This window comes from Shewanella algidipiscicola, from assembly GCF_003605125.1.
In the GTDB taxonomy this organism is placed as follows: domain Bacteria; phylum Pseudomonadota; class Gammaproteobacteria; order Enterobacterales; family Shewanellaceae; genus Shewanella; species Shewanella algidipiscicola.
Map to the genome: position 1 here is coordinate 1 of NZ_QPQT01000013.1, position 57,671 is coordinate 57,671.

A 57,671-nucleotide genomic window follows, 5' to 3' on the forward strand; every position below is an offset into this window, starting at 1 on the left:
GGAGGGATACTTTTGGTATTTGTGTCTGGAGCATTGATGCCAAAAGCCAAGGAGGGATACTTTTGGTAATTGTGTCTGGAGCATTGATGCCAATGGTCAAATGGTATTAACAGACGGCTCTAAATTGCGGGCTGATATTGATGGCCTCATGTGCAGATACCACTTCGGGCCGCCACGAGGGCATCCTCACCTGCTTAACGAACACGTCCATATTTTCGATACCCTAGGTTATATCAGCACCTAAGGCGTAGTCTCTTAACTGTATATAAACGGGGGACAATCTAATTACTGACTCAATCTAATGGGGATTACGCCAAACTCCCCCAACGTCACTGGGTGGCGAGTTGATCTTGCATCGTCTGATAGTCCATCAAATCTTCGTGGGCGGTCACCCTATGATTGGTTACATCCAGCTTTACTGTGGTCACTCCGGGGATGGCCAGCTCAATCACTTTCCCCGGTTTACCAAATAAACTGCCCGGGCCGCGGTAATGGTAGTTGCCAATCATCACCACCAAGGAGCCTGCGTTATACATGTGCTCAATATTAAAGTCATACTCTAATACACCACGGTGAGCGCGTTCGAAAAACTCTAAGATATCGCGTCTGCCTTGGTATTTTTTACTGGCAGTGCGATCGAAAAATACGCTGTCACGATTATAAAAGGTGCTCAGCGTACGGTAATCATGGTCAGTCAGCGCTTGAATATATTTAACCGCCATCTGTTGCTCAACCGGCATATCGCCAGGCTTGGCCTGAGTGATGAGTGGCATTAACACCAAGATGCTAGTTAAAAAATATTTGATCATTGTTTGGTATTCTTTAAATCAAAAGCGGGAAGTTTTAAGTGCCATTTAATCGCGGCTAAGCGAATCAATAGCGCGCTTATCATGGCAAAACCAAAGGCGGCTTTATTGGCTGCCCCTAACTGCAGTGCTACCGTGTAGCCAATTCCACCACATATGGAGGCGGTGGCATAAATTTCGGTGCGTAAAATCATCGGCACTTGGCGGCAGAGCACGTCTCGAATAATGCCGCCTCCCACGCCAGTTATCAAGCCCATGACGACGGCAATCATGCCGCTTAAGCCCAAATTAAGGGCTTTCTCGGCGCCAATCACGGTAAATCGCGCTAAGCCAAAGGCATCGGCGACGGGTAAGGTGTATTGAGGGACTTTTTTCGGTTTACGGATAAAAACTAAGGTTAACAATATGGTGGCGAGGATCACTATGATGTAATTAGGGTCGCGTATCCTAAATACCGGGGTGGTGCCTAGCAAAGCATCGCGGATACTGCCTCCGCCAATGGCGGTCACCGATGCCAGTACAATCACCCCAAAGGGATCCATGCGATGGCAGCCAGCGGCTAGCGCGCCAGAGAGGGCCAATACCGCCGTGTCGCAAAGGTCAAAAAAGTAGACCCACTCTTTCATCGAGCTGACTCTTTCATTGATCTAACTCTTTAAGGTGGAAATTGAGTGCGTCGACGGAAATACGGATCTCAATAACCGACAATACCAGCGAATACAACAGCAATAACAAGCTAGTGCCAAAGATAATCGAGCCGGTTTTATTGAATCCAATATAGATAAAAATCATACACAATACGCACAGGGCAAAGCTCAATACCCCCGCCTCTTGCATGCGACGAATGATCACTATGCGCTGGCGTAAGTTTTTTAGTTGGCCACTGTGCACAGGTTTACCTTGGCTGCTGAGATTACGGATCAGAGCTGCCAGTGAAAAAAAGCGATTAGTGTAGGCCAGCAACAACAAGGAGATGGCCGGAAACAGTAATGCAGGCGTAGTCAAAGAAACGTGTAGATGATTAAACAAGGTGATGATGCCCAACGATTAATAAGCGTGCCACAATGGCGTGATTCTAATCTATTGGCGTGTGCTGAGTCCAACATTAGTGACAACTTAAACTAATGGTTTATAACGATAGTTCGGCTTGTTTAGCCTCCAATGAGTGGCCATTTAAGTGCTGCACTCAAGCCTGTTACAGATAGCGTAGCGCGGTCCAAATAAGCGGAACTAACATTAATGACACTATCCACAGAGTATTGGTGCTACTTACTAAGCGCAGCGCGCGTGGCAACACGCTAGCATCGGGTTTGTGGGGGGGGCCGACTTTGTCGAGCGGCACTTTGACGCCGCCAAATTTAACCGGCCCACCAAGCTCTACATCGAGTACCTGAGCGGCGATATTATATGTTGACAGGTGATGATTAATCGCATAAAGGCTTCTGCGCGGAGTGAGCATCGCTTTGAGAGCTTTGGGGCCACCTTGGATTGCCAAGGTAAAGTTCCATAGCATACTGGGCACGTAATAGAGCATATAACAGAGGTAATAGGCGGGCTTACCAAAGTGGCGATAATGCGGATTGATGGCGGGCCAGCACAGTTGCAACTGTTTTAGCATGCGCGCGCCCAGCACCAAGGGAGCGCCGCCAACAATAAAAAATACCATAGTGGCGACAGTGCCATATATCGGTGTGGTCAGCAGTTTTTCGGTAATGGCTTTGCTTAAGCCCACCTCAGATAAGCCCTGGGTGTCGCGACTGAGCCAACCTTTAATTAAGGCGCGAGTTCTTGGTTTATCGGCGTGTTGTAAGGTTTGCGACGCTTCTTCTGCTACCTTATAAAACTGCTCATCAGATAAACATAAGTACAAGACTAGAAACTCAAAAAACCAAGGATAAGCAGCCAGTTGCAGTAAGAAACTGATAATAAGCCAAAAGGGAACTAACAATAACACTATCGACAGTAAGCCTGCCGTCACTTGCTGGGAAGAGGAACGCTCGGGATGATTTACCTTATCAGACAGCCGCAGCGCCAGTTGGCTATAGAGATAAAATGGCTGCATGGCTCTGGGCAAGGGGGCTAGCTTTGCCAGTAATATCGACACCAATAAAATAGCCGCCCCTAGGTAGAAGGGACTGTCTTGCATAAACTGTTGTGAATAGTGTGGCAGCATGGCGAAATCCAGTTGGATGCTAAGCGCTACATTATCTCGGCTACAGCGCCCGTCAATATAAACCCTGCGCCCTCATTAAGTCAGGCGCAGGCGTTCATGCTTACAGCTGTTGCAGCAAGGCTATGACCATTAATGCTGAGTGGTGGCCTGCTTTGACGATGTAGCTGTCAAAATCCACTGGCGAGTCATTATTGGCATTATCTGACAATGAGCGGATCACCACAAACGGCACGCCAAATTGATGACATACCTGAGCAATTGCCGCCCCTTCCATTTCACAGGCCGCCATCGTTGGGAAGTTGGCTAGCATCGTTTTGGTGCGAACCGGATCGCAGATAAAGCTATCGCCCGTACAAATTAACCCCTCAATCGCTTTCACTTCGCCTAAGCTAGCAACGGCTTTTTTAGCGGCGTTGACCAAGGTCGCATCGGGAATAAAGGCGGCTGGTTGCTGCGCCATTTGACCAATCTCATACCCAAATGCGGTGACATCCACGTCATGGTGGCGCACCTCTGATGAGATAACGATATCGCCAATGGCGAGGCTATCGACAAAGCCGCCAGCCGAACCTGTGTTAATCACATAATCGGGCGCATACTTTTCAATCAGCAAGGTGGTCGCCACGCTGGCGGTCACTTTACCTATGCCAGAGCGAGTCACCACCACCTCTTTGCCTGCCAGCTGCCCGGCAACAAATTCGATACCTGCGATGGTGTGTGACTCAGGGTTCGTCATAGAGGAAATAAGGTGAGCAACTTCTGGCTCCATGGCGCCGATAATACCAATTTTCATTGAATGACCTTTAGTGATGTATTGATGTTCATGAGGCGCTGTCATGTTTTATCTGCGCCGCGCTTAATGGGCGCTAATATAGCAAACAAGTGGTTCTGTGGCGAGATCGCTTGCCGCATGCCTTTCGTGCAGGTACTTCCTCGGCACCGCTGTAAACCCATCCTTGGGCGCTCTGCGATTTCATCCTTGAAATCGAAGGCCTCAGCCGCACCTACACCGATTTCTTAATCTCTTCGATTTAGCCGTCATTGTGTAACCACATAGCCGTCAAAAGCTAACTCGGTTTTGGACAAAAGTGTGCTTGCCTTCGAATGAAGGTGTTGGCATTTTTGGTTGGTAGCATTTAGTCGAGTTAGGTTTTATTGATTGATGGTAGCGTTAACATTCATGGCAACCAATTGCCTGCAGCATGCCTTTTGTGCAGGTACTTCCTCGGCACCGCTGTAAACCCATCCTTGGGCGCTCTGCGATTTCATCCCTGAAATCGAAGGCCTCAGCCGCACCTACACCCGAGTTCTTAATCTCTTCGATTTGACCTTACTAGTGTCACTCGGACAATCAAAAGCTAACTCTGTTTTGGACAAAAGTATCTTGGCCTTCGAATGAAGGTGTTGGCATTGTTTGGCTTGTAGCATTTAGTCGAGTTAGTTTTTATTTATTGATGGTCGCGTTAACTTACATTGTTTTGAATTGCTTGCCGCAGGCCTTTCGTGCAGGTGCTTCTGTGACACGCCGCAAGTACAATCCCTGTAGGCTCTGCCGTGACATCCATGTCACGGAAGGTCACAGCCGCACCTACACCCGAGTTCTTAATCTCTTCGATTTGACCTTACTAGCGTCACTCGGACAATCAAAAGCTAACTCGGTTTTGGACAGAAGTGAGTCGGTGATCTTGCTAAATTAGCATTTCACGGATTACCTGAGGTACAGCAAAACCTCGATCTTAGTTGTATTAGGGGCTTACCAGAAAGCCTATACTTTCAAAATCTTTGTAAGCAAAATCCCCATTATACCCGACGTCAGAAACTCTTCTCTCACCCTTAATCCGAGTTATTATTCTTAAGCCACTAGATTTCAGAACAGCAGTTAAGAATTCTTTTTCCAAGTAGAATCTTTTCCGAGAGTTAGAGTATTCGTCTAGATCTTCAACTATATACTTTGAGATTTGTTGTCCGTCTTTGAAGTAACAAAGCCGCTCACAATCAAACTTAAGTGCATGCTCTTTAACAAAACTAGAAGCTAGCATCGGCATAGAAAAACTACCACTTGAATGTTCCGAACTATATTCGATGATAAAATCTTTAAGCGAATGCTCCTTATATTTAGGAACAGTCATTGTATGTGTTCCGGATGTTCTTACAAAAGCACTTCCATCAAAGAACACGTTTGATTCAACTTCTATTTCTTCTTCACCATATTTTTCCTTGATAACTTGGGGTTCAAGGCTTTTACTCCACAAACTATAAAGCTCTCCCAAATAAACGTCAGATAATTTGGCAATTTCGGGGAACTCCAATTTGCTAGATTCTTCGCTATCAAAATCAAAGTCTTTCAACGACTCATCGAAAACTAAAAAGGAGTTTACAGAAGCATAGAAATGACGATTTAATTCCTTAGATTCCTCGACTATAAATGCATCAACCAAAATCCAATTTTCAGTTTCAAAACTTGCACAATCGCTGAGATGAACCAGATTCGGATCTTCCGAATAGTTAATCCATTCTTCTTCAGTCAATCCTTCATCACCCAAGTACATTTTTTCACTAAGAGGGAAGGTTTTTAACCTTTTACTAGGAAAGAAAGGGTCAATTCCTTCTATAAACCTTCCCCCCCAGAACTCCAACTGTCCCGAATCGAGTAGTTTTCCTGCCATTTGGTAGTACGCTATCCAAGAGTACTTTTTCCCATAGCGCTCTACTTTTGTAGCTTCGTGTCTACGGTGATAACCGCTCGAAGAAATTTGATTGTCTAAGTTGCCAAATTTGTCCTCGCTCCACCCCAAATCATATACTTTCCATAGTATCTGATTACGAATTTTCGCATAAGCCTCATGTTCATAGTCGTAATTGCTACGATTTTTAACCAAACGACCAATAGTATAGTTCTCAAAATCCATTTTAAGAGGAGATAAATGCCCGCTCATACCATCAGTTGTTTCTTCTTTCCATTCACTTCTGTGCATTTGTTCAAAAGGTTCAGTAGCTGCTTTAACTTCTGATTCACCAATATTAATTTGAGATTCCAAACTCGCACGCTTCACTAGACATGAGGCATATTCTCTAACCAATATGTTGGTTGTAGCGTACTTCGAATCATGACTGAAAAAAGCAGCTACTATGTGTTTGCTGAACGCCTCTATCTCACCTAAGTTTTCAGATTTATCCAAAGAAATACTCACTATTGAGTAACATGCTGCGATAATCCGCTCTAATATATATTCATCGTCAACCGCTAGAATAGGTTTGACTATTTCTAGGAAACTTTTAGTGTTATGCACTCCATAGTAGACTAAAGCCTCAGTTGAAACATCTCTTAGCTCAGCTACAACTGAGTTAAGGAACCAAATTGTTGTAATTAGCCTTAGTTTTTCTATTTCTGGATCTGAAAACTCTCTATTTTTCCAACACTCAGCCCTAAATCGAATGCCTTTTATCAATTCATCATGGTTTCTTCGAAAATACTCTCCCCATGAAAGATCTCTGTCCACCATAGGCGTGTCTAACAATATATCACTTAGAAACTTTGCGTTTAAAGGGTGAGATATTGCGAATCGTACGTCTCCTAAAGATTCAATGTATTTTTGTTTCAACCCTTGACTAAGTATTAAGCTTTTCAATTCGCATACTGTGTCATCACAAATGAATTTCGGTTCAATCAAATGCGACAAACTTAAAACTTCATTTTTGTAAGTTGAAGGAACTAATTGCCAAATGTGTGGCAGATTATACTGCGGTGCAATAGCGACAAGTGCATGTAGGATGTCCTCTGACAGCTCATGCTGCAAAGTCACATCTTCGAAAATTTTCTCTATAAAACCTTGTGAACTAAATATCGATACGTCTCGATTTAGACAATAGTGCTCCATTAAATAGAAAGCTATAATGTATCCACCTAGGCGATCATACGCTGGGCTTAAGCGATATTCTCCACGACGAACCAGATCTCTAAATATCAAACCTTCTTGAGATAGCAAGTTGACAATATTACTGTCCCAATCTGTCGACTGTGGATTATGCTTTCGCAAAAAGTCTCTTTCTAAAACACCTCTACCGTTTGCCTCCCACAGAGCTTCACCTAAGTAGTAGACTGCATTTTCTACCTCAGTAATTGTGTATCTGATAGACAGATTAGTCATTTCAGAGATAGTTTGTCCGATATGTGTGACTTGCTCTTTAAACAATGAGTATATGGATGATGGAAAACTTTGAACCACCACACAAGCCTTCCTTGGGCGATTCATAACTTCACAAAAGATTTTCAAGTTTAAAGGATGACTGAAGAAACTTTGCGGAGCCGCTATTGGATTAGCACTAATCTTATAATATCTAAAGTATGCACCTATAGCTTGGACAGTTACTTCGTCACTAAACCCTTTTAATAGTAACTCAAAGCAATCATTGGGGAGCGCTTGCTGCGCAAAACCTTCTCTTGATGAACTATTAGATCTGACAGCACCGACATGTTTCCGAGACTGATAACCATCTCGCAAAGTACAGACGAGAACTACATTTGGATATCGAGGTAATACAGTCTCGATGCTTGCCAATAAGTTCTTCCATTCTCTTGGGTCTTCAGCCTCATTTAATCCATCAACAACTATTGGAACTCGGCAACGATTTCTTTCTCCCGCCGAGTCTATAGCTGAAAGCAACGATTCAAACGATCTAACTCCGTTAGAGGCAAAGGACATATTTTGAACCAGAGAATCAAGCGTTCCCCCCTTACGAAGTTTTTTTCCATGAAGAAGTATTCCTGCCAGCCTGTCATCATTTTGGCTTGTAACTTCAGCAGCTAATTGTGTTTTACCTCTGCCAGCTTTACCAATAACAGCTACTAGTTGATGAGAAAACAGTTCTACAGCTTCTGACAACAGCTTTTTGATATCTTTGATGACTGCATTCGCATTGGTCAAATAAAGAGAAAGCGGTAGGTTCTGCCTTCTTGTTAACCTTAGCAACTGACTTATGTTTTTTGTCTGCTCTGAAGATTGAGCAAAGTTTGCAATTCTACCTATTTCTCTGCCTGACACTGTAGACTCAAAGACTTTACAGCTAGATATAACCTGTTTACAAAAGGCTATAAACTCTTCTAGTTCAGACGAAAGATCTACATAATCCTTATGCCTAGCTAACTCAGAAATAGTTGACAAATAACCGTCTAGTTTAACTTTCGCAGCATATATATCAGACCATGCGCTAGGTTCACCGAGGACTCTCCTTATATCTCGCTCTACGTCTGTAGATTGATGGACTTCATGAATCCAACGATTTCTAATCGGAGCCACTGAATTCGTATGCTGTTCATTTAACATATCTGGTGTTAAAGCCAGCTCTCCAAAATAACTGGCCCTTAACTCTGTTGCTGGACCTGAGAGATAAGACTCTAAATCGTTTTCATTCCAAAGATGTAATGTAAAACCATATTTTGTTTGTAAATCATAGAACCAAGTTTGGTCAGCCTTCGCTAAGGTTTTGTGTGTCCAAAGAATCCATACATTTAAATCTGGTAAGTGTTTTTTCGTTGTATCCAGCGAGTGTTCAATCTGGCTCTTTGCCCCACTAGTTAAGCCACCGTCACTCTTATATTGGAACCATTTGCATTGCCATCCAACCTTTAACCCTTTTGTTCCCAATCTTGGGTCATCACAATCAAGCTCAAGATGGAACTCCACTCCTGGTTGATTTTTTAACTCTTTTATTGGCCCATGATTTCGAAATTGTCGAATGACTATTCCTCTGCATAAGCTTTCAAAACTAAAAGCATGCGCACTAGGATGCTCTCCAGCCACATGTTCAAACTTAGCCCAATCAAGCACTATTTAATCCTCTTGTTTAACTAAATCAGGATAGTCGTGTGCTGAAAAGCATTCGACCTTCGCTCCTTTATGAATCAGTAAAGATATAAATGCATTCAGATCGTCGTCTGAAGATATGATTATCTTTGAACCTTTTCTTTCGAGGCGTTGGTCATACATAAATTGCGCTAATTGTTGGGGAGAAAAACAAAACAGATTTTGCTTGCCAAGGAACTCAAGCACGTCATCACCATATCTATCTGCATCCACGTCAAAATTCGATTCATCACTGCATAAAAAAGAACTAATCGTTGATACTAATTGCTCAAAATTTTCAGCCTTTTCTGCATCCTTGAACTCACCAACGATTACTAGATTTAAAGAGTGCTCCGCACCGTAGCCCTGCCAAATTTTCATTCGAATTCAACCCTTATAGTATTTGTTAACTGACGATAAGCATTAGTGAGAGAACCACCACCTATAGGAACGCCATTCTTGTCAAACGAACTCAGCTTGAAAACACCTGACGCGTCTATATGCGCAAAGCCTTGCAGGTCGCTCTCTTTCTGAAGGCCGATAGCAGTGACAAATTGATTTTTGTAATCAGAGCTTATAGATACCCTCATACTTTTTGTCGTTGAGCTTCGACTGTCGACAATTTCTTTTAATTTACTTAGTGTTACATCATCGATTTTTTTACCGAACCCCACTGGTACCTCTGGTAAAATCAGAAACTCATCAGCACCTAGCTCCTTGCACAGTTCCAAGGCATTTGGTAAGTCGTCAATAGTTTTACTGTTAACTACGTAATTTATCCCAAATGGGATACGCCCTTTCAATAATTCTAAATTGCTTAACAGCTGCTTAAATGGTCTCTTCCTTATAGACTCATAATTACTATAAGTTCCATCCATACTTACTCGAATAAAGTTCACATGACTTTTTAGCTGAGATATTAGTTCAGGAGTTAAACTATGACCATGCGTTGTAAAGCTAATTGCTAGCTTGGTTTCTTCTTGTCCAAACTGGCAAAGTTCAACCAAGCCTTCATGCAATGTTGGCTCACCTCCACCAAAGCCGATACCAAACACACCCATACTATCCATTTCAAGCAACCAATCTTTTACTCTACTTTTATCCAGAGTTGAACGATGCTTCGGCGCATAACAATGCGCACACCTCAAGTCACAGTCATTAGTAAGTGCGATAGAAACCTGCCTAGGACTAGGAGTCCAATCGGACTCAGGTGGGATTTCATCATCTAGAAGTATGTTAAGTCCATTTTGGCGGCTAAATAAGTGGACACCATCAGGCCCCTTTCTAATTTTTAACTCGTTGTGTTGGGTAACATCATTTTTATTCTTTATATACAAAGTTTATCCAATACCTTAAATGGTTAGATCGCAGTGCAATATCAGCAGAAGATGAAACTGAATCGCTACCGACAGAGTAGTCACTCTGTAGCATTACTAAAATTTGGTCAACTTTAAGCTTGCAGAATTAGTTACCAGTAGCACGGATAAAACGAAAAGGGACAAAAGCTTCTTAGCTTTTAACTCTGAATCCACACCAAATAAAGTCAAATCGAAGAGGCGTTAGAGATAGGTGTAAGCGCGGTTTTGGCCTTCGAAATCATGGATGATTTCGCAGAGCCCACACGGACGTGCTTGCGGCGAGCCAAAAGAGCGCTTGCACATTCCCCGCCGGGCAGGCGATTAATAACAGTGAAGGTTCGACCTTCAAACACACTTTCCAAAAAGATTTAGCCGAACGCTACTAAAGCTAATCCAAAAAATGCTAAACCTTCATTCCAAGGCCTGCACACTTTGGGGCATAACCAAGTTAGCTTTGAACTAGCAGCTCACACCAAGTGCAGCCAAATCGATGAAACGTTCGATACCAAGTGTAAACGCGGCTGCGGCCCTTGCCAGCAGGGATGCTGGCGTAGAGCCCACAAGGATGGCTCACAACGATATCCCTATCTAAAAGCCAGTTCGACAAAATATATCCATATACAAAAGCCAGTTCGACATCCTTGTCTCTCGTTCACGAGTATATGGCTGTCGCCAAGCTCACCCTGTCTCTCGTCGTGGGCTCGAAGCTACGCTTCACTCACAGTGTCGCAGAAGTGTTTGCACATGAGGTCGTTCCTTCACATCCCTGTGATCACGACATTGGTGCTGCCATGCACTGCACCTGCGGCAGGCAATTAGCTAATGCGAAGGTTAACGCTTAATTAACTCTCACCGCAGGTGATAGGTAGCCATGAAGGTGCGACCTTCAAAACCTGCCTCGTTTCACGAGGCAAAAAAAAGCACTTTAACTTCATTCAAAGTTAAAGTGCCAATCACAAGTAACCCTTTGCAGTCAGCCTAACGGCTAGGCTTCGAAGCTGTTTAATATCCCCATGGCAGCATCGCGACCTTCGGCAATCGCGGTGACAACCAGATCAGAGCCGCGCACCATATCGCCACCGGCAAACACTTTCGGGTTGCTGGTTTGAAAGGGGTTGTCGGCTACCTTCGGCGCGACCACCAATCCCCACTGATCCAGTTCTACACCGTGATCAGCCAGCCAGCTTGCTGGGCTAGGCTGAAAACCAAAGGCGATGATAATGGCATCGGCCTCAATCAGTTTTTCGCTGCCTTCGATAGCCTGTGGACGGCGACGGCCTGAATCGTCGGGCTCACCAAGTTGCGTCTCGACGCACTCGATAGCGCACACCACCCCGTTTTCGGTCTTAATGGCGGTAGGTTGACGGTTGAACAGAAAGTTAATGCCCTCTTCGCGGGCGTTTTGCACCTCGCGGCGTGAACCTGGCATGTTTTCTTCATCACGGCGATAGACACAAGTGACCTCACTGGCGCCTTGGCGTATGGCGGTGCGCACGCAATCCATGGCGGTATCACCGCCACCGAGCACCACCACTTTTTGTCCTGTAAGGCTCAAATATGGCGATTCGCTCGACTCTGTCCCCATGATGTGGTGAGTGTTACCGATAAGATAGGGCAGGGCTTGATAGACGCCTTGGGCATCTTCATTCTCCAGCCCTGCTTGCATCGCCGTATACGTTCCCATGCCAAGGAATACGGCGTCGTACTGGTCGAGCAGGCTATCGAAGCTGATATCTTCACCGACCGTGATGCCAAGTTTAAACTCGATCCCCATCCCCTCAAGCACCGAGCGACGGGTCGCCATGACCGCTTTGTCCAGTTTAAAGGCGGGAATACCATAGGTGAGCAGGCCACCAATTTGCGGGTTCTTGTCATACACCACAGCTTGTACGCCGTTACGGGCAAGAATATCAGCACACCCAAGCCCTGCTGGGCCTGCGCCAATAATCGCCACGCGCTCAGGGCGGGCGGTCACCTTACTCATGTCTGGGCGCCAGCCTTGGGCGATGGCGGTATCGGTGATGTATTTTTCAACGTTACCTATGGTGACAGCGCCAAACTCATCGTTGAGGGTGCAAGCACCTTCACATAGCCTGTCTTGTGGGCAGACTCGACCACAGATCTCGGGCAGGGTGTTAGTTTCATGGACTAATTCTGCCGCTTCTAAAATGCGTCCCTGCTGCGCCAGTTTTAACCAGTTAGGAATATAGTTGTGCAGTGGGCACTTCCACTCGCAGTAGGGATTACCACAGTCGAGACAGCGGTCGGCTTGCTCGACGACTTGTGGCTGTGCGAACGGCTGATAGATCTCGATAAACTGGGTCGCGCGCTTTGCCGCTTGGTGTTTTGTCGGATCTTTACGGCCTACTTCAATAAATTGAAAGTCATTGCTCATTTGAAGTTACCCCGCTACTACTGAAAGTGCTGTATCCGATTGCTCGAGTCGTAACAGATCATTAAGCGCAATATTTTTCGGCTTAACCAATACGAAGCAATCGATCCAGTTTTCAAAATCATTTAATAACATCTTAGCGTGTTCACTGCCGGTTTCGGCCAAATGTTCCTCTATCAGGCCTTTAAGATGTTGCTGTTGAATGGCCGAGTCGACCTTATGGGTGTCGACCATGTCGGTATTCACGCGGCGGTTGAAGTGGCCGAAGCGATCAAACACGTAGGCAAATCCGCCGGTCATCCCCGCGCCAAAGTTAACCCCTGTCTTACCCAGCACCAAGACGATGCCGCCGGTCATGTATTCACAGCCGTTATCGCCAACGCCCTCGACGACGGCAATCGCGCCAGAGTTACGTACGCCAAAACGTTCACCCGCTTGGCCAGCTGCAAACAGCTTACCGCCGCTAGCACCGTAGAGGCAGGTGTTACCGATAATGACGCTTTTTTCGCTTTGGAACATGCTGCCAATAGCCGGATAGATGGTGATCTTGCCACCAGACATACCTTTACCAACATAGTCGTTAGCATCGCCACACAGATTGAGCGACAGCCCGGGGGCGTTCCATACCCCAAAGCTTTGGCCTGCACTGCCGCTAAAGTTGAGCTTGATGGGGGCCTTGGCCCCTTTAAGGCCAACGGTCGTGGCAATATGGCCTGAAAGTGCGGCGCCTACAGAGCGGTCGGTGTTGTTGATCTCAAAGCGGCCTTCAAAAGGTTCGCCTTGCTCAACCGCCGTTTTAGCGGCTGCCACAATCGCTTGGTTGAGTTCGCCTTTATCCGCCGTGGGGTTGGTCTCCTGCCACGTGAGTGCACAACCTGTGGGCACGACGGGTTTATGTAAAATGGCCGACAGATCTAACTGTTGCTGCTTAGGCGTTGTGCCTTCAAGGGCACTGAGCCACTCGCTACGGCCGACAAGTTGTTCAAATTCGGTGACGCCTAAGGCGGCCATCCATTCACGAATTTCTTGGGCCATAAACTCAAAGTAGGTCATCACCCGCTCTGGCAAGCCGTGATAGTGGTTATCTCGCAGTTGTTTATTTTGCGTGGCAACACCGGTCGCGCAGTTGTTTAGGTGGCAGATACGCAGGTATTTACACCCTAGCGCTATCATGGGCACGGTACCAAAACCAAAGGTTTCAGCTCCGAGCAGTGCCGCTTTAATCACATCTGTGCCGGTTTTGAGCCCGCCATCGACCTGGAGACGAATTTTATGGCGTAAGCCATTAGCTACCAGCGACTGATGCACTTCGGCAAGCCCTAGCTCCCATGGGCTACCAGCATATTTCACCGAAGTGATAGGGCTGGCGCCGGTACCGCCATCGTAGCCTGAGATGGTGATCATATCGGCGTAGGCTTTAGCAACGCCGGTGGCAATGGTGCCCACGCCGGGTTCTGATACCAGTTTGACCGAGATCATCGCCTTAGGGTTGATCTGTTTTAGGTCAAATATCAGCTGGGCCAAATCTTCAATCGAGTAGATATCATGATGTGGCGGCGGCGAAATCAGCGTGACACCTGGGCGGGCATTACGCAGCGCAGCAATTTCGACGCTGACCTTATCACCCGGTAGCTGTCCACCTTCACCAGGTTTGGCACCTTGAGCCACCTTAATCTGTAGCACTTCGGCGTTAACTAAGTAGTGCGCGGTCACGCCAAAACGCCCCGAGGCAATTTGCTTAATGGCTGAGTTGCGCTCCGAGTTAAAGCGGCGTGGATCTTCGCCGCCTTCGCCAGAATTTGAGCGCCCACCAAGACGGTTCATGGCGACAGCTAGCGCTTCATGGGCTTCTGGGCTAAGCGCCCCGATACTCATGGCGGCGCTGTCAAAGCGTGGGTAGAGGGTTTGTGCGGCTTCGACGGTATCGATATTGACCGGGCTTTGGCTGGCGTTCACTTTCAACAGGTCACGCAGGGTCGCCACGGGTCTGTCATCCACCAGTTGGGTAAAGCGTTTATAACCTTGGTAATCCTTATCGCGTAAGCAGGCTTGCAGGGTATTGACCACATCAGGGTTGAAACAGTGGTATTCGCCGCCTTCAACATACTTAAGCAGCCCACCTTGAGGCAGCGGTTGGTGTGGCTGGAACGCCCGTTTTTGCAGCTTCTGTTGATCTTGCTCTAGCAGGTCAAAGTTGGCCCCTTCGATACGGCTAATCACGCCATTGAAGCACAAGTCGACCACGCTCGATGATAAGCCTACCGCTTCAAACTGCTGACTGCAGCGATAAGAGCCTACTGTGCTGATGCCCATCTTAGACATGATCTTGCGCAGGCCTTTGTCTATGCCTTGGCGGAAGTTGAGCATTAAGCGCTGGGTTTCGCTGATCCCACGTGTTGCGGCCAGAGCTGAGATGCTCTCGTAGGCCAAATAGGGATAGATGGCGGTGGCCCCAAAGCCAAGCAATACCGCAAAGTGATGTGGATCGCGCGCCGATGCGGTTTCAACAATGATGTTTGTGTCGCAGCGTAAGCTTTTGTCGACTAATACCTTTTGTACTGCGCCCACCGCCATGGCGGCTGGGATCACTTGCTTGCGCTTGTCGGTGGCTCGGTCTGATAAAATGAGCAGCGTGGTGCCGGTGCGGGCTAAGCGCTCAGCTTCATCGCAGATGCGAATGATGGCGGCTTCTAGCCCCTCAGACAGATCATAATTAAGGTCAACGGTCTTGGCGCGATAGTTACTCGAGTCTAAGGCTAATAGCTGATTGAAATCACTGAAGAGCAAAATAGGTGAGTTAAACATCACTCGATAGGCATGGCCTGTGGTTTCGTTAAACAGGTTTTGTTCGCGGCCAATACAGGTGGCAAGCGACATCACATGTTTTTCGCGCAGTGGATCGATAGGGGGATTGGTGACCTGAGCAAACTTTTGCCTAAAATAGTCATACAGGGTGCGTGATTGCTTCGATAACACCGCCATTGGGGTGTCATCACCCATGGAGCCTGTGGCCTCTTCGCCTTTATCGGCGAGCACCCAAATTACCTGTTCGAGCTCTTCGCGTGAATAACCAAATTGCTTTTGGTATTGCACTAAAGTGTCGGCTGAAAACTCGCAAACCCCTTGAGCTTCAACTGGCATCTGCTCGGCAGGGATCAAGGTTTGGCTGTTTTTGGCCATCCACTCTTTGTAGGGATGGCGACGCTTGAGATCGTTATCGATTTCAAATGAGGAGTAGAGCTGACCGTTAAGAGTGTCGAGTACCAATAGTTCACCCGGGCCTACGCGGCCTTTTTCGACTACTTCGTCGGGGGCGTAATCCCAAATACCAATCTCAGAGGCGAGGGTTAAAATACGATCTTTGGTGATCACATAACGCGAGGGGCGCAGACCATTACGGTCGACGGCGCAAGCCGCGTGACGCCCATTGGTCATGACGATGCCTGCTGGGCCATCCCAAGGCTCCATATGCATGGAGTTAAAGTCGTAAAACGCCTTGAGCTCATCATCCATCTCTGGATTACTCTGCCAAGCGGGTGGGATCAGTAAGCGCATGGCGCGGTACAGATCCATGCCGCCAGCTAATAGCATTTCGAGCATATTATCCAGTGAGGAGGAGTCTGAGCCTGTCTCGTTGACAAAGGGCGCCGCTTGCTGCAGATCGGGCAGCAAAGGCGCATTGAACTTATAAGCGCGCGCTCGTGCCCATTGGCGGTTACCAGTAATGGTATTGATTTCGCCGTTGTGGGCTAAATAACGAAACGGTTGTGCCAATGGCCACTTGGGTGAGGTATTGGTTGAAAAGCGTTGATGAAATAGGCAAATAGAGCTTTGCAGGCGGATGTCGGCCAGATCTGGGTAGAAGGCTGGCAGATCTGCAGGCATCATTAACCCTTTGTAGACGATGACTTGGCCTGAAAGGCTGGCAACATAAAAATCTTTGCAGTCGCTCATCTGCTGTTCAAGACGGCGACGCGCCATATAGAGGCGTCGTTCTAAATCTTTTTCACGCCAGCCGATAGGGGCGTTAATTAATACTTGCCAGATCTGTGGTTGGCTCGCTTGGCCAATTGGCCCCAGTACGTCGGCATCAACCGGGACTTCACGCCAACCGGCAACACTTAAGGTTTCTTTTTCTAATTCACGTTCGAGTAAGTGTTTAGTTTGTGCTGCTAGTTGTTCATCTTGGCTTAAAAACAGCATACCTACCGCGAATTTACGGCTAAGGTGCCAGTCATTTTCAGCGGCTATGGCTTCGAAAAATTTAATGGGAAGTTGCATAAGCAAACCACAGCCATCGCCTGTACGGCCGTCTGCAGCAATACCACCGCGATGCTTCATACGGTCGAGACCGTGGATCGCAGTTCGTACTATTCTATGGCTGGCTTCGCCATCCATCTGGGCGATTAAGCCAAAGCCACAGTTATCCCGTTCAAAACTGGGGTGATACAAGCTCATATAAAAACTCCCTAATACTACTAACTAAAACACGTCGGGGAAGTTACGATTGCTATACACCCGAACCAACCAAATTAACTTTAGCCTGATAAAAGGTCAATCCAAATTTATGCATAAAAGCTGCTGGGTTGAATGCGGTTTCTAGACATGCTGTAGTAACTTTACGTTAACGTTAACTGTAAATTTAATCCTATAACATTATGAATAAAAAGAATTTTGGTATTGGCGCTTATTTTGTTTTACTTATATTTAACAATTTGTCGGGTTGATATTATTTTTGGGAAAGTGATTTTTATTGCAGATACAGTGAATTTTTTAACATGGTGACAAGGGTAACACTATCACTGAGTTAGCCTGTGATATGGCGCTCGTTTGTGATTGAGGTGAAGGGGGGAGTGAAGCTTGTTTGAGATAGACCAAGGTTTATTGGATTGAGATTAGCTAAAATATCGCGCCATTTATTGATAGAGACAACCCTGTGGGACTAGATAGCTACGTAAATACCTTTGGAGTGCAGTGCCGGCAACAGTTTGGCCAGCGGTTAAAAAAGTTAACCATAGATGCCAAATTTACCTGCCCCAACCGCGATGGTTCACTTGGACGTGGCGGCTGCACCTTCTGCAATGTTGCTTCCTTTAACCACGAACATGGGACGATAGAGACTATCGGCGAACAATTGGCTCAAGGGCGTGCCCGTGCTCAGGGGAAATCGTCAAAGTTTATCGCTTATTTTCAAGCCTATACCAGTACTTATGATGAATATAAGGTACTTAAGCAAAAGTATGATGAAGCGATAAAAGAGAGTGATATTGTCGGCCTATGCGTCGGGACTCGACCTGATTGTGTACCCGATGAGGTGATTGAACTGTTGGCTCAATATCAACGTCAAGGGCTTGAGGTGTGGTTAGAGTTGGGGTTACAGAGCGCTAATCCGGCAACTTTAAAGCGGATTAATCGTGGCCATGGTTTTGATGAATATCAAGACACGGTGCACCGCGCAAGGCTTGCGGGGCTTAAGGTATGCACTCACCTGATTCTAGGATTACCGGGTGAAACCCATGAAGATTATATCGCGACCCATAAGGCGGTGCTTAGCGTTGGCGTTGATGGGTTAAAGTTGCATCCATTGCATATTGTCGAGGGCAGCACTATGGCCAAGGCTTGGAGAGCGGGGCGATTACCGCTGCTGTCTCAGGCTGAATATGCTTATAGTGCTGCAGAGTTAATCCGTTTTACTCCAAAGGATGTCGTGTTTCATCGGGTGACGGCTTACGCTAAAAAACCTATGTTATTGGCACCAGATTGGTGCGGTTTTCGCTGGGATGGGTTGGTTGCTATTGTTGATAACTTAGCCAAAAATGGCGGCCAAGGTCATTATTTGTCCCAAGCAGCATGTTTATTCTAAATAGGATTTCAATTCGTCGAGTGATAACGCATCTGCCTTGGCTACAATTTGTTGAATCTCGATTAAGTGGTTACGGCTTTTGCGGTGCTATTAATCGCTAAAGTGTATTTTTTCAGCGCTATTCGCTATCGCTTATTTGCATAATTTACGCGTTAACAGTAATTATTATGCAATAGCTTTAATGTGGTGTTGCTTAGTTGTTAATTGCGGAGCTTTTTTCACGTCTCGTGCTCAAGTTAGTTGCACAGGTCATAATTGGCGGTATTATGAAGTGAATGAACAGTATTAGAAAATAAGCATTAAATTTGAGAGGTGTCTTAATATGGCGACAGCTGAGTTAGAATCAATTTTGGATCTTAACACTCTAGAGCAATACTGCAGCGCAATTGGTGCCAGTACCTTGCTAAAAAGTGTCGTCTTATTTGAGCAGCTTATGCCTGAGTATGTCGGCAACTTAGTTAATGCCAACGCAGCGCAAGATAAAGACACCTTGTGTTCAGAGGCTCATAAATTTAAGGGTGCTGCTGGCTCTGTCGGTCTAAAGCGTATTCAAGAATTTGCTCAGTTGCTGCAACATGGCGAGTCTCCTGAGTGGCCCGCAAGTCACAACGCTTGGTTACAAGTGATTGTAGATAATGCCAGTGATGATTTAGCCCAGCTAAAACAGTATTTACAAGCTAAAGGCTAACCTTAGCCGATGAAAAAGCCCTCGATGAGTCATCATCGGGGGCTTTTTTATGCTAAAAAATTGTCGATAGCGGCGATGCTCACAATTTGGGGGAAATACTGCAGCCATCTTGTGAGCGGTTATGTTAGATTAGACTTAAATTGAGTATTTGAATATAAAAACAGGTTGGTAATCGATTTTATGAAACATTTACCGAGTCTTAAAAATCTCTATTATCTGGTGAATTTACACCAAGAGCAGAACTTTAATCGGGCGGCTAAATTGTGTCATGTTAGCCAGTCGACGCTCTCTAGTGGGATCCAAAATTTAGAAGAGCAGTTGGGGCATCAGTTGATTGAGCGCGATCATAAATCGTTTATCTTCACCGCCATAGGTGAAGAGGTGGTATTACGCTCGCGCAAATTACTCACCGATGTAGACGATTTAGTCGAGCTGGTTAAGCATCAAGGTGAGCCAATGACCGGAGAAATCCGTCTGGGTTGTATTCCAACCATTGCACCATTTTTACTCAGTCGAGTTGTTAAGCACTGTCAGGCCAGTTACCCTAATTTAACCCTATTTTTAAAAGAAGATACCACCGAGCGTTTACTCGATGCATTGGGTAAGGGAGAGTTAGACTTATTGTTATTGGCATTGCCAGCGGATACCAGTGGTTACCACAGCATGAAGGTTGGGATCGATCCCTTTAAGCTGGTGATGCATCGCGAGTTATCATCAGATCTTACTCAGCCCATAGATTATAAGGCGTTACCCGATGAGAGTATTTTCTTACTGCAATCGGAGCACTGTATTACAGGGCATGCGATTAGTGCGTGCCGCTTGGGAGATAGTGACAAGATAAACCCGTTTGCGGCAACCAGTTTACATACACTCGTGCAGATGGTGGACAGTAAATTAGGCACGACATTTTTGCCCCAAATGGCAATCGATGCGGGTATTTTAAAAGATACCGATTTACTCGCCATGACGCCACCTGGTGAAGCGCCTTATCGTGATATTGGTTTAGTGTGGCGCCAAACCTCGAGCCGTATTATGACCTTTAGAACCTTAGGCAAGGCAATTGAAAACTTACTGGCTCCACAACACCCGTAAACTAGCTATTTGAGCCTCGAGGGGAGACGCCAAACACTTCAATAGAGTGTTGTTTCCCCTTCAGCTTTATCGGGCCTAAATGATTAAATTCATAGCCGCTTTCGCAGATATCCAATTGAGAATGCAGTGCTCCTGAGATCAACATACGTTGCCCTAGAGGGTTACATTGGTCTTGTAGTCTGGCGAGGGTATTGAGTACATCACTGAAGAAGCTTATCTCCTGTTTTTGCACTCCAACCACTGCCGCTACAACTTGGCCGCAATGGGCGGCGGCTTTAAATTTAGGCACAAAGCCATATTGCTCTTCGAAATATTGACGTTGCCAATTGAGCTGCTGGCTGAACTCATAATAGATATTAAAACTGCGATCGTGAACGATACCTTCCTCTAGTGGCCAATAGATCAGCACCGCATCCCCCATATAGCGATAAATTTCGGCATCATTGTTGACAACTGTATCCGATAATAAGCTAAAGCAATCTTGAATGAGGCGGCTAAAACGATAATCGCCTAGCGACTCGGCATGGGTAGTGGAGGCGACCATATCGAGATATAAAAACAGTCGTTGTTCATATCGTGGTCTATGGTATTTTCCTAAGCCGATATTAAGCAGTACTTTGGGGCCGACTAATAGGGCCATCTGTTCGATAAAGGCTAAGCCAAAGCGTACGGCGACCAAGTAGATGATCAATGCTTGAAAGGATGGGCTATACAAGATGTGGGCGGTGAGCATTTGACGCAGAGTGGTCATATGATTCTCGATGGCCCACATATTCAAATATTGGGTAATGTAGGCCAGCGTTGTTGCACCTAGCAGTAAAAATAGCCCTTTAAAAATAACTGAAAATAGATAAGGTAAGCGGTTAATGGCGCTAAATTCAGCGATGATGTTTGACATCCAGTGCAAGCTGCCAAAAATAATCCCCATATAAATAGCAAGCGTCGCTAGATCGGCACTACCCACAGCCCATTGCGGTAACTCTGGGGTTTGGGCATAGCGAAAAAAGACAAAGGCCGCCATAGCGATTGTCCAAGCGAAAATGGCAAAAATCAGCTTCTTTGCTTGTCTGCGCGCTCTCACGGTAAAGAATAAACCTTAATACTACTAATATCTCAGAATGCGCTAGTGTATAGAAAACCGACCTACAATTTCCAGTGATATTTGTGATCTAAGTCAAATGAAGTTGAGTTGTACTCAAAAAGCTGCTGTCTAGGCTAAGCATTGTGGATATCGCATTCACAATTGGCGAATATATGTACTCAATTGTGCTCCATCGCAGCTAGCTAAATTAGCATAAGTTGTTGTGATGACGGCTATTAGTAGATTTAGCTCTGTCATAATTTGCTGTAATAATTCACCGTTATGGGGTCATAGCGATGAGACAAATATGATTAAGGCTGGCAAGCGGATGGCTGTTATTAGTGCGCTGTGGTGGAAGATTTTGGCTGAATTTTAGCGGATACAGTGTGGAGTAATCGGCGTGAGGAAGTGCCATGATTTGAGTGATGCTTCATCGCTGTTTCATCATCACGGCATTTTATGGTCACTGAACTTGACGGTCACGGTATTTAATCGTCAATGGGTTGATCACGGAAGTAAATCGTCACTGCATTATTCATTGCTGGCTGCGTTTGCCATTGAGTGAATAGGTTTAACTGTATTGGATAGCCGTCATTATCGGTGCTGGTACTAGGCACTATTTAGTTAGTAGTAGAGGCACAGCGTCGTTTTATGGACACCGATCTTGAAACAACATCAATTTCCGCTCAAATCAATTCCCAGCTAAATAGTTATTGAGTATCTGCTGGGTGAAGGGGATTTTTAAATAAAATCCTCTTGGATTGGTTAGCTTAATATTACCGTCGGCAGCAATGCTTTGGGTCAAGGAGCGACTATTGGCTCCTTTGGGACGCAGTTGTAACACTTCGCCGTGACGAGCCGTGATCTGTTCGACTTTACCTAGCGCAATTAATTCCATTATCTCCTCCCAATCCTGGCGGATCTGAGCAAACTCTTGCTCTGACGGTGTCCACAGGATAGGCATACCGATTTGTCTGTCGCCAACAGGTTTGCTTCGTATTCCCTCTACTGGGATCCACAAGACTCGTTGCAACTTGTGAAACACTAAGCTTTGTTGCCAACTAAGTCCCTGAATATTGACCAGTGGTGCCACGGTAACGTAAGTAGTCTCCATGGGCTTACCCGTTTCATCTACCGGAATCGTTTTAAGTTCGACGCCTAGGTGCAGGAAGTCTTGCTCAGGCTTAGAGCCTGCAATTGCGCCTAGTTCATGTTCGATAAGTTGGCCAATCCAACCTTTGTCTCGCTTGAGATCAGTCGGTACACGAATATGATGTAACTCTGCCAGTTGGCCTAGGCTTAAACCGGCCATGTCTTGGGCGCGTTGCATCAGTTCGTTAAGTGATAATGGGGGGCGTGGTGTGTTTGTCATGGCTCGATTTTACTGTAGTTATGTCATTTAGCCAACGCGGTTAAAAACTGCTCGCACTCGCAGTTATGCTATAAAAAGAGAGCAAGCTTAGTGTAAGTGTATAATTGTAAATGCTTTATTGTGGCATATTTTCCAGTTCAAGTGGTTCGTAATTAGCTTGCTAAGTTCTTTCCCAACGTTTCCAACATGGTTATCCACAGAAATATTGGATAACTCTGGTTTTATAATTTTAATCGCTAATAAATTTCCCTTGTCAAGCCGAGTAGGCCGCTTACTTTAGCCATATTTGACAGCTTAATACTTTTGCCTGTGCATAACCTTGAACAGGCTAGAAGTGATTTAGATTAAATTTACTGTTTGGTTAAAAATCGTACCGTCATGCGGTTTTATTTTAGGTTAAATATACTTAATGTTTTTAATTTCAACCTTATCAGTTATTTATGTGATTTGGCTTCTGTTGGTTGAAGCCTTCTGTTTTTGACTTATTGGGTTGTAATAACATTTTTAACTGAGTTTCAAACAGAGATATCCACAGATTTTGTGGATATCCTTGCGAGCTTTATTTGGCTTCTGTTGATAAAAATAAATATTTGGGTTTTTTATCCAGATAATATCTGTTATTAGGCAATTGCCTAGGATCTCACTTTGTGAAACAATCGATCCATTAAAATTTGATATTTGGAGTCCATGTGATTGATAGTGACGGCTTTCGTGCAAATGTAGGCATCATTATCTGTAATCGCTTTGGGCAGGTTATGTGGGCTAGAAGATTTGGTCAGCATTCCTGGCAATTTCCGCAAGGTGGCGTTGATGAAGGCGAAAGTGCCGAGCAAGCCATGTATCGGGAGTTGTATGAAGAGGTTGGGTTAAAAGCTGAGCATGTGCAAATTTTAACTTCGACTCGTTCCTGGTTGCGTTATAGATTACCGAAAAGGTTAATTAGGCAAGACAGTAAACCCTTGTGTATCGGCCAGAAGCAAAAGTGGTTTTTGCTACAATTAAAGAGCCAAGAGTCAGCCATTGACTTGGCGGCGAGCGGTCATCCTGAATTTGATGATTGGCGTTGGGTGAGTTACTGGTATCCCGTGAGACAAGTTGTGTCGTTTAAGCGAGATGTATATCGAAAAGTCATGAAAGAATTTGCTCCAACGGCCCTACCGTTTCAGGCGCAAGAGCCTTCCCATAGTGGCAGAAGAAGAGGTCGCCGCAGATAGAAATTAGCCAAGGAGAGATAGCCCGTGTTAAAAACGCTTAGAGACATAACTCAGGCTGTCGCTGCTGCCGACGATCTCTCCTCTGCTTTATCCTTATTGGTGCGCCAAACTAAGGCCGCCATGGCAACCCAGTGTTGCTCTATTTACATTCTCGAAGATAATCAATTAGTGCTCTCAGCGACTGACGGCCTAGATCCTCGTGCTATCGGGCAAGTTAAAATGCGCCTGACAGAAGGGCTCGTCGGGCTAGTTGCCGAGCGTGAAGAGCCTGTCAATCTTGCCGATGCGCAGTTACACCCTCGTTTTAAGCTGTTTTGTGAAGTGGATGAAGAAGACTTCCGAGCCTTTCTTGCCGTGCCTATTATTTATCAAAAATTGATCTTAGGTGTGTTGGTGGTGCAGCAGGCCGATGCACGACAATTTAGCGAGGCGGAGGAAGCCTTTTTAATGACTCTTGCTGCGCAATTAGCAATGACCGTTAGGGAGCAGCGCAAGAAGGCTGAAGTGAAGTCAGCGCCAGATAAGAGTGTTTATGCTGGGTTATCGGCAGCCGATGGTGTGGTCATTGCTAATGCCATGGTTATTGGTGGCGATATTGCTTTAGAGCAGAGTGATACGCTAGCTAATGATATCACCGCAGAGCTCGCCTTACTCGATAACGCTCTCATCACCTGCCGTAACGCTTTGAGCGTGCAATCTCAACGCTTTGACGGCGAGAATGAGAAAGAGGTGCAGTCAATCTTCAGTGCCTTGTTACTGTTATTGGATGATAGCAGTTTAGGTGGGGAGTATAGCCGAGAAATCCAAGCTGGCTGGAGTGCCGTGTCTGCGGTGAGTCGAGTCTCTTTACGTTATATCGACCAATTTTTGCAGATGCAAGATCCCTACCTGCAAGAGCGTGCCAGTGATATTCGTGACTTAGGTCAGCGGGTATTAAGGGAGTTGATTGAACCGCAAAAGATGCACATCGAACTCGATGTGCCGGTGATTTTGGTGACTAAAGAGGCCACTGTCACTATGTTGGCCGAGTTTCCCGAACACAAGCTCGTCGGTATTGTTACTGAGTTAGGTGGAGTGAATTCCCATGCGGCCATTTTAGCACGCGCATTTGGTGTGCCAGCCGTGATCGGTGTGGAAGGTATTTTAAATGCCGGAATAGACGGTAAACTGACGATCCTCAATGGAAGTCGAGGGCAAGTGATAGTCTCGCCCACGCTCACTTTAATCGAAGAGTATCGCAGCCATATTGCCGCTGAAAAAGCCCTGCAAGACCGTTATGCACAAGAGTTAGCTTTACCCGCCATTACGTTAGATCATACGCGAGTCCATCTCTACCTTAATGCAGGATTACTCAGTAGTTTGGCGTCGGAGATCGCCGAGGGTGCCGATGGTATCGGCCTGTATCGTACCGAAATTCCGTTTATGTTACAGAGCCGTTTTCCCAGTGAAATGGAACAAACTGAGGTCTATCGGCAGGTTCTTGAAGCTGCAGTCGATAAACCAGTGGTAATGCGTACTTTAGATGTGGGCGGTGATAAGCCCTTGTCTTACTTTCCCATTATCGAAGATAATCCGTTTTTAGGTTGGCGCGGTATACGTTTGACGCTAGATCATCCAGAACTGTTTTTAGTGCAGTTAAGGGCGATGCTTAATGCGGCAGGATCCAGTGAGCAGCTGCATATTTTGCTGCCTATGGTGTGTTGCCTCGATGAAATCGATCAGGCTATTGGTTATCTGGATCAGGCCTATTTAGAGGTGAAACAAGATATTCATCCCGCATTAGTTAAGCCCAAAATTGGCATAATGCTTGAGGTGCCGGCACTACTGTTTCAGCTTGAAGAGGTGGCTAAGCGAGTCGATTTCATTTCGGTCGGCTCCAACGACTTAACTCAATACTTGTTGGCCGTTGATCGTAATAATCCGAGGGTGAGTTCACTCTATGATTGTTATCATCCAGGTATTCTTAGAGCGTTAAAGCGAGCGCGACAAGAGTGCGATCACTATCAGCTACCTGTTAGTGTCTGCGGTGAATTAGCTGGTGAACCTATCGGTGTTATTTTGTTAGTGGCGATGGGGTTTAATCAGCTAAGTATGAATCAAGGCAGTTTAGCCAAGATAAATTATCTTATAAGACGAGTTTCTTATAAGGACTTAAGTGAATTGCTAGTGCAGGCCTTGTCGCAGTCGAACGGCGTCGAAGTAAGGCTGCTCGTCACTGAGTTTCTTACTCGTAGGCAATTAGCTGAATTTGTTTAATACCGTCAAATTGCGCTGGTTAGGTGCCAACGAGCAGATTTCAATCTAGTCGTTTTTGATTTAAGCTATTGCTCTTCGATGGGCTAAGCAATAGAGATAAGATGTTAACCATATTTTTTAGTTGTGTGGCCCTCGGTGCATTTATCGGTTTTATGGCAGGATTATTGGGCATTGGCGGTGGGATCATTGCCGTGCCAGTCTTGCTCTATTTACTGCCTCAAGCCGGTATTGTGCCTGAGCATTTGACTCATGTGGCGATAGCAACCTCGCTCGCCGCAATTATCTTAACTTCTTTCTCTTCCGCTCGCGCTCATCATAGTCATGGTAATGTGCCTTGGTCATTATTAAAAATCATGCTACCAGGCTTTATACTTGGGGCGTTATTGGCAGGCTTTATTGCCACCTTGTTTGCCGCCGATACGTTAAAGCAGGCATTTGCTATCTTTGTCATCTTTATGGCAATTCAGATGATGTTTCCGTATAAAGCCCCGGCGGTGACTCGGCCATTGCCCCATCGCGCCGTGCTGTTTAGTGTATCGTTATTGGTTGCCATTATTGCTGCCTTAATGGGCATTGGCGGAGGCGCGCTATTAGTACCATTTTTATGTTGGTGTGGGTTACAGATCCGTCAGGCGATTGGGTTTTCGTCGGTAACAGGGTTAACCATAGCGCTGTTTGGTAGTGTCAGTTATGTCATTGCAGGTTGGGGAGAACCTGGGTTGGCCGATTATACTTTGGGTTACGTTTACCTTCCGGCTTTAATCGGTATTGTCTCTACCTCTATGCTGACAGCTCCCTTTGGTGCTAAAGCGGCGAGTATCTTGCCAACGCCAAGGTTAAAAAAGATATTTGCTTTGCTACTCATGGTGATTGGATTGAAGTTAGCCCTGTAGTCACGGTCGAGAAATTAATTATTATTTGAGTTTGTTGGTTAGTGATAATCAACAGTTGTCTTTAGAGTAGGGAACCATGAAACAGTATTTACAGCTATGTAAGCGTATCATCGATGAAGGGGTTTGGGTTGAAAATGAGCGTACCGGAAAACGTTGTTTAACCGTGATAAATGCCGATTTAACCTATCGTGTCGATGCTAATGAATTTCCGTTAATTACCACGCGTAAAAGTTTTTGGAAAGGGGCAATAGCTGAGCTCATTGGTTATCTGCGTGGTTACGATAACGCTGCAGACTTTAGAAAACTTGGAGCTAAAACTTGGGATGCTAACGCAAATGAAAATAGCGCCTGGCTTAATAACCCCCATCGTAAAGGTGTCGATGATATGGGCCGTGTTTACGGTGTGCAGGGGCGAGCGTGGCGTAAACCCGATGGTGGTAGTGTCGATCAGTTTAAAAAAATTATCGATAATTTAAGTCGCGGTATAGATGATAGAGGTGAAATTTTAAGTTTTTATAATCCGGGTGAGTTTCACATGGGGTGCTTGCGTCCTTGTATGCATACGCATAATTTCTCATTATTAGGTGACACCCTGTATTTAAATAGCTTTCAGCGCTCTTGCGATGTCCCCCTTGGGCTTAACTTTAATCAGGTGCAGGTATTTACCTTATTAGCCCTAGTCGCACAGATCACGGGTCACAAAGCTGGGGTGGCTTATCATAAAATCGTTAATGCACACATTTATGAAGATCAGCTTGAACTCATGCAAACGGTGCAACTTAAGCGTGAGCCGTTGGCATCACCCCAACTTATTATTAATCCTGATATCAAATCACTTCACGATTTGGAAACTTGGGTCACCATGGATGACTTTGAAGTGCAGGGTTACCAGCATCATGAGCCAATAAAATACCCATTTTCAGTTTAATATTTTCCAATTAACAGCGGAAATACTGAGGTAAAGCGCAAGACATAGTTCATTATGTCTTGCGCTTTTTTCGTTATGAGTGCGTAGAAACAAGACAAAAAACCATTTTTAGGATGATTTTGTTAATTATTGGCTTTTTTTTATGTATGTTCAGAGTTTGATCTGAAAATATTGATTCTAGGCATAACCTCTGATACATATAAATGTTCGGTATTTCCGATGTTTCATGCAGATGCAAACGATTATTCAGAATTCACATCTTCCGCTAGACTCAAAGGATTGTGTGTTTATGGAGTTTATATATGGAAAAGGCTATAAGAAATTTTCTAAGCCAAGAATCTGCTGGTGGTATCTTGCTAATTGCAGCTGTATTGCTGGCAATGTTAATGGCAAATTCGCCGTTATCAGAAATGTACCAAGGTTTTTTACATACAGAAATGCAAGTTCGGGTGGGTAACCTAGATATTAATAAATCCCTCACCCATTGGATTAATGACGGCCTGATGGCGTTATTTTTTATGCTTATTGGCCTTGAGGTTAAACGCGAGTTACTCGAAGGGGCACTATCAAGCAAAGAGCAGGCGGCATTACCGACATTTGCGGCGATTGGCGGCATGTTATTCCCAGCTGCTATCTATTTAGTCTTTAATTTTAGTGACCCTATCACGCAATCAGGTTGGGCGATTCCGGCTGCGACTGACATTGCGTTTGCACTTGGGGTCATGGCGTTGCTCGGTAGTCGAGTACCAGTAGCGTTAAAGGTGTTCTTATTGGCGTTAGCCATTATTGATGATTTGGGTGTCGTGGTGATTATTGCCATGTTCTATAGCTCAGATCTGTCTACGATCAGTTTGTTGATCGCCGCTATAGCCATAGTCGGGTTGGTGGCACTAAATCGTAAAGGAGTCACTAAAATACTGCCCTATGGTATTGTCGGACTGGTGTTGTGGATAGCGGTGCTTAAGTCGGGTGTACATGCCACGCTGGCCGGGGTCATTATTGCCTTCTGTATTCCACTAAGAGCCAAAGACGGTAGTTCTCCGTCGGAAAAGTTAGAACATAATCTTCATCCTTGGAGTACCTTTATGATCTTGCCTATCTTTGCCTTCGCGAATGCTGGGGTTGACTTGTCTGGCATGAGCCTAAGCGATCTGTTATCGCCTGTTCCTGTCGGTATCGCATTGGGCTTGTTGTTAGGTAAGCCTTTAGGCGTGCTATTTTTTAGCTATGCGGCAGTAAAACTTAAGTTGGCGGTATTACCTGAGGGAATGGGCTGGCGTCATATTGCTCCAGTGGCAGTTATGTGTGGTATTGGTTTCACCATGTCGATGTTTATCTCCTCTCTAGCCTTTGTTGGCGATGGTCAAGTGTACGGTGATGTGGCGCGTCTTGGCATATTAACGGGATCGATTTTATCGGCAGTAATTGGTTACTTCTGGTTATCAAAAGTACTACCTGAGAAAGGAGAGAACTTATGAAAAAGCGACTGACTATATTAGGGTTATCATTTGCCATGGTGGCTGGCGTTTCGGCATCGCAGATCCCTGCTTGCAATCAGGATGTCGAGAGTCCAGCTTGCCAGTACTACCTTGAGGGCGTCGTCGAAGGTGCCTTAATGTATAAGCCAAATAGCATGGGCCAGCGCCTCGAATCAAATGATTACGAGTCTCGGGCGCTTAAATACCGCAGTGGCAAACGTTTCCAACAAGCAAATCGTACCTATTGTGAGAGTCGTATTCCCGATCGTGAAGTCTTGGTTAGTGGCCTAAAAGAAGCTTTCGTTGCCGGGAATATTAATAATGAGGCTGAACTGACGGGAGTGGTGTTTAGCTTGATGGATTGCCAGCGTCTTAGGTAAGTTGAGTGAGTCTTTAACCTACCAACTTCCTTATCAGTAATATTGTTACGCACTCGTTTGGTTACCGGCTTTGCTCGGTATCCAACGACGTGTGCGGTATGATATAAACCCATATTTTATCAATTTTGATATCGTCTCGCATCTATCGTATGCCTGGTTACTCGGGAGCGTGTGAAAGCGAAGACTGAGGTTAACCACGTGCTGACGACACACCTTAATTATAATCACCTCTATTATTTTTGGATGGTACACAAGAAAGGCTCAGTTGCGAAAGCTGCGCAGGCTCTTTGTTTAACACCGCAAACGGTAACAGGGCAGATCCGTGTGTTGGAGGAGCGTCTAAAGGGCTGTTTATTTAAGCGTGTCGGACGCTCACTTGAGCCGACTGAGCTCGGTGAATTAGTGTTTCGTTATGCCGATAAGATGTTCAGCCTCAGTTACGAAATGCTCGATCGACTCAACTATCAAAAAGAAGACAATATTTTATTTGAAGTTGGCATAGCCGATGCTTTATCAAAAGCGTTAGCTAGTCGAGTATTGCTGTCTGTGGTGCCCTCCGATGGGTCGATGCGTTTGGCTTGTTTTGAATCTACACATGAAAGCTTAATGGAGCGATTACGTGAGCATAAGTTAGACATGATCTTGTCCGATTGTGCGGGTGAATCGTTAAAATACCCTGAGATCTTGTCGAAAAAATTGGGTGAATGTGGCATAGGTTTCTTTTCATCTGAGCGTTATAGTAAGCCTTTTCCCGCCTGTTTAGAGCAAGCTAAATTACTGATCCCAGGTAAACGTACCTCGCTTGGGCAACAGTTGCATCATTGGTTTGATGAAAACAACCTCAATGTCACCATCTTGGGCGAATTTGATGATGCCGCTATGATGAAAGCGTTTGGCTATTTTAAACAAGGGATTTTTGTCGCCCCCTCGATCTATAAACAAGATATCTTAGCCCATGGGATCAGTTTTTTGGGGGAAACTCTTGATATTAAAGAGGTCTACCATGTAATGTTTGCTGAGAGGATGATCCAGCATCCGGCGGTTAAACGCTTGTTGGCGACCGATTTTAGCGACCTTTTCGCCGGTAAAGACAGCCAAGTTGAACTGCTTTAAAGGGTGCCAGTATTACGGTGAGCTGATACACTAGCAGCAATCATAATTAAGGGAGTAGTTGCGTGTCAGAACCAATGAACATTGCCAGAGTTAGGTGGGCATGCCGACGCGGCATGTTAGAGCTAGATGTGTTGTTTCAACCCTTTGTCGAAAGCCAATATGCAATACTATCAAACCAAGATAAAGCCAGCTTTGTGCGTTTGTTAGAATGCGAAGATCCTGAGCTATTTGCGTGGTTTATGGGTCACGAAGTGTGCCCAGATCCCGAGCTTGCTCAAATGGTCATTCAAGTTCGTGGCCGGCCAGCGCCATAATTTTAATTTATCCTCCTCCTTCGACCAGCGACTCGCGTTGGTCGTTGTTGCGGCCGTATGCTTCACTTCATTTCTGGCGTGGCCACCTGTCGATGTTATCTGGTTTATTGCCATTAAGTGCAGTGCTATCGCTTTGGTGGTTGCTGTGTTTATTGGGTTATGGATTCGCCTTCAGCGTTGGTCTTTTTCCTTTTGGCTCGATGAGTCAGGTAACGCTGGTATTGGCAACAACGCTGCTATCTATAGGTTAAAGCGGCGCTGGATCACTCCGTTGATGGTACTGTTTGAGATGCACAAGGATGGCGATAAGCTGCTAGTGATGGTGTGGCGAGATATGTTGGACGACACAAGCTATCGTTACTTGTGTCGTCTGTTATTACGCTTTGGTTGATATGATAAGGGACTAAGCGATTTTATTGGGCAATAAAATCGTGGGCTGTGGATTATCCGATTTTTCAGGGTGGTCGAGATTATAATGTAAGCCGCGACTCTCTTTACGTTCCATCGCGCAGCGAATTATCAGTTCTGCTACTTGCACTAAATTGCGCAGCTCAAGAAGGTTGTTACTGACTCTAAAGTTACGGTAATACTCCTGTATCTCTTGCTGTAGCATGGTGCAGCGTCTTAGTGCACGTTCGAGTCGTTTATCTGAGCGAACAATTCCCACATAATCCCACATAAACAACCGAAGTTCATGCCAGTTATGCGCAATCACCACCTCTTCATCAGAGTTAGATACTTGGCTTTCATCCCAGTGCGGAAGGTTCATCGGCATCGGGATTTTATTAAGCTGACTGCTAATATCTTCGGCTGCCGCTCGGGCAAAGACTAAGCATTCTAATAGGGAGTTACTGGCGAGACGATTGGCTCCGTGCAATCCTGTGTAGGCCACTTCACCTACGGCATATAAGCCGTTTAGGTCGGTCTGGCCGTGTAAATCTGTCATCACGCCACCACAGGTGTAATGCGCTGCGGGGACCACAGGAATGGGGTCTTTGGTGATGTCGATGCCCCATTCTAAACAGCGCTTATAGATGGTGGGGAAGTGTTTTATGACAAAGTCGGCTGGCTTATGAGTGATATCCAGATAAACGCAATCTGCGCCCAAGCGTTTCATCTCGTAATCGATGGCGCGCGCCACGATATCCCTTGGAGCCAACTCTGCGCGTTCATCGAAATCGGGCATAAAGCGTGAGCCATCAGGGCGTCGAAGATAAGCCCCTTCGCCTCGTAATGCTTCGGTGAGTAAAAAGTTACGCGCATCGGCATGGTACAAACACGTGGGATGAAATTGGTTAAACTCCATATTGGCTACGCGACAGCCCGAACGCCAAGCCATGGCGATACCGTCTCCCGAGGCAATATCGGGATTCGATGTGTATTGGTAGACTTTAGATGATCCACCTGTAGCTAGTGCGACAAAGCGGGCCTTGACCGTTTCGACATGTTCTTCATCTCGGTTCCATACATAGGCACCGAGTACCCGATTACCCGGGCGTTTAAGCTTGCGAGTGGTGATTAAGTCGATGGCGTTATAGCGTTCTAATACTTGGATATTTGGGTGGTTCATTACGTTTTCTTGAAGCGTAACTTGTACCTCTTTACCCGTGGCATCGGCGGCATGTAGGATACGACGATGGCTATGGCCGCCTTCGCGGGTCAAGTGATATGGTGCATTGCTATTATCACTGCCATCGGTACGCTCCTCTTTATCAAAGGCGACACCGCATTGAATCAGCCATTCCATCGCGCTTTTCGCATTTTTAGCGGTGAAGGTGACCACTTGCTCATCGCATAACCCCGCTCCTGCCACGAGTGTATCGGCAACATGGGATTCAATGGTATCCTCTTCATCGAACACAGAAGCGATCCCACCTTGGGCATAATAGGTAGAGCCTTCGTTAAGCGGCCCCTTGGAAAGTAAGATAACTTTCGTTTTTTCAGCCAGATGCAATGCTAAAGTTAACCCTGCAGCACCGCTACCGATAACCAAAACGTCAGATTGGTGTTCAACTACTTGTTTCATCGGGTATCATGGTAAGTCATGTGAGTATTGCTATGTTAAACCAAGATAGAAATTATGGATATGGGTTAGCCGTAGAAAATAAATTCATATTTGGCAATCTTTTTTAGAACTTTTTCAGTAAGCGCTAGTCTACATAGGTGAATATGATTCGAGCGACTGAGAAATCAGCATTTTAGATTTAGGAGTAGTCGGCTCGGATGAGTGGACAAATAAGTGATCAACAATTAGTTGAACGGGTACAGCAGGGAGATAAAAACGCTTTTAACCTCCTGGTACAAAAATACCAGAGTAAGGTCATCAATCTGATAGCTCGATATGTTCGAAATCAGGCCGATGTGGCAGATGTGGCTCAAGAGGCATTTATTAAAGCCTACCGAGCGCTGCCAAACTTTCGGGGCGAGAGTGCGTTTTATACTTGGTTGTACCGTATTGCAGTCAATACTGCGAAAAATCATTTAGTGGCCCAAGGGCGACGCGCACCGGCTAATGATGTCGATGCCGAAGATGCTGAATATTACGATGGCAGTGATGCGCTTAAAGAGTTCGCCTCTCCAGAGCGGTTGATGCTGTCTGAAGAGATTCAGAAAGTCGTGTTTGATACCTTGGATACCTTGCCACAAGAATTGAAGATAGCTATCTCTCTGCGTGAGCTCGATGGAATGAGTTATGAAGAGATAGCCAATGTGATGGAGTGTCCCGTTGGCACGGTAAGATCGCGGATCTTTCGAGCGCGTGAGGCCATCGACAAACAGTTGCAGCCATTGCTGGAACGTTAAATTGTTATCTCAGTAAACTAAATTTAAATGGGTGTTAAATGGATAAATTAGGTCAGGAATGGGTATCCGCTGCCGTCGACGGTGAAGTCGAAGAGCAGGTATTGGCTGAATTAGCGGCCGATACGGATTCACATGGTCAGTGGCGTGATTATCACATGATTGGTGATGCGATGCGTGGCGAGTTGCCAAAGATGGTCGATCTCGATCTGAGTGCCAATATTGCCGCCGCTATTGAAGCGGAACCCACGATCATCGCACCAAAACGTGTGGAACCAGCACAAACTGCTCCAGCAAGGAAGTCGGCAGGCATTATCCCCATGTTTAAACAGTTTGGTCAGTATGCCATTGCTGCTAGCGTCGCACTAGTCGCTGTTGTGGGAGTGCAAAATTATAACCAAACATCGGAGTTAGACTCATCGCCATTGCCCGTGCTAAATACTCGCCCCTTGGTCGGTAGTGCATCACCTGTGAGCCTTCAAACTGGGCCAGTGCAAAAAAACCAAAGTTTCACTAATGAGCAAGTAATGGAGCAACGTCACCGTATTAATACCTATATTCAAGATCATATGTTGCAACAGAGATTGAATAATAGTGTGAATATAGACGACAATAGTGATATCTCACCGATCCCGGTTAATCACTAAAAAGCTATTCTACTTATCGGCGGCCGCTATAATGCGCATGATGATAAGTATGATGTTAAGGAGTTAGCTTGCGTCTTATTTGGTTGGCCTTGTTAGTCCTCTCTCTTCCCGTCAGTGCACGGGAAGATATGTCCGCAAAAGCTTGGTTAGAAAATATGAGCCAAGCGCTGCGGACTCAAGAATTTAAAATGTCGCTGATCCATTTGCAGTCGGATCATATTCGTCCTCTCGTGTACATCCATGGCCAAGTGGAAGAGCAAGAAGTTGCTTTTCTTGAACATTTAAACGGCCCGCCTAAAAATGCGGTGCGTGTGGGCAACACTGTCACCTTTATTGAACATGATCAACCCGCTTACAGTGTAGAAGCCGATCGTATTCAAGGCGTATTACCCCCAGCGTTTGCCAATAACATCAGCTTACTCGAGCAGGGGTATCAGTTTGTGCTGGGCGGAAGAAGCCGCTTAGCCGGGCGTCCGAGTCAATTGGTGCGCATCATAGCTAACGATGATAATCGTTATAGCTATCAAGTTTGGTTGGATATGGATACCTACTTGCCGCTGCGCTATGACATGCTCAATCTTGATAAACAATTACTCGAACAGATATTAGTCGTTGAGCTAATCGTATTAGAAGAGGCGCCCACCATTTTACACGAAGCTTATAAACAACAATGGCCACCAGTGATGCCACAGCCAAAAAGAGAGCCGGGTAATAACTGGCAATTTAGTTGGTTACCTTCAGGTTTTACTATGATTCTTAAAGATAGTCATCGCCTGATAGGCAGTCACGAGGCGGTAGAGTACATTGCGCTCAGTGATGGTTTAACTCATATTTCTGTTTATGTAGCTAGAGCGCCTGAAACCGTGCTGCCTGATGAGTTAATGACTCGAAACGGCCTGTCTTTGGCTACTGAACGAGTCGGCAATGCTGAAGTAGTGGCGGTTGGTAAAGCACCCGTTGAAACTCTTTCACGTATTGCTAAGAGTATTACAATCGAGTGATGGCATTATGATGGAAGAAGTCGCGACCGTTATTCGTAACAATCATGACGGTTGGATAACGGTAGAAGTTAAGGTAAAAAATGCCTGTAATCACTGCGAGAGCAGTGAGTCTTGTGGTACATCCGCGGTATCTAAAGCTTTTTCGCCTAAGGTGCAGCGCTTTTCTGTTCCAGCCAAAGAGTCTTACCAACCTGGTGAGTTAATAAAACTTGGTTTGCCCGAAAGTGTGTTACTAAAAGCTGCGGCTATTGTTTATTTGCTGCCTTTGTTAGGCTTATTTGTTGGCGCAAGCTTGGGCCGTTTTTTTATGCCCATACTTGATATTGCTGCTACCGAAGCGGTTGTGATAGGTTTCGGGGTATTGGGTGGCGTGGTAGCTTGGATGATGGGGCGTCGTTGGGCCAAGCAGTTAGAGCAGGTTAGTCAACCTGTGATCATTGCACGAATTGGACAACGCATAGTGTGAACAAATTAGCTCGCTGCCAACGTTGATATTTACTTTCTCTGTATGATTCCAATTGGTATTAAGCCAGCAATCGGGTACAATTCGGCACTTTTAGATAATTTTCAACTTTAGAGTTTAGTCATTTCGCATAATGAAGCATATTAGAAACTTTTCGATTATTGCCCATATTGACCACGGCAAATCAACCCTTTCTGACCGTCTTATTCAAGAATGCGGTGGCCTGTCTGACCGCGAGATGGCAGCGCAAGTTTTAGATTCGATGGATCTTGAGCGCGAGCGCGGTATCACCATTAAAGCCCAGAGCGTGACGCTCGACTATAAGGCGAAAGACGGTGAAACCTATCAGCTTAACTTTATTGATACGCCCGGCCATGTGGACTTCTCCTATGAAGTCTCGCGTTCTCTGGCTGCTTGTGAGGGGGCTTTGCTGGTTGTCGATGCGGGTCAAGGGGTTGAAGCGCAGACCTTGGCTAACTGTTATACCGCACTGGAGATGGACTTAGATGTGGTCCCAGTGCTGAACAAGATTGACCTTCCACAAGCCGATCCTGAGCGTGTTGCCGAAGAGATTGAAGATATTGTCGGTATCGAAGCCACTGACGCCGTTCGCTGCTCTGCAAAAACGGGCATAGGTATTAGTGATGTATTAGAAACCATTGTCGCTAAAATTCCACCACCAGTAGGCGATCCAGATGCGCCTTTGCAAGCACTGATTATCGACTCATGGTTTGATAGCTATTTAGGCGTTGTGTCGCTAGTACGTATCAAGCACGGCAAGCTTAAAAAAGGCGATAAGTTTAAGGTGATGTCAACTGGACAGACCCATACCGCCGACAGAGTAGGTATTTTTACGCCTAAGCAAACTGACACGGGTGAGCTTAATACCGGTGAAGTGGGCTTTGTGATTGCCGGTATTAAAGAGATCCATGGCGCGCCAGTCGGTGATACTTTAACGCTAGCTAAAAATGGTGCCTTGGCACCATTGCCTGGTTTCAAGAAGGTAAAGCCTCAGGTTTATGCGGGGGTGTTCCCTATTTCTACCGACGATTATGAGAGTTTCCGTGATGCGCTTAATAAATTAAGCCTCAACGATGCCTCGTTATTCTTCGAACCTGAGACATCATCGGCATTAGGCTTTGGTTTCCGTATTGGTTACCTTGGTCTGTTGCATATGGAGATTGTTCAGGAGCGTCTTGAGCGCGAATACAATTTGGATTTGATCACCACGGCACCCACAGTGGTGTATGAAGTGGTCACCACCAAAGGGGAAACTGTTTACGTCGATAATCCATCGGATCTACCGCCGATGAACAACATCGAAGAGATACGCGAGCCGATTGTTGAAACTAATATTTTAGTACCTAAAGAATACTTAGGTAACGTCATTACCTTGTGTGTTGAAAAGCGTGGCATGCAAACCAATATGGTTTATCACGGTAACCAAGTGGCTATTACCTATGATATGCCGATGGCTGAAGTGGTTATGGATTTCTTTGATCGCCTTAAGTCGACCAGTCGCGGTTATGCCTCGCTGGAATATAATTTTAAGCGTTTCGAAGCTGCAGATATGGTACGCCTTGATGTCTTGATTAATGGCGATCGCGTCGATGCCTTAGCCATGATTTTGCATAAGTCGAACGTACGTTATCAAGGGTTGGCATTAGTGAATAAGATGAAAGAGCTTATTCCGCGTCAGATGTTTGATATTGCCATTCAGGCGGCGATTGGTAGCCAAATTATTGCCCGTTCTTCAGTTAAGGCGCTGCGTAAAGACGTTACCGCTAAGTGTTATGGCGGCGACGTATCACGTAAGAAGAAGCTGCTTAATAAGCAGAAAGAGGGTAAGAAACGCATGAAGCAAGTGGGTAACGTTGAAGTGCCACAAGAAGCCTTCCTCGCGGTACTCAAGCTAAATGAGTAATCACTGTTTACGTTAATAAATGTTAATAGTGATAGATAATGGGCGCCGCGGTTTGCGGCGCTTTCGTTGTTACAGTATAAATGAGCTATGTACAGCGTATGGCAAACTTGTCAGATGCGCAGATTCTCATTTGGCAGGAGTTTAGTTAGCTATGGCGGCTTATTTTTCCCTTATTTTAGTTTTGGTGACGCTCAGCAGCGGTTTAATCTGGCTGTTTGACAGTTTAGTATTAGCGCCTAAGCGTCAACAAAAGTTGGCGATGGCGCAAGCGACCCAAGCCGATATCAGTGAAGAAAGCGCTGAAAAAATTGTCCGTGAATCGGCAATAGTCGAAACCTCGCGTTCCATTTTTCCAGTAATCGCTTTTGTATTGATTTTACGCTCGTTTATTTATGAGCCATTCCAAATTCCGTCTGGATCTATGATGCCAACCTTGCTGGTGGGCGATTTTATTCTGGTTGAAAAATTCAGCTATGGATTAAAAGATCCGGTATGGCGCAGCCAGCTGGTTGACACCGGTAAACCAGAACGTGGTGATGTTGCTGTATTTAAATATCCTGAAAACCCTAAAATCGATTACATAAAACGTGTTATCGGCTTGCCAGGCGATCGCGTGGTGTATCGTAATAAAGAGCTTTATATTCAAAAAAGCTGCCCTGAGGGGGGAACCGACTGCCCTAAGCTGGAAAAAGTGGCGCGTGTTGGGGTAAATCAAGGGGAATTTAATCAAGATAATATCCCGTTATTACGCTACAAAGAACAGCTGGGTGATGTTACCCATGACATTTTGATCAACCCAGGTCGTGGCGAGCCGACTTCTTTTTACTACCGCGAAAATAACCTTGCAGTGGGTGAATTTGTGGTGCCTGAAGGCCAATATTTTGTGATGGGCGATAACCGTGACAACAGTACCGATTCACGCTTCTGGGGCTTTGTTCCTGAGGCGAATTTAGTCGGCAAAGCGGTCGCTATTTGGATAAGTTTTGAATTTGAGCGTACCCCAGCGGACTTCTTACCCACATGGATCCCAACCGGGGTGCGTTTTAACCGTGTAGGTGGAATCGTTTAACATGGAGCCGATTAAAAATTTGCCTCGTTTGTGCAGAACATTAGGTTATGAATTCAACAATATAGCCTTGTTAGAGCAGGCATTGACTCACCGAAGCGCGGCGAGCAAGCATAATGAGCGTCTGGAATTTTTGGGCGACTCCATATTGTCTATTGTTATCTCAGACGCCTTATATCATCAGTTTCCTAAGGCGACCGAAGGCGATTTAAGCCGAATGCGCGCCACCTTGGTGTGCGGTAAGATGCTGGCCGAAGTGGCAAAAGAGTTTAAGTTAGGTGACTACCTAAAATTAGGCCCTGGTGAGCTAAAAAGTGGTGGCTTTCGTCGTGAATCGATTTTAGCCGATGTGGTCGAAGCCATTATCGGTGCAATCTATCTCGATGCCGATCTCGAGACCTGCCGCGCACTCGTACTAAACTGGTATAAGAGCCGCCTAGCGGTGATTGAACCCATTAATCAAAAAGATCCCAAAACCCTGCTGCAGGAACACCTGCAGGGCTTTAAAAAACCTCTCCCCTTATACAAGGTTGTCAATATTAGCGGAGAGGCCCATGCGCAAACCTTTACAGTTGAATGTAAGGTGGAGCAATTAGATGAAGCGGTCGTTGGCGTGGCCAACTCCCGTAGAAAAGCGGAACAAATTGCCGCAGCAGAAGTTTTGGAGCGTATCAAGCGATGAGTAATACCGAAAAGCCACAAGGCAATAATGAACCCAGTTTAGACGAGTTACTGTCTCGTATGAACAGTGGCGCCAGTGGCAGTCAATATGATGTGACATACTGCGGCATGGTAGCCATTGTCGGTCGCCCTAATGTGGGTAAATCGACCTTATTGAATAAGCTATTAGGGCAGAAGATTTCGATCACCTCTAAGAAGCCGCAAACCACCCGCCATCGTATTATGGGTATTCATACTGAAGGCCCTCGTCAAGTGGTGTTTATTGACACTCCAGGTTTGCATATCGAAGAGAAGCGTGCCATTAACCGTTTAATGAACCGTGCGGCGTCGAGCTCATTGGCCGAGGTTTGTCTGGTGGTATTTGTGGTTGACGGTTTAAACTGGACCGCCGATGATGAGATGGTGCTGAAGAAGTTACAAAGCCGTGATGATGGCCGTAAAACCGTGTTGGCCATCAATAAAGTCGATAATATCAAAGATAAAGAAGCACTATTTCCACATTTGCAAATGCTAGCTGCTAAATTTGAGTTTGATGAGATCTTACCTATCTCTGCCACTCAAGGCACTAATGTGCAGCGTATCATGGATATGGCGATAGAGTCTGTGCCGCAATCACCGCATTTCTTCCCTGAAGATTACGTCACCGACAGATCGCAAAAGTTTATGGCCTCGGAAATTGTCCGTGAAAAACTGATGCGCTTCTTAGGCGACGAGTTGCCATATGATGCCACGGTGGAGATCGAGCAATTTAAGATGATGGAGAATGGCGTCTACCAAATTAACGCCCTGATCCTCGTCGAACGTGAAACCCAAAAGCGCATGGTTATAGGTAACAAGGGTGAGCGAATCCGTACTATTGCCACCCAAGCCCGCTTAGATATGGAAGTGTTATTTGATAATAAAGTCTTCCTTGAGGTATGGGTGAAAGTGAAGTCGGGTTGGGCCGATGATGAGCGAGCGCTGCGTTCATTAGGTTATGGCGAAGATTAAGTCACCAATCTTAAACTGAATCAAAGGCTGAGATAGTCGATGGCAACTTAAGCTTGCGGTTGAGTATCTCGGCCTTTATTGTCATTAAATATCAATAATAGAGCAGGGCAGATGCAGCGAGGATATGTACTTCATACTCGTGCCTATAAAGAGTCGAGTGTACTGGTCAATTTATTAGTCGATGGTCAAGGTCGCATTGACTGCGTAGCTCGTCTTGGCAGTGGTCGCTCCTCGATAAAAAGCATTTTACAACCGTTCCAACCTTTGCTATTTGAGTTATCGGGCCGCAGTAGCCTAAAGAATCTTTATCAAGTCGAAGCTGCCAGCCCTGCTGTACCATTAAGTGGCGATGTGATGTTTGCAGGGTTCTATCTCAATGAGCTATTGGTGCGTTGTTTAGGGATAGAGCATGGTGCGGAACAACTCTTTTTTGTTTACCATAAAACTCTGATGGCCATGGCGGCGGGATTTAGTCAGGCACAGTTGCGCTATTTTGAGGTGGAGTTACTCAAAGAGTTGGGGGTGATGCCTTCATTAAATCTGGATGTAGATCATGCGCCTATCGAAGCCGACTTTTATTATCGCCTGATGTCAGAAGAGGGCTTTGGTAGCGCCTTGGGGCCTAAATCGAATCATTATCGTGGTGAGATGTTATTGGCCCTTGAGACGGGGCAACTGCATCAAGATGACTTTAAGCAGGCGAAGCTGCTAATGCGCCAACTATTATCGGCCGTGCTGGGCGATAAGCCGCTTAAGTCACGCGCTTTATTTAATAAAGGCGTTAAAAAATCCTCTTATAGCAAGTAATTTGCAGCGCATCTTATGAGTTTCAACTGGTTTTTCCCTTGTGGCTTAGTACAATAAGCGCCAATCAATCATGCAACACTCTCTATCTGTAAAGGTTAAGGACACTTCATGGGCCGTATTCATTTGGGCGTTAATATCGATCACATTGCTACACTACGTCAGGCTCGTGGCACCAGCTACCCAGACCCTGTACACGCCGCCGCCGTCGCCGAGCATGCAGGCGCTGAGGGGATCACAGTGCACCTGCGTGAAGATCGTCGTCATATCTGCGATCGTGACATTTATTTGTTGGCTAAAACCATTAAAACCCGCATGAATTTCGAAATGGCGGTGACCGCTGAAATGCTCGACATCGCCTGTGAAGTTAAACCCACCTATGTTTGTCTGGTGCCTGAAAAACGTGAAGAATTGACCACAGAAGGTGGCCTTGATGTGGCGGGACAGATGGATAAAGTTCGCGCGGCAGTTGAGCGTTTAACAACAGAAGGTATCAAGGTGTCGTTGTTTATTGATGCGGATAAAACGCAAATTGATGCTACCGTTGCCGTTGGCGCGCCGGTAATCGAACTGCATACTGGCTGTTATGCCGATGCTGAAACGGATATTGAGCAAGCAAAAGAGCTGACTCGCATCACTGAGATGGCGGCTTATGCTCATGGTCAAGGTTTAGTGGTCAATGCGGGTCATGGTCTACATTATCATAATGTTAAGCCGATAGCGGCGATCCCTGAATTGTATGAACTCAATATTGGCCATGCCATTATCGCCCGTGCGGCCATTGATGGCTTAGACAAGGCGGTGCGTGATATGAAACAGTTAATGGTTGAAGGACGTAACGGTCAGTAACTAAGGGCTTTTAGATAGATAAAATGATGGGGACTGGTGACGGATAAGTCCCCCATTGTCAGTGGTGAGTTGGATGGTAAGACAGACTTGTTGGGGTGGGGGATGATCGTCGGTTTAGGCACAGATATCGTTGAAATTGAACGTATCGAACAAAGTGTACCCGCTGGCGGCGACACAGAGGCGCTAGTAAAGTGTCGCCTAGCGAAGCGAGTGTTAACCCATGCAGAGTTAGCGATATTCATTCGCGCGACTCAGCCTGGTCGCTATTTGGCTAAGCGTTTCGCCGCCAAAGAGGCTGCGGCGAAAGCGTTAGGCACAGGGATTGGTCGCGGGGTGTCGTTTCAGCATATCGAGATAGCTAACAATGACAACGGTGCTCCTCTAATCAGTTTTAGTGGTGGCGCAGCCGATAGATTAACGGCGCTTGGAGGCGCGCATGCTCATCTATCCATCGCCGACGAAAAGCACTACGCTACGGCAACCGTGATTATTGAGTCTTAAGCGCAAGTTGCTGATTCATGATCAACAAGTTTTATTTATGTGTAAGAGGTGTAGTTTAGCGAGTCGTTAACGCCTTGAACTGCTGTCATTTAGCTGGCCTGTTAATTAAGTCAATAATACTTTATCGCTGCAATGAAACTTTGTTTCGTCCCTCTGCTTTAGATTGATAAAGCGCTCTATCGGCACGCGCAATGAGAGAAGCGACATCTTCTTTAGCGTGTAACTGTGCCACTCCCGCTGATATAGTCACGCCTTCAATTTGGGGATAGTCGATATTGGCTACGGCAATACGGCATCGTTCAACCAAACCATTAGCGGCATTGAGGTCGCAATTATCAAACAGTAGCAGAAACTCTTCACCTCCCCATCGAATGACATGGTCGGTTAACCGCAGGCAGGACTTAATGGTTTCTGCGACTATTTGTAGTATTTTGTCGCCGGTAGGATGGCCCCATTGATCGTTAATGCTTTTAAAATGGTCGATATCAATCATCGATAATGAAAAAGGGGTGCCGTGAAGCGATTTCATAAAGTATTTTTCAATTTCGAGCTCGCCAGCACTGCGGATCAATACCCCTGTTAGTGCATCCAGTTTAGATATTTCTCTAAATGCTTGTTCATCTCTAACGCGCTCAGAAAGATCTTTACTAACGCTAATATAATGTGTCGTGTTGCCAATATTGTCTTTGATAGGCGTGATGCTTTGGTCTGAATAATATTGGCTGGCATTTTTGCGTTTATTTAAAAAAGTTGCCCTAAAGGTATTGCCCTTTAGTAAGGTGTCCCAAAGCTCTTGATAGAACTCCTGTTGATGTTCTCCGGATTTTAACATTGATGGTCGTTGGCCAAGAATGTCACTGTATGAGTAACCTGTTTGCGAGACAAATCCCTGATTTACATAATTTATGATGCCATTGGTGTCGGTGATCATCACAGAGTCTGGTGTGGTATTAAGCGCTTCCATTAGGATTTGCTCGGTATTATCTGAGACGATTTTATGGCTAACATCTTGTTGAATTGAGATAAAATGACTGACTTCCCCTGTGTCATCGAACACTGGAGAGATGTTCCACTCAACATAATATGTTGATCCATCTTTTTTATAATTTACGGCAGAACCGTGAAAGTTTTGATTGTTTTTCAAACAGTGGCGTAGTTGGTTAATGACATTTGGACAGGTTAGTGGCCCTTGTAATATACGCGGAGACAGCCCCCTCAACTCATTAGCCTGGTAGCCAGTCATTTTACAGAAAGCGGGATTAGCATAAAGAATTTTGGTGCCAGATTTACCTAAATCGGCATCGGTAATTATTACTGCATTAAAAGATTGCTCAACTCCCATCCTTAGCATGGTTAGTAGATCTGAGTTAGCTATGTCAGCTTTATCATTTAGCGCATTTAGCATAAATCTTCTCTTTCTCCTCAAAGGTGGTATGTGTAGAGATCACATCTACATTATTAAGCTTACCTGTTGTAACAATCTTAACGGTTAAGTCGTTAATTTTCTAGAATATTACCCACTCACATTCAAAATAACGTATGCCATGTAAATGGGGCTATAGTGTCTCTATGATGGCAAAACTTAGAATTAAAAATAAAGTGTTATGTTCATCCTTTACGCTGCAACACTGGCAATCTTGCCCTATAAATAGGGAGGATTATGGAATGTGCTGTATGAAAAACGCGCTTACTCTGCGAGTTTTCCTAATTGTTACTTTGCAAGCTATTGAAATAAAGTAAGTATATTACCTTGTTAAGGCAAAGTTTTACGAGGGTAAACAAACAGGTTGTTTTGGTATGTATGACTAACTTTAAGCTGTTTTACGGTCAGTTATTGGTGAATTTGCTTTATTTATCAGTGGTAAAACCTTAATTTTCTTGTTTAATAGAATGCAAATAGGAGTGGGTAAATACTCTGAGCTACATTGGATGCTTGGTTTTGCTATTTCTACTCACAACGGAAACCATGGTGTTTCTCTGTTGTTAATTTTTAAGGGGGTAATGTTAATCTAGTAACTTTACTTAAAATGCGTTAGGTTACTTTGAATATGCCTATAGCATAATGAGTTAGCTAAATTAGCTCGTCGCACTCAAGTAATTGCATAGCTTATGGTTGATGATAATGCTTACTTTCAAGATGATGCGATCCCATTACATGGAGTGTGTTGATGAAATCTGCGGTAGAACAGTTATCCACTTATAAAAGTGTTCATCTAAATCCAACCAATATTAAGACCCATTTTATCGGCGTGCCACTGATTATTTGGTCAGCATTTGTGATGCTCAACACCATTCCTATTACGTTTTTAAAATTAACTGAACCGACTCTGGTACTTAATGTGGCGGGGCTTTGTGCTGTTGGCGTGCTTATTTATTACTTTAAATTGCACGTGAGGTTGGCGCTTGGATTAACCTTATTCATCATACCTGTATTATTTAGCTCATATTATGTGGCTCAGATAGAGGCGGCTTGGATCATAGCTTTGAGTGTGTTTGTCATTGGTTGGGTGTTTCAGTTGATTGGCCACAAGTATGAGAAGGCAAAACCTGCTTTTATTGACGATTTAAATCAGTTGTTGATTGGGCCGTTTTTTTTGATGGCAGAGCTCTATTTTATGATGGGGTTTGAACAGGATTTGAATCAGGAGATAACTCCTCTGGCGGTGGCTAAACGTCGCGAACTCGAAAAAGGTGCGCCTACTGCATAATGGGTCAGCGTCACTTCTTCAATAACAAAGGCGCTCATTGAGCGCCTTTGTCTTATCGTTTAATCAAGAGTTAGTTTTTACCGACTTTAGGCAACTTATAATGCTGTGGCATCACGCGCACAGTCTTAATCATGTTCTCGCCAACTTCAACAATTTCAATTGGATACCCAAATATACGCATCGAGGTATTTGGTTCAGGAATATCTTCAAGATATTCGATAATCAAGCCGTTAAGGGTTTTGGGGCCATCGATGGGAAAGTGCCACCCCATCTCCTTATTCAAATCACGAATATTGATGGTGGCGTCGATAAGATAGCTGCCATCGGGTTGCTTGTTGATATCTTCGCTGGGGGTGGTGACCATGGAAGTGGTGAAGTCACCCACAATCTCTTCGAGAATATCTTCTAAGGTCACTAGGCCCTGGATATCGCCGTATTCGTCAACGACCAGCCCTATGCGTTCTTTGTTGCGCTGAAAGTTAGCTAATTGTACGTTGAGCGGGGTTCCCTCAGGAACAAAATAGAGCTCTTTAACCGCACGTAACAATGATGATTTACTAAATTGCCCCTTTGATTGCAATCGCAAGGCATCCCGTAAATGGACAAAACCAACGGCATCATCGATAGTATCGCGATACAGTAACACGCGAGTATGTGGGCTCTGGATCACTTGGCGGTTAATGCTCTTAAAGTCATCATTGATGTTGATGGCATACAACTCAGAGCGTGGGATCATAATGTCTTCGACGGTAACTTTTTCAAGATCCATAATCGAAAGCAGCATCTCTTGATGTCGTCTAGGGATCAAGGCTCCCGCCTCGTGTACCACAGTGCGTAACTCTTCTTGGCTTAAGGCATCATCTTCTTTAACCGATCGTATGCCCATAATATGCAAGATGGTGGAGGTGATTAAATTGACCACTTTGACCAGTGGCCATAGCACCACCAATAGCATTTTTAATAAGACGCTCGAGGGGAAAGCGATGCGCTCTGGATGAAGCGCAGCAACCGTCTTGGGGGTGACTTCGGCAAATACTAGCACCACTAAGGTTAATGCTCCCGTCGCAATCGCAACGCCAATATCACCAAACAGGCGAATGCCCACAATGGTGGCAATTGCCGAAGCGAGAATGTTAACTAAGTTATTCCCTATCAGAATAAGACCGATGAGTCGGTCGGGCCTATCGAGTAGTTTAATTGCCCGCAGTGCACCTTTATGACCATTGTTGGCTAAATGACGGAGTCGGTAGCGATTAAGTGACATCATGGCGGTCTCAGACCCTGAAAAATAGGCTGAGATAATGATGAGTACGAATAGAATAATAAAAAGTACGCTGGTGGATATTGCGTCCAATCAGTGGCCCCACTATGGCGATAATTAAGAAAAAAGCGTTGAGGAGTAGTAAATACAGCGATTTGCCTGAAGAGTCAAGCTAACCCAAGGTACGCTTTGTCATGCGTAGCCTCAGGTAAACGCGATTACTGCGGTTATTGTAAAATGAGCTCTTTGACGATTCTGGCGCCAAAGTAAGCCAGTGAAAGCAGTATTGCACCACTAAGCGTGTAAGCCACTGCGGTACGGATTTTACAGCCAACCCAATATTGTTGAGCAAGCATGGCGATATAGGTAAACCAAGCCATGATCGATAAAATCGCCTTATGACCTTTACCTTCGGCAAACATGTCATCAAGGAAAATGAAGCCAGTGGCTAATGACAAACTCAGCAGCATCACGCCAATAATCACTAGGTGATAAAGTTGTTTTTCCACTGTCATCAAAGGAGGGATCGCAGGACTTAACATCAACTGCTTCTTTTTGAGCTTGTTTTGGATCATGGCGAGCTGTATTGCATATAGCGCAGCAATCATCAATGCGCTGTAGGCCATGAGCGACAATACTACGTGGGCTAATACTTCAGGGTAGAGTTCAAAATGGATGATAAATTCAGGTGGCAGTAACCAGAGTAAAGCGACCGAAATGACCGAGCAGGCATAGACAACCGGTACCACCACAATCACCTTGAGCCTAAACATTAAAATGGTAAAGGTGAATGCAATAATCCAATTAACCATAGAGATAACGTTGGTTAGGCTAAAGTTTTGACCATCGCCAGTAAAGATGGCTTGATAAAGCGCGGCGGCATGCAATACCACTGCAATGCCTGCAAACCCTGCCACCGCTCGACGGTTAGGCCCTTGGGCATGAAACAGACGACTAACCACCAAGATAAGGGCGATACTATAGAAAAATATGGCTGAAGCCGAAAAAATGACCATCGAAAATTAACCTATCGTTATGTTAGCTTTCTGTGCGATATCAACCCACTTAGGCTGGGCTGTATGTTACCAAGTAATATCATTAGAATAACACGATCGATGCATAAATGGGCAGGGGCTTTACACACAAAAATTAGTCCTTTCTGAGCGTTACTCCTAAGTTTTGCGATTTTATTTTGTGGTAAGGCAAAAGATCGGCATCTATTACTTGAACAGTGCGGTAGCATAATCTCTATGCATGGTTATAATACTGGCCAATCATGTACATTCTAAACGGTAAAGAACGCGATAATGTTTGAGAACTTAACGGACAGATTATCACGTACCCTGAAGAACATCAGTGGTCGTGGTCGCTTAACTGAAGACAATATAAAAGAAACGTTACGCGAAGTGCGCATGGCGCTACTTGAAGCCGATGTTGCTTTGCCTGTAGTGCGTGCCTTTGTTAACAGCGTTAAAGAACGAGCGGTAGGCCAAGAGGTCTCGAAAAGCTTAAGCCCTGGCCAAGCCTTTATTAAGATAGTACAAAGCGAGTTGGAAAACGCCATGGGCGAAGCCAACGAAGCGCTAAATCTATCGGCTCAGCCACCCGCAGTGATCATGATGGCAGGCCTTCAAGGGGCGGGTAAAACCACCAGTGTGGCTAAACTGTCTAAGTTTTTGCGTGAGCGTGAAAAAAAATCGGTACTTGTAGTCAGTGCTGACGTATATCGTCCTGCGGCAATCAAACAGCTTGAAACCCTAGCGGCAGAAGTTGAGGTTGAGTTTTTCCCGTCGGATGTTAGTCAAAAACCGATTGATATCGTAAACGCGGCAATGGCACACGCTAAGCTCAAGTTTATCGATGTCGTGATTGTCGATACTGCGGGTCGTCTGCATGTTGATGAAAGCATGATGGACGAGATCAAAGCGTTACATGCGGCCGTTAACCCGATTGAAACCCTGTTTGTTGTCGATGCGATGACGGGTCAAGATGCCGCCAATACGGCTAAAGCATTTAACGAGGCGTTACCATTAAGTGGTGTGATCCTTACCAAAGTCGATGGTGATGCACGTGGTGGTGCGGCCTTATCGATTCGCCATATTACAGGGAAACCGATTAAGTTTTTGGGTGTCGGCGAGAAGACCGATGCCCTAGAGCCATTCCACCCCGATCGCGTAGCGTCACGTATTTTAGGGATGGGCGATGTCCTGTCGCTGATTGAAGAAGTTGAGCGTGGCGTCGATAAAGAAAAAGCGATGAAACTGGCTTCCAAAGTGAAGCAGGGCGGAAGTTTCGATTTAGAAGATTTTCGTGAACAGCTACAGCAGATGAAAAACATGGGCGGCATGATGAACATGATTGAGAAGCTGCCCGGTGTTGGTCAACTTCCACCTGAAGCGCTCGCGCAAGTACAAGATGGTAAGATGACAGGTCAAATGGAAGCGATTATTAACTCTATGACACCTGGTGAGCGTAAGCGCCCCGATATTATTAAAGGTTCGCGTAAACGCCGTATCGCCCTTGGCTCTGGAACGCAAATTCAAGATGTTAACCGCTTACTGAAACAGTTCACCCAGATGCAAAAAATGATGAAAAAAATGTCGGGTAAAGGTGGCATGAAAAAAATGATGCGTGGCATGAGTGGAATGCTACCACCGGGTATGAAAATGCCAGGCCGTTAACTAGGTCATTAATAGATAAAGATTTAACATAATTTATTGCGAAATAAGCGCCTTTCGTAGGCGTGTTATTAAGCGTTAAAAACATTGCATTCGTCGCCGATTCAGGTAGAATCGGGCGGCTTTCTATCTGGGACTCTTCGCGAACACGGGGTTCCAGTTTTTATTTTTGCTTTATAAACAAGCAAACCATTAGAGGATAAAAGACGCATGGTTACCATTCGTTTAGCTCGTGGCGGCGCAAAAAAGCGTCCATTTTATAACATCGTAGTTGCCGATAGCCGCAACGCTCGTGACGGTCGTTTCATCGAACGTGTTGGTTTCTTCAACCCATTGGCCCGTGGCCAAGAAGAAACACTACGTTTAGACCTAGAGCGTGTTAAGCACTGGGTTTCTAACGGTGCTGCTACTACTGATCGTGTAGCAAAATTGATTAAAGACGCTAGCAAAGCTGCTGCTTAATAGCGTTAAGGTATAGATTAATGAGTAGTCACCAAGAACCTGTCGTACTGGGCAAATTAGGCTCATGTCACGGCATTAAAGGTTGGTTGAAGATCACTAGCTATACCGATTCTGTCGAAGACATTTTTAACTATTCACCTTGGCTGATTAAAGAACAAGGTGAATGGCGCGAGGTTAAGGTCGAACAGTGGCGTTTTCAAGGTAAGGCGTTAATCGCCGAGCTTGAAGGGGTTAATTCGAGAGACCGAGCGCAAATGCTCACTAACTGTGAGATTGCCATTCCTGCAGAGTTGATGAAAGCGTTGCCAGAAGACGAGTTCTATTGGCGTGACCTAATTGGCTGTAATGTAGTGAATACCAAAGGCTATAACATGGGTAAAGTCGACCAGATCGTGGAAACAGGATCAAACGACGTACTCCTTGTAAAAGCTAACGCTAAAGATGGCTTCGGCAAAACGGAACGTATGATTCCTTTTGTGACCGAGCAATTCATCCTTGAGGTGAATTTAGCAGAGAAACAAATTTTAGTGGATTGGGATCCGGACTTCTAAGTCGAGGGACAACAGATGTGGTTAGGGGTAGTAACCCTGTTTCCAGAGATGTTTCGTGCCGTAACAGACTTTGGTGTAACGGGCCGGGCCGTTAGCAACGGCTTGCTGGAGTTGCAAACGTGGAATCCTCGTGATTTCACCCATGATAAACATCGTACAGTGGACGACCGGCCTTATGGCGGCGGCCCTGGCATGTTGATGATGGTGCAACCCTTACGCGATGCCATTCACGCAGCGAAAGCCGCTGCGGGGGATAAGGCAAAGGTGATTTATCTTTCTCCTCAAGGACGTAAGCTTACTCAGCAAGGCGTCGAAGAGTTAGCTAAATCAGAACGTTTGATTCTAGTGTGTGGTCGCTACGAAGGTATTGATGAACGCATTATTCAAACGGAAGTGGACGAAGAGTGGTCGATTGGTGATTACGTGCTTTCGGGCGGCGAACTACCAGCGATGACTCTGATTGATTCAGTATCTCGCTTGGTTCCAGGGGTTCTTGGAAAACAAGCTTCGGCAGAGCAGGACTCCTTCTCTGATGGGTTACTGGATTGTCCCCACTACACTCGGCCTGAAAGCTTAGATGGTATCGATGTACCAGCCGTATTGCTAAGTGGTAACCACGAACATATTAGACGCTGGCGTTTGCAACAAAGTCTCGGAAGAACGTTGTTACGACGACCAGAATTATTTGAAAATCTAGCTCTGACTGACGAACAAACCAAGCTATTAGCCCAATTTGTCGATGCTACCCAAAAGGGTGAGTAACAAATAGTCAGTTATTACTAGGATGGAGTTTATTCATGAATAACATCATTAAAATGCTCAACGAAGAGCAAATGAAGCAAGACGTACCACAATTTGGTGCAGGTGATACCGTTGTTGTTAAAGTACGTGTTGTTGAAGGCGGTAAAGAGCGTCTACAGGCGTTTGAAGGCGTTGTAATCGCAAAGCGTAACCGTGGTCTGCATTCAGCATTCACAGTTCGCAAGATCTCTAATGGTGAAGGTGTTGAGCGTGCGTTCCAGACTCACAGCCCAATCATCTCTAGCATCGAAGTTAAGCGTCGCGGCCGTGTTCGTCGTGCTAAGCTTTACTACCTACGTGATCGTTCAGGTAAGTCTGCACGTATCCGTGAGAAGCTTGCTAAGTAAGCAAAGGCTTCAAGTAAACAAGATGCAGTGTTCGCACAAATACCCGCCTTATGGCGGGTTTTTGTGTTTTAGGGGGGAGAAGTCAGTGGAAAAAGTATATCCTACAGGGCAGTAAAAACACCTCTCATGGGGGCATCCCCTTATCTTGAAGACGGGTTAACCTCACACGATAACCTTTAATCGATAACCTTTAATTGAATCTCTATGTTGAAAACGTCAAGCATGACAAAAAAGTATTGAATTGTTATCGATAAACATTTTTTACTTGATTCAGGGTAAAAGCACAGGCATAGTTGAACTCACAATGTAATGGTGAACTGTTACGCTGTTGCGGTTTGGTTTATAGCAGGTGTGTCAGTCGCAGTTCAACAAGCGTTATCTGAATCAAGATCATTTTAGTGGCAATATCAATAGAGGTTGGTGACAAGTATGCAACAAGACACAATTAATAACGTTCATATCAGTTCTGAACAGGTGTTAGTGACACCCCATGAGTTAAAGCAGCAACTCCCTTTGTCAAAGCAAGCTTATCACTATGTCCTTAATGCTCGTAAAACTGTGTCTGATATTGTGCACAAACGTGATAATCGAGTATTGGTCGTCAGTGGACCCTGTTCTATCCATGATATAAAGTCTGCCAAAGAGTACGCACTTAAACTTAAAACCCTTCACGATGAACTACAAGATGAGTTTTATATTTTGATGCGAGTGTACTTTGAAAAACCGCGCACGACTGTGGGCTGGAAAGGCATGATAAATGATCCAGATATGGATGAGTCTTTTGATGTTGAAAAAGGGCTGCGTATGGCCCGTGAATTAATGATCTGGTTAGCCGAATTAGGCTTGCCAGTTGCCACTGAAGCTCTTGACCCTATCAGCCCACAATATATCTCTGAACTCGTTACCTGGTCGGCGATAGGGGCGCGCACGACTGAGTCGCAAACTCACCGCGAGATGGCATCCGGATTGTCTATGCCTGTCGGATTTAAAAATGGTACCGATGGTAAGTTAGGCGTCGCCATTAATGCACTTGAATCTGCTGCCAGTAGTCATCGATTTATGGGAATAAATCAGGCTGGACAAGTGGCATTATTGCAAACGGCGGGTAACCCTGATGGGCATGTGATTCTAAGGGGCGGCAAAACACCAAATTACGATGCTCAAAGCGTTGCAGAGTGTGAGCGTCAACTGCATGCCGCCAAGCTAAATGCACGATTAGTGGTAGATTGTAGCCACGGTAATTCATCAAAAGATCACAATAAACAACCTGTGGTTTGCCAAAATGTCTTTGATCAAATTGAGCAAGGTAATCGCTCGATTATTGGGGTGATGCTGGAAAGCCATCTCAATGAAGGTAATCAAACTTGCGATAAACCCTTAGGTGAACTGGCTTACGGTGTATCGGTGACGGATGCGTGTATAAACTGGCAAGATACTGAACAGCTATTACGTCATGGTGCGGCGCAATTAGCATCGGTTTTACCGACAAGATTTGATATGCTCAAGGCTGTAAATGCTTGATGGATAATTCAAAAATGAATGAAAAGACCACCGAAGATCTCGAAAAGTTACGCGGACATATTGATAATGTCGATCAACAACTACTGCATCTGTTGCGCAAAAGACTGGATCTTGTGGGGCAGGTGGGGGCGGTTAAACATGCTGCAGGTGTGCCGATTTATGCACCTGAACGTGAAGCATCGATGCTTGCTAAACGCCGCGAAGAAGCCAGTAAAATGAACGTTTCTCCGCAGCTTATCGAAGATATTTTGCGTCGCCTGATGCGTGAGTCGTATCTTAACGAGAAGGATGTGGGCTTTAAACAAGTCAAAACCGATCTAGGCCACGTGGTTATTGTGGGTGGGAAAGGTAAGCTGGGTGAGCTGTTTAGTCAAATGTTGCGTTTGTCTGGTTATCACGTGAAATCACTCGACAAAGATGACTGGCCAAATGCGGATGCAATTTTTGCTGGGGCAGGATTAGTTATTGTTACTGTTCCCATTAGTATCACTTGTGAGTTGATCACCAGTAAATTGAGTCAGTTACCCGAGTCCTGTATTTTGGCCGATTTAACGTCGGTTAAGGCAAAACCTTTAGATGCAATGCTAACGGCTCATAAAGGCCCTGTGGTTGGTCTGCATCCCATGTTTGGCCCAGATGTCGGTAGCTTGGCCAAGCAAGTTGTGGTGGTGTGTCATGGACGAGATCAAGATAAGTATCAATGGTTAATGGAGCAGATACAGATTTGGGGCGCTAGACTCGTTGAAGCCGATGCGCAAAAACACGATAAGGCGATGCAACTTGTGCAAGCGATGCGTCATTTCTCCTCGTTTGTCTACGGGCTTAATCTTTATCGGGAGGAAGCTGATATTGATACTCTGTTGCAGTTTAGCTCGCCCATTTATCGCTTAGAACTGGCGATGGTTGGGCGTCTTTTTGCCCAAAGCCCTGAACTTTATGCCGATATTATTTATGCCCAGCGTGAAAGTTTGACGGCAATTGGCGATTATTTGGAGAATTACACTCAGGCGCTTGAGCTATTAAAGTCTGGTGATCGCCAAGGATTTATCGAGCAATTTGAAGAGGTGGCCAACTGGTTCGGTGATTTTGCGCCGCAATTTCAGCGCGAGAGTCGTGCCATGTTGCAGTCGGTCAATGATATGAAGGCAGGCTAGCTATCGCCAGATTGCGCAATTGTCGATACCGAATTTAACTTAAAACCTGAGCTTAGATTAATACCATCTAGTTCAGGTTTTTTTATGTAATTTAAAGTTTATCAAGTGTTTATTGATATCTGGTTATTATATGTAGGCTAAAAAACGATATTTAGTTGCGCTTTTGCTAATTTGATCTGCCTCATAGTTTGCCACATTGCTGCAATAAACCGCTTTAGCTGATGACAAAGTCGCAGTAGACTCCATTAAAACATGTAAATTTAAAGCATGTTAAAAATAGGAGTAACGGTAATGTTTTGTATTCAGTGTGAGCAAACGATTAGAACCCCAGCGGGGAATGGCTGTAGTTATTCTCAAGGCATGTGTGGCAAGTTGTCTGATACCTCAGATCTACAAGATCTCTTGATCTACTTGTTGCAAGGTGTTTCTGCCTATGCGGTTAAAGCAAGAGAGTTCGATATTATTGATAGTGAAGTCGATGCCTTTGTCCCTAAAGCATTTTTTGCCACACTGACAAATGTTAACTTTGATGACGAGCGGTTAATTGATTATGTCAATCAAGCCGATCGTTACCGTAACCGGTTAAAAACCGCCTATGAAAAAGCTTGTGCTGATTCAGGCAAAGCTGTTGATAATCTTATTCCTGCCGCATCATTAGTATTAGCAACATCGAAACCAGAAATGCTCGCTCAAGCAGGGCAAGCCGTGCCGAACCGCGGCAAAGAGAGTGTTGATGAAGATATTATGGGCCTACGCCTACTTTGTCTTTATGGCCTAAAAGGCGCTGCGGCCTATATGGAGCATGCTCGTGTACTTGAGCAAACCGATAGCGACGTTGCTGCTAATTTCCATGAAATAATGGCATTTCTTGGTTCAGATTCAGAAGATGCCGACAAGCTGTTTGCCACCGCAATGGAGATTGGCCAACTGAACTATCGCGTGATGGCGATGTTAGATACGGGTGAAACCGAGTCGTTTGGTCATCCTGAGCCGACGCAGGTCAATACCGTTGCGGTGAAAGGCAAAGCGATTTTGGTCTCAGGCCACGATATGAAAGATTTAGAGCTGATTTTAGAGCAAACACAAGGGACGGGCATTAATGTCTTTACCCATGGCGAGATGCTGCCTGCACTGGCTTATCCCGCATTTAAAAAGTATCCCCACCTCGTCGGCAACTACGGCAGTGCGTGGCAAAATCAACAGAAAGAGTTCGCTAACTTCCCTGGTGCGGTAGTGATGACCTCTAACTGTATTATCGATCCAAATGTAGGCGACTACTCCGACCGTATTTACACTCGCAGCATTGTTGGCTGGCCTGGTGTTACACATATCGAAGGAGATGATTTTTCGGCTGTGATCGATAAGGCGTTATCGCTTGAAGGCTTTATCTATGATGAGATCCCCCATCATATCACCATAGGTTTTGCTCGAAATGCGCTAATGGCTGCTGCCCCTGCCGTAGTTGAAAATGTGAAAAATGGTTCAATCAAACACTTTTTCCTCGTTGGTGGTTGTGATGGCGATAAGTCTGAACGTAGCTATTTTACGGATATCGCAACTGCTGCGCCAAAAGACTCGATTATCATGACCTTAGGTTGTGGTAAGTATAAGTTTAATAAGCTCGCATTTGGCGATATTAATGGTATTCCGCGTTTATTGGATATCGGTCAATGTAACGATGCTTATTCGGCGATTCAGCTGGCGATTGCGCTGTCGGAAGTGTTCGAGTGTGAGATCAATGAACTGCCACTGAGCTTAGTACTGTCATGGTTTGAGCAAAAGGCGATTGTGATCTTATTGACCCTGTTATCGCTTGGGGTTAAGAATATTCGCACAGGCCCGACGGCGCCAGCATTCTTGACTGATAATTTGGTTAAGATTTTGGAAGACAAGTTTGGTTTACGTACTACCACGACTGTCGAAGCGGATTTAAAAGATATCCTAAGCGTCGCTTAACTCGTCCACACGCCTATGGCTATGCTCATAGGCGTTCTATTTTCTGGATAACCCACCCTATGAATAGCCAACAATATCATTCAGCAACCTGGCAGCATGGCGAGGTACGTTTAAAGTGCGTAGAGCGCTGGCAAGAAACGCATGATGTCACCAGTTTTCGTTTTCAGGGCGAGCACAGTGTCAAGTTTCACTTTAAGCCGGGGCAATTTATCACCTTGTTGCTTAACATTAATGGTAATGTGGTTGCACGAAGCTATACCATATCTTCGTCACCTTCTCGTCCTTACTCTATCGTTGTAACCGTAAAGCGGATTGAGGCGGGAGTCGCATCAAACTATTTAATCGATCATCTGCAGCCTGGGCATAGCGTTACCGCAAGCGGACCCGATGGGGTGTTTAACTTGGTTGATATCGAAGCCAAGAAATACCTATTTTTAAGTGCGGGTAGCGGCATCACTCCTATGTATTCAATGTCTCGCTGGTTAACCGATACACAGATAGGTAGTGACATAGCCTTTCTTCATAGCGCTAAAACATCCAAGGATCTGATTTTTAATCAAGCATTGCAGCAGTTATCGCAACGTCATGAGCATTTCTCTTTAAGTTATTGGCTAGAAGAGGGGGAGATTAGCGATGTGAACAGTTATCAAGGGCGGCTCTCGTTAGACTCGTTAGCATCGGCGGCGAGTGATTATAAAGAGAGAACCATATTTGTCTGTGGGCCGGCTCCCTACATGCGAGCTGTGAAGGTTATGCTTGAGCAAGCGGGTTTTGACATGAGTCGTTATCATCAAGAAAGTTTTGGCGATGCACCTGTGGTGTCTTCACAGCAATCTGCAGCCTCGGCTCAATTTATGCTGCAGATTGACGGGGTGAAGACCCCCTTGTTTGCTGAGCAGTCTGTACTTGAAGGCATCGAAGCCGAAGGGTTACCCATTATTGCCGCGTGTCGTTCTGGCGTATGCGGCGCCTGTAAGTGCAAGGTGATTAAAGGGGAAACCGTTTCTAGTAGTTCTATGACATTATCTCCGGCAGAAATTGAGCAGGGCTATATTTTAGCGTGTTCGACACGGCTTAAGTCAGATGTAACCTTGAGTTTGAACGAGTAGTGCTTATTTGCATGCAGCCCCTTAGTTAGCAGAGAGGGCGCATGAGGATGAGATTTGGCAGACTTTGATACTCTACAGATTTGCGTAAATGCTGGTGACAAAGTATGGTTAATTAATCGAGGCTCACATATTGGAGTCTGTTTATCCCATTTTG

Annotated in this window: 50 protein-coding genes; 34 read left to right on the forward strand and 16 right to left on the reverse strand. The window is 45.4% G+C overall.

Translation table 11 applies throughout. The features are described 5' to 3' along the window. Positions 1-329: 329 nt before the first annotated feature. The 10 genes from DVO77_RS14200 to gltB all read right to left on the reverse strand — a co-directional run bounded on the left by DVO77_RS14200 (position 330) and on the right by gltB (position 17,030). Positions 330-809 (reverse strand): nuclear transport factor 2 family protein, encoded by a 480-nt coding sequence (locus tag DVO77_RS14200; protein ID WP_110456087.1) that lies wholly within the window; start codon positions 807-809, stop codon positions 330-332. After that, positions 806-1,432: a trimeric intracellular cation channel family protein gene (locus DVO77_RS14205; RefSeq protein ID WP_119978800.1), complete on the reverse strand. Its 627-nt coding sequence runs from the start codon at positions 1,430-1,432 to the stop codon at positions 806-808. Before DVO77_RS14205 ends, DVO77_RS14200 begins: the two co-directional genes overlap by 4 nt. A gap of 13 nt (positions 1,433-1,445) precedes the next feature. Continuing rightward, on the reverse strand, positions 1,446-1,835 hold the full coding sequence (locus DVO77_RS14210; RefSeq protein WP_119978857.1) for a DUF2721 domain-containing protein: 390 nt from the start codon (positions 1,833-1,835) through the stop codon (positions 1,446-1,448). 166 nt (positions 1,836-2,001) lie between these two features. Then, positions 2,002-2,979 (reverse strand): cobalamin biosynthesis protein CobD/CbiB, encoded by a 978-nt coding sequence (locus DVO77_RS14215; protein WP_119978801.1) that lies wholly within the window; start codon positions 2,977-2,979, stop codon positions 2,002-2,004. A gap of 100 nt (positions 2,980-3,079) precedes the next feature. Beyond that, positions 3,080-3,772, reverse strand: coding sequence for a 5'-methylthioadenosine/adenosylhomocysteine nucleosidase (locus tag DVO77_RS14220; protein ID WP_119978802.1), 693 nt, complete (start codon positions 3,770-3,772; stop codon positions 3,080-3,082). A 952-nt stretch (positions 3,773-4,724) separates the two neighbouring features. Further along, on the reverse strand, positions 4,725-8,807 hold the full coding sequence (locus DVO77_RS14225) for an NACHT domain-containing protein (protein ID WP_119978803.1): 4,083 nt from the start codon (positions 8,805-8,807) through the stop codon (positions 4,725-4,727). Between the two features lie 3 nt (positions 8,808-8,810). Continuing rightward, entirely contained in the window at positions 8,811-9,203 is a 393-nt protein-coding gene (locus tag DVO77_RS14230) for a DUF6375 family protein (RefSeq protein ID WP_119978804.1), read from the reverse strand. Continuing rightward, positions 9,200-10,159, reverse strand: a complete 960-nt coding sequence (locus DVO77_RS14235; protein WP_119978805.1) for a radical SAM protein — start codon at positions 10,157-10,159, stop codon at positions 9,200-9,202. Before DVO77_RS14235 ends, DVO77_RS14230 begins: the two co-directional genes overlap by 4 nt. 1,006 nt (positions 10,160-11,165) lie before the next feature. Then, on the reverse strand, positions 11,166-12,575 hold the full coding sequence (locus DVO77_RS14240; RefSeq protein WP_119978806.1) for an FAD-dependent oxidoreductase: 1,410 nt from the start codon (positions 12,573-12,575) through the stop codon (positions 11,166-11,168). A gap of 6 nt (positions 12,576-12,581) precedes the next feature. Beyond that, the gene (gene gltB, locus DVO77_RS14245; RefSeq protein WP_119978807.1) at positions 12,582-17,030 is read right to left on the reverse strand and encodes a glutamate synthase large subunit; all 4,449 of its coding nucleotides are present in this window, start codon (positions 17,028-17,030) and stop codon (positions 12,582-12,584) included. 478 nt (positions 17,031-17,508) lie between these two features. Between gltB and mnmL the strand changes: the two genes are divergently transcribed. The 3 genes from mnmL to oxyR all read left to right on the forward strand — a co-directional run bounded on the left by mnmL (position 17,509) and on the right by oxyR (position 20,215). Beyond that, complete coding sequence (gene mnmL / locus DVO77_RS14250; protein WP_110456613.1) at positions 17,509-18,435, forward strand: tRNA modification radical SAM protein MnmL/YtqA; 927 nt, start codon at positions 17,509-17,511, stop codon at positions 18,433-18,435. Between the two features lie 322 nt (positions 18,436-18,757). Further along, positions 18,758-19,123 (forward strand): Hpt domain-containing protein, encoded by a 366-nt coding sequence (locus tag DVO77_RS14255; protein WP_119978808.1) that lies wholly within the window; start codon positions 18,758-18,760, stop codon positions 19,121-19,123. 180 nt (positions 19,124-19,303) lie between these two features. Continuing rightward, positions 19,304-20,215 carry a hydrogen peroxide-inducible genes transcriptional activator OxyR gene (gene oxyR / locus DVO77_RS14260; RefSeq protein ID WP_110456611.1) on the forward strand — a complete coding sequence of 304 codons (912 nt, stop codon included), beginning with the start codon at positions 19,304-19,306 and terminating at the stop codon, positions 20,213-20,215. 1 nt (position 20,216) lies between these two features. On the opposite strand, the gene DVO77_RS14265 is transcribed toward oxyR, so the two are convergent. Then, positions 20,217-21,296, reverse strand: a complete 1,080-nt coding sequence (locus tag DVO77_RS14265) for an adenylate/guanylate cyclase domain-containing protein (RefSeq protein WP_110456610.1) — start codon at positions 21,294-21,296, stop codon at positions 20,217-20,219. A gap of 400 nt (positions 21,297-21,696) precedes the next feature. Here DVO77_RS14265 and DVO77_RS19065 point away from each other — a divergent pair, with 400 nt between their 5' ends. Next, entirely contained in the window at positions 21,697-21,861 is a 165-nt protein-coding gene (locus tag DVO77_RS19065; protein WP_162924197.1) for a hypothetical protein, read from the forward strand. A gap of 126 nt (positions 21,862-21,987) precedes the next feature. On the opposite strand, the gene mutH is transcribed toward DVO77_RS19065, so the two are convergent. Then, positions 21,988-22,668, reverse strand: coding sequence for a DNA mismatch repair endonuclease MutH (gene mutH / locus DVO77_RS14270; RefSeq protein WP_119978809.1), 681 nt, complete (start codon positions 22,666-22,668; stop codon positions 21,988-21,990). Positions 22,669-23,357: 689 nt separating this feature from the next. Between mutH and rppH the strand changes: the two genes are divergently transcribed. The 9 genes from rppH (at position 23,358) to DVO77_RS14315 (ending at position 31,635) form a co-directional block, all read left to right on the forward strand. Next, a complete protein-coding gene (rppH, locus tag DVO77_RS14275; protein WP_110456608.1) occupies positions 23,358-23,882 on the forward strand; it encodes an RNA pyrophosphohydrolase in 525 nt (174 codons plus the stop codon). 24 nt (positions 23,883-23,906) lie between these two features. Beyond that, complete coding sequence (ptsP, locus tag DVO77_RS14280; RefSeq protein WP_119978810.1) at positions 23,907-26,138, forward strand: phosphoenolpyruvate--protein phosphotransferase; 2,232 nt, start codon at positions 23,907-23,909, stop codon at positions 26,136-26,138. Between the two features lie 101 nt (positions 26,139-26,239). Continuing rightward, positions 26,240-27,031 carry a sulfite exporter TauE/SafE family protein gene (locus tag DVO77_RS14285; RefSeq protein ID WP_110456606.1) on the forward strand — a complete coding sequence of 264 codons (792 nt, stop codon included), beginning with the start codon at positions 26,240-26,242 and terminating at the stop codon, positions 27,029-27,031. Positions 27,032-27,107: 76 nt separating this feature from the next. Further along, positions 27,108-27,959 carry a thymidylate synthase gene (locus tag DVO77_RS14290; RefSeq protein ID WP_119978811.1) on the forward strand — a complete coding sequence of 284 codons (852 nt, stop codon included), beginning with the start codon at positions 27,108-27,110 and terminating at the stop codon, positions 27,957-27,959. A 302-nt stretch (positions 27,960-28,261) separates the two neighbouring features. After that, positions 28,262-29,437 (forward strand): Na+/H+ antiporter NhaA, encoded by a 1,176-nt coding sequence (nhaA, locus tag DVO77_RS14295; protein WP_119978812.1) that lies wholly within the window; start codon positions 28,262-28,264, stop codon positions 29,435-29,437. Further along, positions 29,434-29,817 (forward strand): hypothetical protein, encoded by a 384-nt coding sequence (locus tag DVO77_RS14300; protein ID WP_119978813.1) that lies wholly within the window; start codon positions 29,434-29,436, stop codon positions 29,815-29,817. The genes nhaA and DVO77_RS14300 overlap by 4 nt, the downstream gene beginning before the upstream one ends. A 171-nt stretch (positions 29,818-29,988) precedes the next feature. Beyond that, on the forward strand, positions 29,989-30,930 hold the full coding sequence (nhaR, locus tag DVO77_RS14305; RefSeq protein WP_373317381.1) for a transcriptional activator NhaR: 942 nt from the start codon (positions 29,989-29,991) through the stop codon (positions 30,928-30,930). Positions 30,931-31,004: 74 nt separating this feature from the next. Beyond that, positions 31,005-31,244, forward strand: coding sequence for an FAD assembly factor SdhE (locus DVO77_RS14310; protein ID WP_110456602.1), 240 nt, complete (start codon positions 31,005-31,007; stop codon positions 31,242-31,244). Beyond that, a complete protein-coding gene (locus tag DVO77_RS14315) occupies positions 31,225-31,635 on the forward strand; it encodes a protein YgfX (protein ID WP_119978814.1) in 411 nt (136 codons plus the stop codon). Before DVO77_RS14310 ends, DVO77_RS14315 begins: the two co-directional genes overlap by 20 nt. 12 nt (positions 31,636-31,647) lie before the next feature. Here the strand turns inward: DVO77_RS14315 and nadB are convergent, their stop codons facing one another. Then, positions 31,648-33,270 (reverse strand): L-aspartate oxidase, encoded by a 1,623-nt coding sequence (gene nadB, locus DVO77_RS14320; protein WP_119978815.1) that lies wholly within the window; start codon positions 33,268-33,270, stop codon positions 31,648-31,650. Between the two features lie 197 nt (positions 33,271-33,467). On the opposite strand from nadB, the gene rpoE reads away from it, so the two are divergent. The 11 genes from rpoE (at position 33,468) to acpS (ending at position 42,969) form a co-directional block, all read left to right on the forward strand. Continuing rightward, positions 33,468-34,046: an RNA polymerase sigma factor RpoE gene (rpoE, locus tag DVO77_RS14325; RefSeq protein ID WP_110456599.1), complete on the forward strand. Its 579-nt coding sequence runs from the start codon at positions 33,468-33,470 to the stop codon at positions 34,044-34,046. A 38-nt stretch (positions 34,047-34,084) separates the two neighbouring features. Then, entirely contained in the window at positions 34,085-34,690 is a 606-nt protein-coding gene (locus DVO77_RS14330) for a sigma-E factor negative regulatory protein (RefSeq protein WP_119978816.1), read from the forward strand. A gap of 68 nt (positions 34,691-34,758) precedes the next feature. After that, positions 34,759-35,691 (forward strand): MucB/RseB C-terminal domain-containing protein, encoded by a 933-nt coding sequence (locus DVO77_RS14335; RefSeq protein WP_110456597.1) that lies wholly within the window; start codon positions 34,759-34,761, stop codon positions 35,689-35,691. 7 nt (positions 35,692-35,698) lie between these two features. After that, positions 35,699-36,157 (forward strand): SoxR reducing system RseC family protein, encoded by a 459-nt coding sequence (locus tag DVO77_RS14340; protein ID WP_119978817.1) that lies wholly within the window; start codon positions 35,699-35,701, stop codon positions 36,155-36,157. Positions 36,158-36,287: 130 nt separating this feature from the next. After that, positions 36,288-38,078 carry a translation elongation factor 4 gene (gene lepA / locus DVO77_RS14345; RefSeq protein WP_110456595.1) on the forward strand — a complete coding sequence of 597 codons (1,791 nt, stop codon included), beginning with the start codon at positions 36,288-36,290 and terminating at the stop codon, positions 38,076-38,078. A 151-nt stretch (positions 38,079-38,229) separates the two neighbouring features. After that, complete coding sequence (gene lepB / locus DVO77_RS14350; RefSeq protein ID WP_110456594.1) at positions 38,230-39,147, forward strand: signal peptidase I; 918 nt, start codon at positions 38,230-38,232, stop codon at positions 39,145-39,147. Position 39,148: 1 nt separating this feature from the next. Beyond that, complete coding sequence (rnc, locus tag DVO77_RS14355; protein ID WP_110456593.1) at positions 39,149-39,826, forward strand: ribonuclease III; 678 nt, start codon at positions 39,149-39,151, stop codon at positions 39,824-39,826. Next, positions 39,823-40,815, forward strand: coding sequence for a GTPase Era (gene era, locus DVO77_RS14360; RefSeq protein ID WP_110456592.1), 993 nt, complete (start codon positions 39,823-39,825; stop codon positions 40,813-40,815). Before rnc ends, era begins: the two co-directional genes overlap by 4 nt. Before the next feature lie 111 nt (positions 40,816-40,926). Then, on the forward strand, positions 40,927-41,622 hold the full coding sequence (recO, locus tag DVO77_RS14365; RefSeq protein WP_119978818.1) for a DNA repair protein RecO: 696 nt from the start codon (positions 40,927-40,929) through the stop codon (positions 41,620-41,622). A gap of 108 nt (positions 41,623-41,730) precedes the next feature. Further along, positions 41,731-42,468 (forward strand): pyridoxine 5'-phosphate synthase, encoded by a 738-nt coding sequence (gene pdxJ / locus DVO77_RS14370; RefSeq protein ID WP_110456590.1) that lies wholly within the window; start codon positions 41,731-41,733, stop codon positions 42,466-42,468. A gap of 102 nt (positions 42,469-42,570) precedes the next feature. After that, on the forward strand, positions 42,571-42,969 hold the full coding sequence (gene acpS, locus DVO77_RS14375) for a holo-ACP synthase (RefSeq protein WP_119978819.1): 399 nt from the start codon (positions 42,571-42,573) through the stop codon (positions 42,967-42,969). A 121-nt stretch (positions 42,970-43,090) separates the two neighbouring features. Here the strand turns inward: acpS and DVO77_RS14380 are convergent, their stop codons facing one another. Next, positions 43,091-44,374, reverse strand: coding sequence for a sensor domain-containing diguanylate cyclase (locus DVO77_RS14380; RefSeq protein WP_119978820.1), 1,284 nt, complete (start codon positions 44,372-44,374; stop codon positions 43,091-43,093). 763 nt (positions 44,375-45,137) lie between these two features. Here DVO77_RS14380 and DVO77_RS14385 point away from each other — a divergent pair. After that, on the forward strand, positions 45,138-45,677 hold the full coding sequence (locus tag DVO77_RS14385; protein ID WP_119978821.1) for an Mpo1 family 2-hydroxy fatty acid dioxygenase: 540 nt from the start codon (positions 45,138-45,140) through the stop codon (positions 45,675-45,677). 70 nt (positions 45,678-45,747) lie between these two features. On the opposite strand, the gene DVO77_RS14390 is transcribed toward DVO77_RS14385, so the two are convergent. Together DVO77_RS14390 and DVO77_RS14395 are read right to left on the reverse strand one after the other, a co-directional pair. Next, positions 45,748-47,031 (reverse strand): HlyC/CorC family transporter, encoded by a 1,284-nt coding sequence (locus tag DVO77_RS14390; protein WP_110456586.1) that lies wholly within the window; start codon positions 47,029-47,031, stop codon positions 45,748-45,750. A gap of 134 nt (positions 47,032-47,165) precedes the next feature. Beyond that, entirely contained in the window at positions 47,166-47,954 is a 789-nt protein-coding gene (locus DVO77_RS14395; RefSeq protein WP_119978822.1) for a cytochrome C assembly family protein, read from the reverse strand. A 291-nt stretch (positions 47,955-48,245) separates the two neighbouring features. On the opposite strand from DVO77_RS14395, the gene ffh reads away from it, so the two are divergent. From ffh to DVO77_RS14440, 9 genes are all read left to right on the forward strand, one after another. Further along, positions 48,246-49,619 carry a signal recognition particle protein gene (ffh, locus tag DVO77_RS14400; protein ID WP_110456584.1) on the forward strand — a complete coding sequence of 458 codons (1,374 nt, stop codon included), beginning with the start codon at positions 48,246-48,248 and terminating at the stop codon, positions 49,617-49,619. Between the two features lie 207 nt (positions 49,620-49,826). Further along, positions 49,827-50,078 (forward strand): 30S ribosomal protein S16, encoded by a 252-nt coding sequence (gene rpsP / locus DVO77_RS14405; RefSeq protein WP_110456583.1) that lies wholly within the window; start codon positions 49,827-49,829, stop codon positions 50,076-50,078. 20 nt (positions 50,079-50,098) lie between these two features. Continuing rightward, entirely contained in the window at positions 50,099-50,629 is a 531-nt protein-coding gene (rimM, locus tag DVO77_RS14410; RefSeq protein WP_110456582.1) for a ribosome maturation factor RimM, read from the forward strand. A 15-nt stretch (positions 50,630-50,644) separates the two neighbouring features. Beyond that, positions 50,645-51,391 (forward strand): tRNA (guanosine(37)-N1)-methyltransferase TrmD, encoded by a 747-nt coding sequence (gene trmD / locus DVO77_RS14415; RefSeq protein WP_110456581.1) that lies wholly within the window; start codon positions 50,645-50,647, stop codon positions 51,389-51,391. 35 nt (positions 51,392-51,426) lie between these two features. Next, the gene (gene rplS, locus DVO77_RS14420; RefSeq protein WP_110456580.1) at positions 51,427-51,777 is read left to right on the forward strand and encodes a 50S ribosomal protein L19; all 351 of its coding nucleotides are present in this window, start codon (positions 51,427-51,429) and stop codon (positions 51,775-51,777) included. 429 nt (positions 51,778-52,206) lie between these two features. Then, positions 52,207-53,298: a 3-deoxy-7-phosphoheptulonate synthase gene (locus tag DVO77_RS14425; protein WP_119978823.1), complete on the forward strand. Its 1,092-nt coding sequence runs from the start codon at positions 52,207-52,209 to the stop codon at positions 53,296-53,298. 14 nt (positions 53,299-53,312) lie between these two features. After that, complete coding sequence (tyrA, locus tag DVO77_RS14430; protein WP_119978858.1) at positions 53,313-54,452, forward strand: bifunctional chorismate mutase/prephenate dehydrogenase; 1,140 nt, start codon at positions 53,313-53,315, stop codon at positions 54,450-54,452. A gap of 291 nt (positions 54,453-54,743) precedes the next feature. Continuing rightward, entirely contained in the window at positions 54,744-56,408 is a 1,665-nt protein-coding gene (gene hcp / locus DVO77_RS14435) for a hydroxylamine reductase (RefSeq protein ID WP_119978824.1), read from the forward strand. Between the two features lie 59 nt (positions 56,409-56,467). After that, positions 56,468-57,517, forward strand: coding sequence for an FAD-binding oxidoreductase (locus DVO77_RS14440; protein ID WP_119978825.1), 1,050 nt, complete (start codon positions 56,468-56,470; stop codon positions 57,515-57,517). Positions 57,518-57,671: the final 154 nt, after the last annotated feature.

Excerpts from the sequence above, each read along its gene's own strand:
- rplS (WP_110456580.1), top strand. The coding sequence starts at position 51,427 with ATGAATAACATCATTAAAATGCTCAACGAAGAGCAAATGAAGCAAGAC.
- hcp (WP_119978824.1), top strand. The coding sequence starts at position 54,744 with ATGTTTTGTATTCAGTGTGAGCAAACGATTAGAACCCCAGCGGGGAAT.
- DVO77_RS14220 (WP_119978802.1), bottom strand. The coding sequence starts at position 3,772 with ATGAAAATTGGTATTATCGGCGCCATGGAGCCAGAAGTTGCTCACCTT.
- trmD (WP_110456581.1), top strand. The coding sequence starts at position 50,645 with ATGTGGTTAGGGGTAGTAACCCTGTTTCCAGAGATGTTTCGTGCCGTA.
- rnc (WP_110456593.1), top strand. The coding sequence starts at position 39,149 with ATGGAGCCGATTAAAAATTTGCCTCGTTTGTGCAGAACATTAGGTTAT.
- rpsP (WP_110456583.1), top strand. The coding sequence starts at position 49,827 with ATGGTTACCATTCGTTTAGCTCGTGGCGGCGCAAAAAAGCGTCCATTT.
- nhaA (WP_119978812.1), top strand. The coding sequence starts at position 28,262 with ATGGAAAAGGCTATAAGAAATTTTCTAAGCCAAGAATCTGCTGGTGGT.
- tyrA (WP_119978858.1), top strand. The coding sequence starts at position 53,313 with ATGAATGAAAAGACCACCGAAGATCTCGAAAAGTTACGCGGACATATT.
- oxyR (WP_110456611.1), top strand. The coding sequence starts at position 19,304 with ATGAAACATTTACCGAGTCTTAAAAATCTCTATTATCTGGTGAATTTA.
- rpoE (WP_110456599.1), top strand. The coding sequence starts at position 33,468 with ATGAGTGGACAAATAAGTGATCAACAATTAGTTGAACGGGTACAGCAG.
- pdxJ (WP_110456590.1), top strand. The coding sequence starts at position 41,731 with ATGGGCCGTATTCATTTGGGCGTTAATATCGATCACATTGCTACACTA.
- DVO77_RS14240 (WP_119978806.1), bottom strand. The coding sequence starts at position 12,575 with ATGAGCAATGACTTTCAATTTATTGAAGTAGGCCGTAAAGATCCGACA.
- DVO77_RS14215 (WP_119978801.1), bottom strand. The coding sequence starts at position 2,979 with ATGCTGCCACACTATTCACAACAGTTTATGCAAGACAGTCCCTTCTAC.
- acpS (WP_119978819.1), top strand. The coding sequence starts at position 42,571 with ATGATCGTCGGTTTAGGCACAGATATCGTTGAAATTGAACGTATCGAA.
- lepA (WP_110456595.1), top strand. The coding sequence starts at position 36,288 with ATGAAGCATATTAGAAACTTTTCGATTATTGCCCATATTGACCACGGC.
- rimM (WP_110456582.1), top strand. The coding sequence starts at position 50,099 with ATGAGTAGTCACCAAGAACCTGTCGTACTGGGCAAATTAGGCTCATGT.
- DVO77_RS14230 (WP_119978804.1), bottom strand. The coding sequence starts at position 9,203 with ATGAAAATTTGGCAGGGCTACGGTGCGGAGCACTCTTTAAATCTAGTA.
- nadB (WP_119978815.1), bottom strand. The coding sequence starts at position 33,270 with ATGAAACAAGTAGTTGAACACCAATCTGACGTTTTGGTTATCGGTAGC.
- era (WP_110456592.1), top strand. The coding sequence starts at position 39,823 with ATGAGTAATACCGAAAAGCCACAAGGCAATAATGAACCCAGTTTAGAC.
- DVO77_RS14290 (WP_119978811.1), top strand. The coding sequence starts at position 27,108 with ATGAAACAGTATTTACAGCTATGTAAGCGTATCATCGATGAAGGGGTT.
- DVO77_RS14395 (WP_119978822.1), bottom strand. The coding sequence starts at position 47,954 with ATGGTCATTTTTTCGGCTTCAGCCATATTTTTCTATAGTATCGCCCTT.
- DVO77_RS14340 (WP_119978817.1), top strand. The coding sequence starts at position 35,699 with ATGATGGAAGAAGTCGCGACCGTTATTCGTAACAATCATGACGGTTGG.
- recO (WP_119978818.1), top strand. The coding sequence starts at position 40,927 with ATGCAGCGAGGATATGTACTTCATACTCGTGCCTATAAAGAGTCGAGT.
- DVO77_RS14330 (WP_119978816.1), top strand. The coding sequence starts at position 34,085 with ATGGATAAATTAGGTCAGGAATGGGTATCCGCTGCCGTCGACGGTGAA.
- ffh (WP_110456584.1), top strand. The coding sequence starts at position 48,246 with ATGTTTGAGAACTTAACGGACAGATTATCACGTACCCTGAAGAACATC.
- DVO77_RS14380 (WP_119978820.1), bottom strand. The coding sequence starts at position 44,374 with ATGCTAAATGCGCTAAATGATAAAGCTGACATAGCTAACTCAGATCTA.
- DVO77_RS14205 (WP_119978800.1), bottom strand. The coding sequence starts at position 1,432 with ATGAAAGAGTGGGTCTACTTTTTTGACCTTTGCGACACGGCGGTATTG.
- mutH (WP_119978809.1), bottom strand. The coding sequence starts at position 22,668 with ATGACAAACACACCACGCCCCCCATTATCACTTAACGAACTGATGCAA.
- DVO77_RS14255 (WP_119978808.1), top strand. The coding sequence starts at position 18,758 with ATGGCGACAGCTGAGTTAGAATCAATTTTGGATCTTAACACTCTAGAG.
- DVO77_RS14285 (WP_110456606.1), top strand. The coding sequence starts at position 26,240 with ATGTTAACCATATTTTTTAGTTGTGTGGCCCTCGGTGCATTTATCGGT.
- DVO77_RS14310 (WP_110456602.1), top strand. The coding sequence starts at position 31,005 with ATGAACATTGCCAGAGTTAGGTGGGCATGCCGACGCGGCATGTTAGAG.
- gltB (WP_119978807.1), bottom strand. The coding sequence starts at position 17,030 with ATGAGCTTGTATCACCCCAGTTTTGAACGGGATAACTGTGGCTTTGGC.
- DVO77_RS14425 (WP_119978823.1), top strand. The coding sequence starts at position 52,207 with ATGCAACAAGACACAATTAATAACGTTCATATCAGTTCTGAACAGGTG.
- DVO77_RS14300 (WP_119978813.1), top strand. The coding sequence starts at position 29,434 with ATGAAAAAGCGACTGACTATATTAGGGTTATCATTTGCCATGGTGGCT.
- lepB (WP_110456594.1), top strand. The coding sequence starts at position 38,230 with ATGGCGGCTTATTTTTCCCTTATTTTAGTTTTGGTGACGCTCAGCAGC.
- DVO77_RS14440 (WP_119978825.1), top strand. The coding sequence starts at position 56,468 with ATGAATAGCCAACAATATCATTCAGCAACCTGGCAGCATGGCGAGGTA.
- DVO77_RS14200 (WP_110456087.1), bottom strand. The coding sequence starts at position 809 with ATGATCAAATATTTTTTAACTAGCATCTTGGTGTTAATGCCACTCATC.
- DVO77_RS14385 (WP_119978821.1), top strand. The coding sequence starts at position 45,138 with ATGAAATCTGCGGTAGAACAGTTATCCACTTATAAAAGTGTTCATCTA.